The organism is Streptomyces sp. NPDC056161 (assembly GCF_042268025.1).
Taxonomy (GTDB): Bacteria; Actinomycetota; Actinomycetes; order Streptomycetales; family Streptomycetaceae; genus Streptomyces.
The window spans coordinates 57,672-115,342 of the sequence record NZ_JBHJUV010000028.1; the positions used below are offsets into that span (position 1 = coordinate 57,672).

48 protein-coding genes (2 of these 48 cut by a window edge) are annotated in these 57,671 nt (G+C 72.1%); 37 read left to right on the plus strand and 11 right to left on the minus strand.

The genetic code is table 11. The features are described from left to right. A protein-coding gene (locus tag ACFC09_RS25285) for an ABC transporter ATP-binding protein (RefSeq protein ID WP_376532245.1) crosses the window boundary here: on the plus strand, positions 1 to 211 show its end. Its footprint begins 554 nt before the window's first position; the window shows 211 of its 765 coding nt (coding positions 555-765); its start codon lies beyond the left edge, outside the window; its stop codon occupies positions 209 to 211. Between the two features lie 11 nt (positions 212 to 222). On the opposite strand, the gene ACFC09_RS25290 is transcribed toward ACFC09_RS25285, so the two are convergent. The 4 genes from ACFC09_RS25290 to ACFC09_RS25305 all read right to left on the minus strand — a co-directional run bounded on the left by ACFC09_RS25290 (position 223) and on the right by ACFC09_RS25305 (position 5,087). Next, positions 223 to 1,434: a helix-turn-helix domain-containing protein gene (locus tag ACFC09_RS25290; RefSeq protein ID WP_376532247.1), complete on the minus strand. Its 1,212-nt coding sequence runs from the start codon at positions 1,432 to 1,434 to the stop codon at positions 223 to 225. Between the two features lie 221 nt (positions 1,435 to 1,655). Further along, complete coding sequence (locus tag ACFC09_RS25295) at positions 1,656 to 2,603, minus strand: hypothetical protein (RefSeq protein WP_376532249.1); 948 nt, start codon at positions 2,601 to 2,603, stop codon at positions 1,656 to 1,658. A gap of 38 nt (positions 2,604 to 2,641) precedes the next feature. Then, a complete protein-coding gene (locus ACFC09_RS25300; protein ID WP_376532251.1) occupies positions 2,642 to 4,210 on the minus strand; it encodes a DUF6801 domain-containing protein in 1,569 nt (522 codons plus the stop codon). 247 nt (positions 4,211 to 4,457) lie between these two features. Then, complete coding sequence (locus ACFC09_RS25305; protein WP_376532253.1) at positions 4,458 to 5,087, minus strand: hypothetical protein; 630 nt, start codon at positions 5,085 to 5,087, stop codon at positions 4,458 to 4,460. Between the two features lie 702 nt (positions 5,088 to 5,789). Between ACFC09_RS25305 and ACFC09_RS25310 the strand changes: the two genes are divergently transcribed. The 15 genes from ACFC09_RS25310 to ACFC09_RS25380 all read left to right on the plus strand — a co-directional run bounded on the left by ACFC09_RS25310 (position 5,790) and on the right by ACFC09_RS25380 (position 20,908). Continuing rightward, a complete protein-coding gene (locus ACFC09_RS25310; RefSeq protein ID WP_376532255.1) occupies positions 5,790 to 6,794 on the plus strand; it encodes an ABC transporter ATP-binding protein in 1,005 nt (334 codons plus the stop codon). Further along, positions 6,791 to 7,555 carry an MlaE family ABC transporter permease gene (locus ACFC09_RS25315; protein WP_376532258.1) on the plus strand — a complete coding sequence of 255 codons (765 nt, stop codon included), beginning with the start codon at positions 6,791 to 6,793 and terminating at the stop codon, positions 7,553 to 7,555. The genes ACFC09_RS25310 and ACFC09_RS25315 overlap by 4 nt, the downstream gene beginning before the upstream one ends. Positions 7,556 to 7,559: 4 nt before the next feature. Next, on the plus strand, positions 7,560 to 8,366 hold the full coding sequence (locus ACFC09_RS25320) for an MlaE family ABC transporter permease (protein WP_376532260.1): 807 nt from the start codon (positions 7,560 to 7,562) through the stop codon (positions 8,364 to 8,366). 1 nt (position 8,367) lies between these two features. Beyond that, positions 8,368 to 9,621, plus strand: a complete 1,254-nt coding sequence (locus tag ACFC09_RS25325; RefSeq protein WP_376532262.1) for an MCE family protein — start codon at positions 8,368 to 8,370, stop codon at positions 9,619 to 9,621. Next, entirely contained in the window at positions 9,618 to 10,676 is a 1,059-nt protein-coding gene (locus ACFC09_RS25330) for an MCE family protein (protein ID WP_376532264.1), read from the plus strand. Before ACFC09_RS25325 ends, ACFC09_RS25330 begins: the two co-directional genes overlap by 4 nt. Then, entirely contained in the window at positions 10,673 to 11,785 is a 1,113-nt protein-coding gene (locus ACFC09_RS25335) for an MCE family protein (protein WP_376532267.1), read from the plus strand. Before ACFC09_RS25330 ends, ACFC09_RS25335 begins: the two co-directional genes overlap by 4 nt. Continuing rightward, entirely contained in the window at positions 11,785 to 12,804 is a 1,020-nt protein-coding gene (locus tag ACFC09_RS25340) for an MCE family protein (RefSeq protein WP_376532351.1), read from the plus strand. Before ACFC09_RS25335 ends, ACFC09_RS25340 begins: the two co-directional genes overlap by 1 nt. Before the next feature lie 239 nt (positions 12,805 to 13,043). Next, the gene (locus ACFC09_RS25345; protein WP_376532353.1) at positions 13,044 to 14,264 is read left to right on the plus strand and encodes an MCE family protein; all 1,221 of its coding nucleotides are present in this window, start codon (positions 13,044 to 13,046) and stop codon (positions 14,262 to 14,264) included. Next, the gene (locus ACFC09_RS25350; RefSeq protein WP_376532270.1) at positions 14,261 to 15,535 is read left to right on the plus strand and encodes an MCE family protein; all 1,275 of its coding nucleotides are present in this window, start codon (positions 14,261 to 14,263) and stop codon (positions 15,533 to 15,535) included. Before ACFC09_RS25345 ends, ACFC09_RS25350 begins: the two co-directional genes overlap by 4 nt. After that, positions 15,532 to 16,047 (plus strand): hypothetical protein, encoded by a 516-nt coding sequence (locus ACFC09_RS25355; protein ID WP_376532272.1) that lies wholly within the window; start codon positions 15,532 to 15,534, stop codon positions 16,045 to 16,047. The genes ACFC09_RS25350 and ACFC09_RS25355 overlap by 4 nt, the downstream gene beginning before the upstream one ends. After that, positions 16,044 to 16,988, plus strand: coding sequence for a hypothetical protein (locus ACFC09_RS25360; RefSeq protein WP_376532274.1), 945 nt, complete (start codon positions 16,044 to 16,046; stop codon positions 16,986 to 16,988). The genes ACFC09_RS25355 and ACFC09_RS25360 overlap by 4 nt, the downstream gene beginning before the upstream one ends. Before the next feature lie 26 nt (positions 16,989 to 17,014). Next, entirely contained in the window at positions 17,015 to 17,557 is a 543-nt protein-coding gene (locus ACFC09_RS25365) for a nuclear transport factor 2 family protein (protein ID WP_376532276.1), read from the plus strand. Positions 17,558 to 17,606: 49 nt separating this feature from the next. After that, positions 17,607 to 18,434: a hypothetical protein gene (locus tag ACFC09_RS25370; RefSeq protein WP_376532279.1), complete on the plus strand. Its 828-nt coding sequence runs from the start codon at positions 17,607 to 17,609 to the stop codon at positions 18,432 to 18,434. 77 nt (positions 18,435 to 18,511) lie between these two features. Next, a complete protein-coding gene (locus ACFC09_RS25375; RefSeq protein ID WP_376532281.1) occupies positions 18,512 to 19,759 on the plus strand; it encodes a lytic transglycosylase domain-containing protein in 1,248 nt (415 codons plus the stop codon). A gap of 327 nt (positions 19,760 to 20,086) precedes the next feature. Continuing rightward, complete coding sequence (locus ACFC09_RS25380) at positions 20,087 to 20,908, plus strand: lipase family protein (RefSeq protein WP_376532283.1); 822 nt, start codon at positions 20,087 to 20,089, stop codon at positions 20,906 to 20,908. Positions 20,909 to 21,121: 213 nt separating this feature from the next. Here the strand turns inward: ACFC09_RS25380 and hppD are convergent, their stop codons facing one another. The 4 genes from hppD to ACFC09_RS25400 all read right to left on the minus strand — a co-directional run bounded on the left by hppD (position 21,122) and on the right by ACFC09_RS25400 (position 26,562). Then, on the minus strand, positions 21,122 to 22,327 hold the full coding sequence (gene hppD / locus ACFC09_RS25385; RefSeq protein ID WP_376532285.1) for a 4-hydroxyphenylpyruvate dioxygenase: 1,206 nt from the start codon (positions 22,325 to 22,327) through the stop codon (positions 21,122 to 21,124). 174 nt (positions 22,328 to 22,501) lie between these two features. Further along, a complete protein-coding gene (locus ACFC09_RS25390; RefSeq protein WP_376532355.1) occupies positions 22,502 to 24,139 on the minus strand; it encodes an adenosine deaminase in 1,638 nt (545 codons plus the stop codon). Between the two features lie 433 nt (positions 24,140 to 24,572). After that, on the minus strand, positions 24,573 to 25,751 hold the full coding sequence (locus ACFC09_RS25395; protein WP_376532288.1) for a Cmx/CmrA family chloramphenicol efflux MFS transporter: 1,179 nt from the start codon (positions 25,749 to 25,751) through the stop codon (positions 24,573 to 24,575). Positions 25,752 to 26,130: 379 nt separating this feature from the next. Next, on the minus strand, positions 26,131 to 26,562 hold the full coding sequence (locus tag ACFC09_RS25400; RefSeq protein ID WP_376532290.1) for a MarR family winged helix-turn-helix transcriptional regulator: 432 nt from the start codon (positions 26,560 to 26,562) through the stop codon (positions 26,131 to 26,133). A 144-nt stretch (positions 26,563 to 26,706) separates the two neighbouring features. On the opposite strand from ACFC09_RS25400, the gene ACFC09_RS25405 reads away from it, so the two are divergent. The 4 genes from ACFC09_RS25405 to ACFC09_RS25420 all read left to right on the plus strand — a co-directional run bounded on the left by ACFC09_RS25405 (position 26,707) and on the right by ACFC09_RS25420 (position 30,582). Continuing rightward, positions 26,707 to 28,113, plus strand: a complete 1,407-nt coding sequence (locus ACFC09_RS25405) for a DHA2 family efflux MFS transporter permease subunit (RefSeq protein ID WP_376532357.1) — start codon at positions 26,707 to 26,709, stop codon at positions 28,111 to 28,113. 101 nt (positions 28,114 to 28,214) lie between these two features. After that, complete coding sequence (locus ACFC09_RS25410) at positions 28,215 to 28,664, plus strand: MarR family winged helix-turn-helix transcriptional regulator (protein WP_376532292.1); 450 nt, start codon at positions 28,215 to 28,217, stop codon at positions 28,662 to 28,664. Positions 28,665 to 28,768: 104 nt separating this feature from the next. Next, entirely contained in the window at positions 28,769 to 30,136 is a 1,368-nt protein-coding gene (locus ACFC09_RS25415) for an MFS transporter (protein ID WP_376532295.1), read from the plus strand. A gap of 260 nt (positions 30,137 to 30,396) precedes the next feature. Beyond that, positions 30,397 to 30,582, plus strand: coding sequence for a hypothetical protein (locus ACFC09_RS25420; RefSeq protein WP_376532297.1), 186 nt, complete (start codon positions 30,397 to 30,399; stop codon positions 30,580 to 30,582). A 105-nt stretch (positions 30,583 to 30,687) separates the two neighbouring features. Here the strand turns inward: ACFC09_RS25420 and ACFC09_RS25425 are convergent, their stop codons facing one another. Then, positions 30,688 to 31,632 (minus strand): aldo/keto reductase, encoded by a 945-nt coding sequence (locus ACFC09_RS25425; protein ID WP_376532299.1) that lies wholly within the window; start codon positions 31,630 to 31,632, stop codon positions 30,688 to 30,690. A gap of 108 nt (positions 31,633 to 31,740) precedes the next feature. On the opposite strand from ACFC09_RS25425, the gene ACFC09_RS25430 reads away from it, so the two are divergent. The 7 genes from ACFC09_RS25430 (at position 31,741) to ACFC09_RS25460 (ending at position 39,472) form a co-directional block, all read left to right on the plus strand. Next, positions 31,741 to 32,325, plus strand: a complete 585-nt coding sequence (locus ACFC09_RS25430; RefSeq protein WP_376532301.1) for a TetR/AcrR family transcriptional regulator — start codon at positions 31,741 to 31,743, stop codon at positions 32,323 to 32,325. Between the two features lie 388 nt (positions 32,326 to 32,713). Continuing rightward, entirely contained in the window at positions 32,714 to 33,808 is a 1,095-nt protein-coding gene (locus ACFC09_RS25435; RefSeq protein WP_376532303.1) for a substrate-binding domain-containing protein, read from the plus strand. Positions 33,809 to 33,843: 35 nt separating this feature from the next. After that, positions 33,844 to 34,932: a mandelate racemase/muconate lactonizing enzyme family protein gene (locus ACFC09_RS25440; protein ID WP_376532305.1), complete on the plus strand. Its 1,089-nt coding sequence runs from the start codon at positions 33,844 to 33,846 to the stop codon at positions 34,930 to 34,932. Further along, on the plus strand, positions 34,929 to 36,008 hold the full coding sequence (locus tag ACFC09_RS25445; protein WP_376532307.1) for an ABC transporter permease: 1,080 nt from the start codon (positions 34,929 to 34,931) through the stop codon (positions 36,006 to 36,008). The genes ACFC09_RS25440 and ACFC09_RS25445 overlap by 4 nt, the downstream gene beginning before the upstream one ends. Then, the gene (locus ACFC09_RS25450; RefSeq protein ID WP_376532309.1) at positions 36,005 to 37,081 is read left to right on the plus strand and encodes an ABC transporter permease; all 1,077 of its coding nucleotides are present in this window, start codon (positions 36,005 to 36,007) and stop codon (positions 37,079 to 37,081) included. Before ACFC09_RS25445 ends, ACFC09_RS25450 begins: the two co-directional genes overlap by 4 nt. Beyond that, a complete protein-coding gene (locus ACFC09_RS25455; RefSeq protein WP_376532311.1) occupies positions 37,078 to 38,625 on the plus strand; it encodes a sugar ABC transporter ATP-binding protein in 1,548 nt (515 codons plus the stop codon). Before ACFC09_RS25450 ends, ACFC09_RS25455 begins: the two co-directional genes overlap by 4 nt. A 127-nt stretch (positions 38,626 to 38,752) precedes the next feature. Next, positions 38,753 to 39,472: a GntR family transcriptional regulator gene (locus ACFC09_RS25460; RefSeq protein ID WP_376532313.1), complete on the plus strand. Its 720-nt coding sequence runs from the start codon at positions 38,753 to 38,755 to the stop codon at positions 39,470 to 39,472. Between the two features lie 38 nt (positions 39,473 to 39,510). Here ACFC09_RS25460 and ACFC09_RS25465 read toward each other — a convergent pair whose 3' ends face one another. Then, positions 39,511 to 41,004: an FAD-dependent monooxygenase gene (locus ACFC09_RS25465; protein WP_376532315.1), complete on the minus strand. Its 1,494-nt coding sequence runs from the start codon at positions 41,002 to 41,004 to the stop codon at positions 39,511 to 39,513. A 109-nt stretch (positions 41,005 to 41,113) separates the two neighbouring features. On the opposite strand from ACFC09_RS25465, the gene ACFC09_RS25470 reads away from it, so the two are divergent. Continuing rightward, positions 41,114 to 41,755, plus strand: a complete 642-nt coding sequence (locus tag ACFC09_RS25470; protein ID WP_376532318.1) for a TetR/AcrR family transcriptional regulator — start codon at positions 41,114 to 41,116, stop codon at positions 41,753 to 41,755. A 109-nt stretch (positions 41,756 to 41,864) separates the two neighbouring features. Here ACFC09_RS25470 and ACFC09_RS25475 read toward each other — a convergent pair whose 3' ends face one another. Then, entirely contained in the window at positions 41,865 to 44,051 is a 2,187-nt protein-coding gene (locus tag ACFC09_RS25475; protein WP_376532320.1) for a hypothetical protein, read from the minus strand. Positions 44,052 to 44,238: 187 nt separating this feature from the next. On the opposite strand from ACFC09_RS25475, the gene ACFC09_RS25480 reads away from it, so the two are divergent. The 9 genes from ACFC09_RS25480 to ACFC09_RS25520 form a co-directional block, all read left to right on the plus strand. Next, positions 44,239 to 45,267 carry a LacI family DNA-binding transcriptional regulator gene (locus ACFC09_RS25480; RefSeq protein ID WP_376532322.1) on the plus strand — a complete coding sequence of 343 codons (1,029 nt, stop codon included), beginning with the start codon at positions 44,239 to 44,241 and terminating at the stop codon, positions 45,265 to 45,267. 571 nt (positions 45,268 to 45,838) lie between these two features. Next, complete coding sequence (locus tag ACFC09_RS25485) at positions 45,839 to 46,879, plus strand: LacI family DNA-binding transcriptional regulator (protein ID WP_376532324.1); 1,041 nt, start codon at positions 45,839 to 45,841, stop codon at positions 46,877 to 46,879. Positions 46,880 to 47,117: 238 nt separating this feature from the next. Continuing rightward, the gene (locus tag ACFC09_RS25490; RefSeq protein ID WP_376532326.1) at positions 47,118 to 48,896 is read left to right on the plus strand and encodes a glycoside hydrolase family 36 protein; all 1,779 of its coding nucleotides are present in this window, start codon (positions 47,118 to 47,120) and stop codon (positions 48,894 to 48,896) included. Positions 48,897 to 48,915: 19 nt separating this feature from the next. Further along, complete coding sequence (locus tag ACFC09_RS25495) at positions 48,916 to 51,801, plus strand: hypothetical protein (protein WP_376532328.1); 2,886 nt, start codon at positions 48,916 to 48,918, stop codon at positions 51,799 to 51,801. Positions 51,802 to 51,941: 140 nt separating this feature from the next. Next, positions 51,942 to 53,213: an enolase C-terminal domain-like protein gene (locus ACFC09_RS25500; RefSeq protein ID WP_376532330.1), complete on the plus strand. Its 1,272-nt coding sequence runs from the start codon at positions 51,942 to 51,944 to the stop codon at positions 53,211 to 53,213. Between the two features lie 23 nt (positions 53,214 to 53,236). Further along, positions 53,237 to 54,592, plus strand: a complete 1,356-nt coding sequence (locus ACFC09_RS25505; protein ID WP_376532332.1) for an ABC transporter substrate-binding protein — start codon at positions 53,237 to 53,239, stop codon at positions 54,590 to 54,592. 29 nt (positions 54,593 to 54,621) lie between these two features. Continuing rightward, complete coding sequence (locus ACFC09_RS25510; RefSeq protein WP_376532334.1) at positions 54,622 to 55,521, plus strand: carbohydrate ABC transporter permease; 900 nt, start codon at positions 54,622 to 54,624, stop codon at positions 55,519 to 55,521. Continuing rightward, entirely contained in the window at positions 55,518 to 56,414 is an 897-nt protein-coding gene (locus ACFC09_RS25515) for a carbohydrate ABC transporter permease (RefSeq protein WP_376532337.1), read from the plus strand. The genes ACFC09_RS25510 and ACFC09_RS25515 overlap by 4 nt, the downstream gene beginning before the upstream one ends. Continuing rightward, on the plus strand, positions 56,411 to 57,671 hold the 5' portion of the coding sequence (locus ACFC09_RS25520) for a hypothetical protein (protein ID WP_376532339.1). It continues 2,828 nt past the right edge of the window; the window shows 1,261 of its 4,089 coding nt (coding positions 1-1,261); its start codon is at positions 56,411 to 56,413; its stop codon lies beyond the right edge, outside the window. Before ACFC09_RS25515 ends, ACFC09_RS25520 begins: the two co-directional genes overlap by 4 nt.

Consider the following 57,671-nt stretch of genomic DNA (forward strand, 5'->3'; position numbering starts at 1 on the left):
CGACCTGCTCGCCGAGCTGAAGCGGGAGCAGGGGCTGACGCTCGTCATGGTCTCCCACGACCTGTCGGTCGTCGCCTCCCTGTGCGAACGCACCGCCGTGCTGGAACACGGCCGGATCGTCGAGCAGGGCGACACCGCCCAGGTGCTCGGCGACCCGGCCCATCCCTACACCCGCCGGCTGATCGAGAGCGTGCCGCGCCTGCCGGTCTGACACCGGAGGGCTCACTCGGCGCGGTCGCCGCCCCGCAGATGCAGCGAACGCAGCGCCGCCTCCAGGGCGAAGCGGTGGTCGGGGTCGGCGAGCCGGGCACCGAGCCGCGTGTCCAGGTTCCGCAGGCGGTAGCGCACCGTCTGGGCGTGGACCCCCAGCATCTCGCCGACCTGCTCCGCGGGCGCCCGGGTGGAGATGTGCAGGCGCAGGGTCTCCATCAGCCGGCTGCGGCGGCTCGTCGGCAACTCGTCGAGCGGCGCCAGCTCCCGGGCCGCCAGCTGGGACACGAGCGGCGGGTCGGACAGCAGCCACAGCGTCACCAGATGGTCCTCGCAGCTCACCAGCGGGGCGTCGGCCACAACCCCCTCGTCGACGAGTTGGAGCACCCGGCGCGCCCAGCGGATGGAGTCGGCCGCCTGGGCGAGCGGCACGGTCAGGCCCGCGACGGCGTGCGTGCCGCCCAGCGCCGCGTCCAGCATCGCCAGCCGGTCCGTGGTCAGCGCCCCCGGAACGAGCAGATGGGGCTGCGGAATGTCCAGGTCCGCGAGGACGTCGCCGGCCAGTCCCGCCTCCAGATGCTCGGGTGCGGGGGAGCGCAGCGCGACCAGCGTCACCTCGGCGGGCAGCGGCCACGCGGCCGCCTCGCACAGCCCGGACACGGTCGCCTGGGGCAGCGGCGGCGCGGCGAGGATCAGGTGCAGCAGCTGTCTTCGCACCGCCGAGACCTCGGACGAGGCCCGCGACTGCACCTCCGTGTAGCCCTCGCGGGAGAGCGCCTCCAACTCCTCGACGTAGGCGAACAGCGCGTCGGCGAAGGCGAGGATGACGGTGGGGGAGAGGTTGTACTGCCGTCCCACCGCCTTGGCGCGGCGCAGGGCGATGCGCGCGCCCAGCCGGTAGGCCCCCTGGAGGGTGTCCAGCTCCCGGCCCTCGTACGCCTCCACCCGCCCGAACTTGCGTAACAGCTCGTCACGCAGCGCCGAGTTCTTGCCCGGTTCGGCCACGCGGTCCACGAACGCGGACAGGGCCTGCTCGACGCCCTGCCGGATGGCGTCGGCGTTCGGACCGTTGAGCAGGCGCCCGTACACCGGGTAGGCGCGGGTGACCTCGATGCGTATTTCCTTCATGAGGCCGGGCAACTCCGGTCGCATGAAGGCCGCGAACTCCCTGGGAAGGGGATCGAGCGGTTCTCCGACCTGCGGCGACCGTACGGTTGAAGGCATGGCTGGTCGTCCCTTGCTCTCCGACGCGCCCGGTGGGGGGAGACCGGTCCGGGTGCCCTCTCCGGGTGGAGGGGGACACCCGGCCGGCCATCAGGTGCATACCTGTCTGGGCTGCTGAAGCTAAATCATGTTTCATGCTTCGTACACAAGTCGTGCACGGATTGCCGCAGCGAGACGGGATCGGACTGCCGGGACGGCTGATAATCGACTTTCCGGGCCCGTTACTTGACGGCGGACTTCCAGTTGCGGGACAGGACCTGACCGGCGTCGGGAGCGGCGGTGCCGGGCGCGGTCAGACCGGCGAGATAGGTCTGCGCGTCGTCGAGCGTCAGGCTGTTGTTCCCGGCGGGCGAGGGCAGCCCGGTCTTCAGGTTGACCGCCGCGTTGATCAGGCCGACGTTCAGACCGCACCCGCTGGCCCCGGGCACCGCGAAGGTGCTGTCGTTCTGGGTGGCGCCGGTGAGGGCGACCCGGCTCATCTCGCCGCCGTCCGCGACCGTGCCGTCGCCGTTGAAGAACGACAGCCCGAACTCGGGGTAGGTGACGTTCTGCGGCTTCAGCACGATCGGGTTGGACTTCGTACCGATGTAGCAGTTGGAGCCGAGGAACGGGTTCTCCAGATGGATGCGGACCGGCAGGGCGACGATCGGCTTGCCGGTGACGATGCCCGCGGTCTGGTCGAAGTCGTGGGGCGCGCCGACGGACTCCACGGTCGCCGTGATCTTGTTGAGGGTGCTGTCGGTGAGCTGCTTGCAGATGTCCGTGATCACGGGGATGTCGCTCGGACACATCAGACCGAGCAGTCCGCCGGGCACGGTCGCGGAGTCGGCGACGATCGCCCCGTCGGCCGGTGCCGCCACGGAGCTGGTGCCGTCGGAGTTCTGCACGATCCCCATCTGGAGATTGGTCCGGCCCGTCACCACGGTGGTGTTGCCCAGCTTGATGGAACCGCTCGGCGCCGCCGAGACCACGCACTGCGGTGTCTGGGCCAGGCCGTCCGCGGCGAGCATCGCCGGGGCGTCCACCGGGCAGCGGGTGAACGGCGCCCACTCGCCGTTGAGCTGGGCGGTCGCGGCGGTCGCCGTGCCCATCGAGGCGAAGGCGCCGAGTGCGGTGCCGAGCGCGGTGACGGTCGTGACGAGTCCGGCGCGGTGCGAGAACCGGTTCATGTGGTGGCCTTCCGTGAGGGGTCGTGGCGGAGCGGGGCTCAGCGTTCGGGAACGGGAATCTTGAGGGGTTGCAGGTCCGCGGTGCACTCGTCCGGGTTGGGCGTCTCGGCGGACACGAAGCAGGTCTGGCCCTGTATCTGCTTGACGTAGTTGCCGGAGCCCGAGACCGAGGCCGTCAGGAGCCGGTCGATGTTCTCACCGCCTGCCCCGCAGCCGGTGAAGGCGGGAATGCTCATCTCGCCGGTCAGCGGGCCGCCGGACGTCAGCAGATACCCGGTGGCCGGCTCGCCCGTGACCTGTTCTCCCCGGCCGTGGAGCACCAGATGGTCGCCGGGGTGGTTCGCCGGATCCGGATCGGGGGAGCTGAGGGGTTTCTCGGTCCGGCAGTTCGGACCCACGGCCAGCGGTGTTCCGTTGACCGAGAGCGAGGTGACCTTGAGCACGAGCGGCACCCGGACCCAGGTGTCGGTGCTGGTGAACATGAAGTCGGTCGCCCCGAGCGAGTCGATGGTCACCGGGCCGGTCTGCTCCAGCACCATGGTGGCGGTCGTCGGGGTGAAGCCGAACGTCAGGAACGTGGCCGTGATCGGCAAGGACGCCTTGCGGCCGCCGTTGTACAGGTCGCCCGTGGAATGCTGCTTGATGGTGCCGCCGCTCCAGTCCGGGTAGGGGATGAACTCCGGCGGGCCCTGCTCGATCAGCGTGCAGGTCAGCGGGATCAGGGCGGCGCCCTTCAGCTTCTGCACGTTCGAGTACCCGGTGATGTACGCGTCCAGCGACTGCGGGCCGGCGGGGTAGCCGGCGTCGTACTTGCACGGTGGCGCGTCGGGTCGGTCCGCGGTGCCGCCGGGTGTGTCCCCGCTGACCCTGGGGGCCCGTTCGCCCTGCCGGTCCGCCGGGTCCCCGCCCTGCCCGCCGGGCGAGGCGGAGGCGGAGGCCGAGGGCGAAGCCGTCGGTGAGCCGCCGGGCCCGGACGGGGCCGCCCCGACCGGGACGGTGGCCAGCAGACCGGAGCCGGGCGCGTCCTCGGCGAGCGAGCACTCGGCGGTGAACGCGGCGGGAGCGCCGGTGGCGCCGTCGGTCGCGCTCGGCGTGAGGTCCACCGCCAAGTGCGCGGCGGACAGGGTCAGTTCGCCGTCGCCCTGGCCGGTCACCGTCGGGACGTCACCTGTCGCGGTCAGCGTCAGGGGCCCGGTCGGCGGGAGGACCGCGGGCTGCGCGGTGCCGCGCCAGGTCGCCTCGGCCCGGGCGTCGTTCTGCGCGACGGCGACGGTCAGGCGGGTCTCGGCCCGGACGCCGGCCGCTCCGGCCGCGGCGAGGTCGGCCACCGCCTCCGCCGGGAACTCCACGGTCGTCGTGACGTCCGCGGGCCGGATCGGTTCGCCCGCCGCCACCCGGTCCGGAAAGACCGCCGAGATCCGTACCGTCACCGGCCGCTGCCCGGACGGCAGCGTGCAGACGTAGGGGAGTTCGGCATCGGCCTGCCGGGGGCCCGCGGCGACGGCCACGGCCGGGACCATGGCGGCCAGTACGACGAACGCGGCGATGGCCGCGCCGCGGGCGCGGACCCGGGACGGCCGCCGGACGGCGGCACGGGGACCTCTCATCTGTTGCTCCGCTCGGATCGTTCGGTGCTCCGGGGTACGGCGACGACGGCAGAAGGCGCGCCCGGCGGACCCGCCGCGGGGCGCACGGGCCGGACAGCGGCCCCGGTGGGCGCGGGGAACTGCGCGCGCGGCCACGAGGTCACCGCGGACGGACGACGGACCGTGGTGCACCACGGCCCCCGCGGCCATGCCGCCTGCGCGTGTGCCCGGCCGGTGACTCCGGCCGGGCGGACGCGCGGGACCTGCCTTACGGGTTGGAGCCGACGATGGTCGGGATGGTGCTGGTGCCGGTCACCTTGACGGCGTAGTTGCCCTTGAAGGTGGGCTTGGTGGACGTCGTGACCACGGTGCCGCAGCCGGCGGACGCCGTGGCGACGCTCAGGTCGCCGGAGACGCTGTTGACCGCCAGGATCCCGCTGGAGTTGGTGTACGTCGCGGAGGCTTTGCCGGTCACGGTGAACACACAGGCGCCCGCGGTCACCGTGGCCTGGACGTTGCCGATGTAGCCCGTGGTGACGCCGCCGTTGTAGTCCACGGCGACGACCGTCCAGGGGGGTGTCGCCACGGTCGTGACGTTCCCGAGGACACTGGTGCACGGGGAACTGCTGCTGCCGAAGTTGACGGCGTTGATGGAGGCGACGGTCGCCGGGTTGCCGTTGGCGCTCTGCATGGTGCCGGACGCGCCCGACGTCGTACACGTCATCGGGATGTTGGCGGTCAGCACGATGTTGCCGCTGTTGGTCGCCGTGAAATTGGCCGGGGACGGGGTCACGGTCCACACCGTGGAGGGCACCGCGGAGGCGGGGGCGACGGCCATGCCGAACGCGGCCGCGGCGGCACCCAGAACGACGGCGGTGCTCCGTATGGGTTTCTTCATGACGCTGGGACGCTCCTTGTGGATTGACCGACAGAGGAGGGCCGCTACGGCACCGACGGAGAGGGGGACCGGGCGACCCGCGGTTCGGAAAACCTCGACCGCGGGCACCGACGTTACTTGCCGGAAACTTGGCCGAACAATGCCAATGCCCATGATTCTTTGGCGAAGGGAATTATCTGTCCACCGGGTGAGCACAGGACCCCGCGGCTTAGTCATCCGGTGCTAAGACCGGTCCGGTGGGTCAGTCGCCTCCTGGCACACGCAGGATACTCACCGGATGACAAGAAAAGGGCGCCCGTTTGGCTCCGCCCTGACAGTTTCCGGGCGGTCGCCTCGAATCTCACGCAAAACTCGGGACCCGCTATTGCCCGCCGAGGTTACTGGGTCGTAACGTGCCGGGTACGGCGCCGATCTCCAGGTGGGTGGCCCCCCACCGGCCGGAGACACGGCGGATGATGTCCGGCCCTCGCCCGTCTTCCGGGGCGGACATCCACCGGCAGGGTCCCGCGGATCCCCACCCTCCGCAGGCGCGTGGCCCCGCCCTGTCTCCCCGAGACAAGTGCGGGACCGGTCTTTGTCTGCGCGGTGACAAAGTCCGGGGGAGCCCCGGGAATCCGGTGCCCCACCTATTGTCAGCCAACCGTGCAGGGATTTAACGTGCGCTTCCGCGGTGCACGCAGAATCGTCCGTGCGGGAGGTGATATGGGAATCGAAGTGGTCGTCGAGGGCCTGACCAAGTCCTTCGGCAAGCAGAACATCTGGCAGGATGTGAGCCTCACCCTGCCGGCCGGAGAAGTCAGCGTCATGCTCGGCCCGTCCGGCACCGGAAAGACCGTCTTCCTGAAGTCGCTCATCGGTCTGCTCAAACCGGAACAAGGCCGTGTCCTCATCAATGGGGTGGACATGGTGAACAGCCCGGAACGCGACATTTTCGAGACCCGGAAACTCTTCGGGCTCATGTTCCAGGACGGCGCCCTTTTCGGTTCGATGTCCCTCTTCGACAACATCGCCTTTCCGCTGCGTGAGCACACCCGCAAGAAGGAGTCCGAAATCCGGCGCATCGTCATGGAGCGGATCGAGGTCGTCGGTCTGCTCGGTGCCGAGGGCAAACTGCCGGGCGAGATCAGCGGCGGCATGCGCAAACGGGCCGGCCTGGCCCGCGCCCTGGTCCTCGACCCGCAGATCATCCTGTGCGACGAACCCGACTCCGGACTCGACCCCGTACGCACCGCCTACATATCCCAACTGCTGATCGACCTGAACGCGCAGCTCGACGCGACGATGCTGATCGTCACCCACAACCTCGACATCGCCGCCACGGTCCCCGACAACATGGGGATGCTGTTCCTGCGCAAACTCGTCACCTTCGGGCCCCGCGAGGTGCTGCTCACCAGCGAGGAACCCGCCGTCGCCCAGTTCCTCGGCGGCCGGCGCGAGGGCCCCATCGGGATGTCGGAGGAGAAGGACGCCGCCGCGCTCGCCGCGGAGGCCGCGGACACCCGCACCGGGCGGCCGGCCCCGCCCCGCGAGATCGTCCCGCAACTGGAGCCGTCCCCCGGCCTCCCGCCGCGGCGCGCCGTCGCCCGCCGCCGGAAGCGGGTCCTCGGCATGCTCGACCAACTGCCGTCCGCCGCCCGCACCGCCATCGAGCGCACCTACGCCACCGGTGCCACCGCGCCCGCCCCCGCCGCCGGGGGCGGCACATGATCCTCGGCGCGCTGCGGCAGACCGGACGGCTTTTCGCACTCGCCGCCGAAGTCGGCCGGGCCATCTTCAGACGGCCCTTCCAGTTCCGGGAGTTCATCGAGCAGTTCTGGTTCATCGCCAGTGTCACCATCCTGCCCGCCGCCCTGGTCTCCATCCCGTTCGGCGCCGTGATCGCCCTTCAGGTCGGCTCGCTCACCCAGCAGTTGGGCGCCCAGTCCTTCACCGGCGGGGCTAGCGTGCTCGCCGTGGTGCAGCAGGCGAGCCCGCTCATCGTGGCCCTGCTGATCGCCGGCGCCGGCGGCTCCGCCATCTGCGCCGACCTCGGCTCCCGCGCCATCCGCGAGGAACTGGACGCGATGCGGGTCATGGGCGTCTCGCCGGTGCAACGCCTGGTCGTGCCCCGGGTACTGGCCGCGATGGGCGTGGCCGTCCTGCTCAACGGCCTGGTCTCGGTGGTCGGCATCCTCGGCGGCTACGTCTTCAACGTCTTCCTGCAGGACGGCACCCCCGGTGCCTACCTGTCCAGCTTCTCCGCCCTCGCCCAACTGCCCGACCTCTACATCAGCGAACTCAAGGCCCTCGTCTTCGGGTTCATCGCGGGCATCGTCGCCGCCTACCGCGGGCTGAACCCGCGCGGCGGTCCGAAGGGCGTCGGCGACGCCGTCAACCAGTCCGTCGTCATCACCTTCCTGCTGCTGTTCTTCGTCAACATGGTGATGACGGGCGTCTACCTCCAACTCGTTCCGCCGAAGGGAGGCTGAGGCCGTGGCCTCCCCGCTCGTCTGGCTCGACCGCTCCGGCGACCAGCTGATCTTCTACGTCCGCTCCCTGCTCTGGGTCCCGCGCACCCTGCGCCGCTACCTGAAGGAAGTGCAGCGGCTGCTCGCCGAGGTCGTCTTCGGCACCGGCGGCCTCGGCGTGATCGGCGGCACCATCGGCGTGATGATCGCCATGACCCTGTTCACCGGGACCGTCGTCGGCCTCCAGGGATACGCCGCGCTGGACCAGATCGGCACCGCCGCGTTCACCGGGTTCGTCTCCGCGTACTTCAACACCCGCGAGATCGCCCCGCTCGTCGCCGGACTCGCCCTGTCCGCGACCGTCGGCGCCGGTTTCACCGCCCAGCTCGGGGCCATGCGCATCAACGAGGAGGTCGACGCCCTGGAGGGCATGGGCATCCGCTCGCTGCCCTATCTGGTCACCACCCGCATCATCGCCGGAGTGGTCGCGATCGTCCCGCTCTACGCGGTCGGGCTGCTCTCCTCCTACCTGGCCTCGCGCTACGTCACCGTTCTGTTCAACGGCCAGTCCCGGGGCACCTACGACCACTACTTCAACCTGTTCCTGTCACCCACGGACGTCCTGCTCTCCGTCCTCAAGGTGCTCATCTTCAGCGTGATGGTGATCGTCGCCCACTGCTACTACGGCTACCGCGCCTCCGGCGGCCCGGCCGGCGTCGGGGTCGCCGTGGGCCGTTCGGTGCGCAACGCCATCGTCGTGATCAGCCTCACCGACTTCTTCCTGTCGCTCGCCCTGTGGGGAGCCACCACGACCGTGAAGGTGGCGGGGTGAGATGAACAGCCCACGAGGCCGGTCGCTGCGCCACCGGCTCGCCGGAGTGGTCTTCCTGGTGGTGCCCCTCCTGCTGATCTGGCTGGCCGTCGCCGTCTACGACAAGAAGTTCACCGACTCCGACCCGGTGGTCGTCGAGACCGGCACCGTCGGCAACGAGATGCACCTGGGTGCCGAGGTGAAACTGCGCGGCGTCGTCGTCGGCGAGGTCCGCCGCATCGAGTCCACCGGGGACGGCGCCCGGCTCACCCTCGCCCTGCGGCCCGGTGCCCTCGCCGACATCCCCTCCGACGTCAGCGCGCAGATGCTGCCGACGACCCTGTTCGGCGAGCGGTTCGTGGCCCTCGTCCCGCCGACGCACCCCTCCGACCGGCCGCTTGCCGCCGGAACCGTCATCCCCCAGGACCGCTCCGCGAACGCCGTCGAACTGCAACGGGTCCTCGACGACGTGCTGCCGATGCTCACCGCGGTCCAGCCGCAGAAGCTGTCCGCCACGCTGTCCGCCGTCTCCCGGGCCCTGGAGGGACGCGGCGAGCAGCTCGGCGAGACCCTCGGCCGACTCGACGCGTATCTGCGCGAGTTCAACCCCGACCTGCCCACCCTCAACCGCGACCTGAAAGAACTCGTGAAGGTCAGCAACGTCTACGCCGACGCCGCGCCCGACATCGTCACGGCACTCACCGACTTCACCACCACCAGTGGCACCCTGGCCGAGAAGTCCGGTGACCTGGCCGCCACCCTCGGCACCACCACCGGCGCGGCCGACGACCTGACGGCCTTCCTGCGCGGGAACAAGGACACCATCATCCGGCTCAGCGCCGACTCCCGGTCCACCCTGGAACTGCTCGCCGAGTACTCCCCGTCCTTCCCGTGCACCCTGCGCACCCTCGCCGACTTCGTCCCGGAGATGGACAAGGCCCTCGGCAAGGGCACCGACCGGCCAGGACTCAGGGTCGACGTCACCACCGTGCCGTCCCGCGGCGCCTACGTCGCCGGCCGCGACACCCCGTCCTACGACGCCGGGGGCGGCCCCCGCTGCTACCCCGTGCCCTACCTCGGCGTGCCCGTGAAACCGGCCGCGCAGGTGCCCGCGTCCGCCGACCAGGACCTCGGGCTCGCCAACTCCCCGCAGGAGAACGCCCTCGTCAACGAACTGCTCGCACCCGCCACCGGCGACCGGCCCGCCGACCTGCCGGACTGGAGCAGCCTGCTCGCCGGACCGGCGCTGCGCGGCACGGAGGTGACCCTGCGATGAGCACGCCCGCCCCCGCGCACACCCGGCGCCGCCCGCTCACCGGCCCCGTGCTGAAGTCCCTGGCCTTCCTGGTGGTCACCGCGCTGGCCACGACCGTACTCGGACTGAGCGTCGCCAACACCGGGGTGGGTTCGGACACCCGCTCCTACAAGGCGCTGTTCACCGATGTCACCGGACTCGTCGACGGCGACAGCGTGCGCATCTCCGGGGTGAAGGTCGGCGAGGTCACCGACGTCCGCGTCGTCGACCGGCGCACCGCACAGGTCACCTTCACCGTCCGCGACGACCGCACCCTGCCCCGCTCGACGACCGCGGCCGTCAAGTACCTCAACATGGTCGGACAGCGCTATGTGTCCCTCGACCGGGGCAGTGGGGACCTCACCGGCACCCTGGCGGGCGGCGACACCATCCCGCTCGACCACACCTCGCCCGCCCTCGACCTGACCCTGCTGTTCAACGGGTTCAAGCCGCTGTTCGAAGGGCTGTCGCCGAAGGACGTCAACGAACTCGCCGGCTCCATCGTGCAGGTCCTTCAGGGCGAGGGCGCCACCGTCGACAGCCTCATCCAGCACGTCGGCTCGCTCAGCACCACGGTGGCCGCGAAGGACGAAGTCATCGGCGCAGTCGTGAAGAACCTCAACACGATCCTGACCACGCTCAACGACCGCGAGGCCGACTTCGACAACCTCGTCGACACGCTCCGCCGGCTCATCTCCGGTTTCAACGAGGACCGCAAGCCCCTGGGGCGGGCCGTCGCCGCCATGGGCGACCTGACCACGGTGACCGCGGACCTCCTGAACGACGGGCGGGCACCCCTCGCACAGGACATCGGCGAACTGGGCCGGCTCTCCGCCAACCTGGGCGCCGCCACCCCCGAGATCGAGAACTTCCTCGCCAAGACCCCGGCCAAGATGACCGCCCTGGGCCGGCTGTCCTCGTACGGATCGTGGTTCAACCTCTACCTCTGCGAGGCACGTGTGAGCGGCGTGACCACCACCGACGGCTTCGAGCCGCCCACCGGGATCGCCGTCACGGAACCGAGGTGCGGCGCATGAGCCCGCTGACCCGGGCCGGCCGCCGCGCCGGCGACGGCGCCACCGACGGCGCCACCGGCACCGGACGGCGCCGCGGCCCCCGGCTGAAACCCGTCAAGGACCGCAACCCGGTGGCCGTCGCCCTCGTCGGTCTGCTCCTGCTGGCCCTGCTCACCGTCTTCGCGTACAACGCCGACCGGCTGCCGCTGATCGGCGGCGGCACCACCTACAGCGCCGACTTCAGCGAGTCGGCCGGCCTCGAAAAGGGCGACGAGGTACGCGTCGCGGGCGTCAAGGTCGGCCGGGTCACCGGGGTGTCCCTCGACGGCGCCAAGGTGAAGGTCGGCTTCGAGATCGACGACGCCTGGATCGGCGACCGGACCACCGCGGCCATCGCCATCAAGACACTGCTCGGCGAGAAGTACCTGGCCCTGGATCCGCTGGGCGACGCACGCCAGGACCCCGGCAGCCGCATCCCACTGGCCCGCACCACCTCGCCGTACGACGTGACCCAGGCGTTCCAGGATCTCAGCAGCACCGTCGACGACATCGACACCCGGCAACTCGCCAAGAGCTTCGAGACGATCTCCGAGACCTTCCAGGACTCACCGCCCGACGTGCGCAAGGCCGCCACCGGTCTGTCCGCGCTGTCCGAGTCCGTCTCCAAGCGGGACGCGCAACTCGCCGAACTCCTCAGCGGCAGCGCCCGGTTCACCAAGACGTTGCAGGACCAGAAGTCCAGCTTCGAGACCCTCATCGAGGACGGCGGCTCCCTGCTCGGCGAGTTGGAGGACCGCCGCACCGCCATCAGCGCCCTGCTCAAGGGCAGCCGGTCCCTGTCGACGCAGCTGAGCGGACTCGTCGCGGACAACGAGAAGCAACTCGGCCCCACCCTCACCGCGCTCGGCCGGGTCACCACGGTCCTGGAGGAGAACCGCACCCAGCTCGACCGCACGCTCGCGCTCGTCGGCCCCTACTACCGGCTCGTCGGCAACACCCTCGGCAACGGCCGCTGGTTCGACAGCTATCTCTGCGGAGTCGTGCCCCGCGACTACCTGCCCGATCCGTCCCAGACCGAGCCGTGCAAGCCGCCGAAACAGCCCGCGCAGACCCAGGGGAGCGGTGAATGATGACCAGGCGCAGCAGACTCCTCGCAGCCGGCGTCGCCTTGGTGGTGGTCGCCGCCGGGCTGGGCGTCGCCCGGGTCCTGGACTCGACCGGCACCCGGCTGACCGCCTACTTCGACCGTGCCGTCGGCGTCTACGCCGGTTCCGACCTGCGCATCCTGGGCGTCCGGGTGGGCGAGGTGGCGTCGGTACGGCCACAGGGCACCCGGGTGCGGGTGGAACTCGCCCTCGACGACGGCGTACGGGTTCCGCAGGGGGCCCGCGCCGTGATCGTGGCGCCGAGCGTCGTCGCCGACCGCTATGTGCAACTCACCCCCGCCTACCGCACCGGGCCCGCGCTCGCCGAGGGCGCCGTGCTGCCCGCCTCCCGCAACGCGACACCCGTCGAGATCGACCAGCTCTACGCCTCGATCACCGACCTCGGCAAGGCGCTCGGCCCCGACGGGGCCAACTCCTCCGGTGCCCTGTCCGACCTGTTGACGACCGGCGCCGCCAACCTCGACGGCAACGGCAAGGCGATCGGCGAGGCCATCGAGCAGTTCGGCAAGGCGGCCAAGACCCTCAGCGGCAGCAGCGACGACCTGTTCACCACGCTCAGCCGGCTCCAGTCGTTCACCGGCATGCTCAAGGAGAAGGACTCCGACGTGCGCACCGCCCAGGAGCGCCTGGACACGGTCGTCAGCTTCTTCGCCGACAACAAGGACGACCTCACCGGCGCGCTCCAGGAACTCGGCACGGCACTCGCGCAGGTCAAGCGGTTCATCGAGGACAACCGCGGCGAACTGAAGAAGAACGTCGACCGGCTGGTACCGATCATCCGGACCCTCGTCGAACAGCGGGCCTCGCTGGCCGAGGCCCTGGACGTGGCGCCGTTGGCCGCGGACAACGTCGTGTCCGCCTACAACACCGACACCCGCACCCTCGACGGCCGCGCGAACCTCAACGAGATCAGCATGGGAGGACCGCTGCTGCCGCTCCCGGCGACCGGCGGCTCCACCTCCTCGGGGGAGGCGAAGCAGTGAGACGCGGCATACGCAGACGCAAGGGCGCGGGGGCCGGCGCGGAGCCCGCCGCCCGCCGCCCGGACGACCAGGAGACGGAGGAGGGGCGCAAGGAGCGGGGGAGCCGGGAGGAGCAGGAGGACCGGGGCGGCCAGGACGGGCCGGACGGGGAGGGAAGCCCGGCGGACCAGGACGGCCAGGACGACCGGACGGACCAGGACGGCGAGCCGGGCACGGCCGCGGCCTCGGTCCGGCGCAAAGTGCTCACCGGCGGCGTGGCCGTGGGCGCCGGTCTGGGCGGACTGCTCGCCCTGGCACTCGGCTTCACACTGGCGGTCGGAGCCTTCTCCGTCCCGCTGCCGCGGTTCGACGGCATCGAGGACCTGCCGCTGCCCGGCGGCGCCGACCTCGGCCCCCACCCCTACACCGTCACCGCCGAACTCTCCGACGTACTCAGCCTCGTCCCGCAGGCGGCCGTCAAGGTCAACGACGTCGCCGTCGGCAGGGTCACCGCCATCGACCTCGACCACGACGGCTGGGCCGCCCGCGTCACCATGAAGATCAACGGCAAAGTACGGCTGCCCGCCGACGCCGGGGCCCAGCTCGAACAGTCCAGCCTGCTCGGCGAGAAGTACATCCAGCTCGTCGCACCCGGCAAGCCGACCACCGCCGACCGGCTCGGCGACGGCAGTGTCATCCCGCTCGCCCGCACCGGCCGCAACACCGAGGTCGAGGAGGTGTTCGGCGCGCTGTCCCTGCTGCTCAACGGCGGCGGCGTCAACCAGCTCAAGACCATCACCAGGGAACTGAACGCGGCACTCGGCGGACGCGAGGACGAGGTCCGCTCGATGCTCGACCGGGTCAACACCCTGGTGACCGACCTCGACGAGCACCGCAGCGACATCACCGACGCCCTCGACGGCGTCAACCGGCTCGCCGCCACCCTCGCCGGCCGCAAGGACGACGTCCGCACGGTGCTCACCGACCTCTCGCCCGGCCTGCGGACCCTGGAGGAGCAGCGCGGCTCGCTGCTGACCATGCTGCGTTCCCTCGACACCCTGTCCGGCGTCGCCGTCTCCACCGTCAACACGAGCAAGGACGACATGGTCGCCGATCTCAAGGCCCTCGCGCCCAGCCTGCGGGCCCTCGCGGACGCGGGTACCGACCTGCCCGACTCGCTCCAGGTACTGCTGACCTACCCGTTCACCGACGAGGTGCTGCACGGCGTCAAGGGCGACTACCTCAACGCGTACCTGAGCATGGTCGCCGCCCCCGGCACCGAGGTCATCGCGCCGCTGGTGCCGCGGAGCACCCCCTCGCCCTCCGCCTCCGCCACCGCGCAGGGCGCCCCGGACACGGCCCGCAAGGGGACCGCCGGGAAGTCCGGCAAGGACACCGCCGCCACCCCGAACCCGACGTCGGCACCGCTGCCGCTGCCGTCCGTCACCACGCCCGCCCCGGACGGAGGTGCCACGCGGTGATCACCCTCGCGGTACGCCTGAAGAACCTCGCCTTCCTGATCATCGCCGTCCTGGTGCTCGGCTTCGTCGGCATCCGCTACGCCGACCTCGGCCGCTACATCGGCGTCGCCGACTACTACACCGTGGACGTGCGGCTTCCGCGCACCGGCGGCCTGTTCACCCACTCCGACGTCACCTACCGCGGCGTGTCGGTGGGTCGCGTCGGGCCGATCGGCCTCACCGCGGACGGGGTCGTCGCCGAACTGCGCATCAAGAAGTCCGCACCGCGCATCCCCGCCGACACCCGTGCCGTGGTGGCCGGACTGTCCGCGGTCGGCGAACAGTACATCGACCTGCGGCCGGCCGGCGACGGCGGGCCCTATCTCGCGGACGGCGCCCGGATCGACGAGGCCGACACCGAGGTGCCCGCGCCCGTCACCGACGTCCTCTCCAGCGTCGACAGCCTCGCCCGGTCCGTGCCGCTGGACGACCTGCGCACGGTCGTCGACGAGTTCGGCAAGGCGTTCGAGGGACACGGCGACGACCTCCAGGTGCTCCTGGACAACGGCAGCGCCTTCGTCGAGGCCGCCGACCGGGCCCTGCCGTCCACCAGTCTGCTGATCGACGACAGCGAGACCGTGCTGCGCACCCAGTCCGAGGAAGCGCGCGCCATCCGGGACTTCGCCACCGGGGCCGAGCAGCTCGCGCGCTCCCTCAAGGGGTCCGACACCGACCTGCGCCGGCTGCTGACCGTCGCCCCCGATGCCGCCACCCAGGTCAGCGGCCTCCTGCGGGACCTGGACCCGAGCCTCGGCGTGGTCCTCGCCAACCTGCTGACCACCTCCGAGATCGCCGTCACCCGGCAGCGCGGCATCGAGGAACTGCTCGTGAAGTACCCGGCGGCCGTGTCCGCCGGCGCCACCGCCGTCGACGGAGGAAAGGTGAACTTCGGCATGGCCGTCACCTTCTTCAAGCCCCTGCCCTGCACCGCCGGTTACGGCGGCACCCGTTACCGCGACGGACTCGACCTCGGCACCGCGCCGCCGCTGAACACCGACGCCTCGTGCACCGCTTCGGCCGCGAGCGGGAAGAACGTACGCGGCTCGGCGCACGCGCCCCGGGGCGGGCCGGTACCCGACCCGGTCGAGCCGCCCTCGCTGCCCTCGGGCAGCGGCGCGCCGGCCGCCACCTCCGCGCAGTTGCCGGGCGCGCTCGCTCTTCCCGGCGTGGGCACGCACGCCCCGACGGACCTGGCCGGCCTCCTCGGCCCGGACACGGACAGCGCCCGATGAGGGCCGCCCGGATCGTCGCCGCCGCGGGGCTCGCCCTGGCGCTGGGGTTCTGCGGGACGGGCGCGTGGACGTACGCGCAGGCCCGCAGCGACGACTCGCTGGCCTACGGCCGTGAGCGGGACGCGGCGCTCACCGACGGACGCCGGGCCGTCGCCGTGCTCACCACGCTCGACGCCGCCACCAAGGAGCGGTCGCGGGCGGGCATCCGGGCCTGGCAGGCGGCGTCGACCGGCCCGCTGCGGGACGAACTGGGCCGCACCGAGCCCCGTACCGGCCCCTCGGCCCGTGGCACGGTCACCGAGGCGGCCGTCACCGCCCTGGACACCCGCGCCGGGACGGCCAAGCTCATCGCGGCCGTACGCGTCGAGGTCACGCAGGGCGGGACGAAGTCGCCGAGCACGGACCGCAAACGGCTGGAGGCGGTCCTCGCCCGTACGGGCCCGGGGGAGTGGAAGGTCCAGGCACTGAACGCGGTACCGCTCGCGCGGACGGCGGAGGAGGACGACGGATGACGCGGTTGCTGCGCGGTGACAGGACGCGGGAGGGTGCCGGGCCGGCCGGCGAACCGGCCCAGCCGACGCCGGAGACCGGGCCGCAGGACGGCACGCCCGAAAGCGCGGTGCGGGCGGCCCCGGCGGAACCGGCTGAGGACACCACGGGGGCGGCCCGCCGGGCAGCGGGGGATGCGGCGGCGGACGGGACGCCGGAAGCGCCGCACACCGGACCCGAGGACGAGGCGGAGCGAACCAGGGCCGCCAGGGCGCAGGACGCGGCGGCCGAGGTGCCGGAGCCCGCCGAGACGGCCGAGGCGCCGGAGGGCGCCGCGGATCCGGAGGGGGCCCCGGACCCAGAGGGCAGCACGGATCCGGAAGGCGCCGCGGATCCGGAGGGCGCCGCGGATCCGGAGGGCGCCACGGACCCGCGGAGCGAGGCACCCGGCCGCAGCCGTCTGAGCGACCGGCTGCGGTGGATCACGGTCGCCGTGGTCGCCGCGGTCCTCGTCCTCGCCGGCGGCGGCTTCTTCTACGGCGCCCATCAGCTGAGGTCCACCGCCTCGGCCCAGAACCGCGCCCTGACCGACACCGAGGCCACCACCCGCGTCGCGGGCGACGTCGGGAACGCGCTCGGCCGGGTCTTCTCGTACACCCCGGACGGCCTCGCCGCCGCCGAACGCTCCGCGCGTTCCGTCCTGGACGGCCGGGCCGCCCGCCAGTACACCGAACTCCTCGACCGGATCGGCGCGGAGGTCACCAAGCAGCGCGTCACGCTGAGCACCCAGGCCGTGCGGATCGGAGTGATCGAACTCGACGGCGACAGTGCCCGGCTGCTCGTCTTCCTGGACCAGGTCTCCCGCCGCGACAAGGCCGCGCCCACCTCGGCGGCAGCCCAGCTCACCGTCACCGCGCAACGGGAGCGGGACCAGTGGCGGATCGTCGACATCAAGACCCGCTGACCATGCGCGGGAGACGGGAGCACCTCATGGAACGCCCGGTCCGCATCCTCGCCGGAGTCCGGACGCTGCCGGCCCTGGCCCTGGCACTCGTCCTCGTCGCGGGCGGGTTCGCGGCCTGGACCGGCTGGGACTGGTACGCCGCGGCCCACGACGACGCAGCGGCGTACGCCGTGCAGCGCGACGCGGCGCTGGCCGCCGGCGAACAGGCCGTGCAGAACCTGAACACCCTCGACCACCGCGACGTCGAGCACGGCCTCGACCTGTGGGAGTCCTCGACGACCGGCGATCTCCACGACCAACTGGCCTCCGGACGCAAGGAGTTCGCCGACCAGGTCGAGAAGGCGAAGACGGTCAGCACCGCCCGGGTGCTGTCGGGCGCGGTGAGCGAACTCGACGACCGGGCCGGCCGGGCCCGGATCCTCGTCGCCCTGCGGGTGACCGTGAAGGCGTCCGGCGGCGAGAGCACCGACAAGGACAGCCGCATGCTCGGTGAACTCACCCGGACCGGCGGCAGCTGGAAGCTCAGCGCCCTGGGCCAGGCGCCCGTGGGCGGCACGTCAGCCGGCTGACCCGGACCCGCGCCGCGGGAGCCGGCCGCACGAGAGGACGACACACCCGATGTCGACGACCCGTCACCACATCAACCGCCAGCGCCGTCGCCAGGTCCGCGAGGCCCGGCCCACGGTTCAGGGGCCCGGCACGGCACCGGGCGCCGCGGCCGACGACGCCGTGTCCGCCGTGTCCGCCGCGGCCCCGTCCGGCCGGGCCCGTGCCGGACTCGCGGTGCTGCCGGTGCGCGCCCCGTCGGCCGCGTCCTCCCGGCGCGGCACGGCCCCCGGGACCGCGGAGCCGGACGGGGCGGACCCGACGGCCCGCCGGAAACGGCTCCGTCGCCCCTCCCGGGCCGTCGGCCTGACCCTGCTGTGTCTGCTGACGCTCGTCCTCGGCGGCTTCGCCGGCTGGGCGCACTCCCGGGCCGCAACCCTCCGCGACGACCCGGCCGTCCGCAACACCGCACTGACCGACGCCGCCCGCACCAGCGACATCAAGGGACAGACGGAGAAGGCGGTCGCCGCCCTCTTCTCCTACGACCACGCCGACCCGGCCGCCTTCGACAAGGCCGCGAAGGAACTGCTCACCGGGAAGGCCGTCACCCAGCACGCGGACCTGTTCGCCGATGTCCGCTCCCGTGCCGACCAGCAGAAGGCGGTGATCACCACCACCGTCACCGACAGCGCGGTCGAACGCATCGACGGGGACCGGGCCCGCGTCCTCGTCTACGCCGACCAGAGCAGCGTCAGCACCGCCGGGGACAAGAGCGCCGCCGGCGCGAAGGACCAGCAGGCCGCGGACGGCGGCGCCTACGCCGGGGCGATGCTCGCGGTCGACGTGGTGCTGCGCGACGGACGCTGGCTCGTCTCCGGCATCGACACCTTCGGCCGCTGACCGCCCCGGCGTCACCGGGCGGAACCGCCCACCGGCCCCGGCGCCGACGACACTCCACCGACAAGGGAGCGACAGTCATGCCCGCACGCCGCGTACGCCGCCCGCAGGCCCGGACCCTACGGGGCCTGCGGGCCACCGCCGTCGCCGTCGCGGCCGTGGCGGCCCTCACCGCCTCACAGGCGCCCGGCCTCGTGCCGGGTGCCCAGGACGGCTCCCGCAGGCCGGCCGCGGACGACGCGCCGACACCGGCCACGGGGACCCCGTACACGGATCTCACCCCGCCCGGCGACGGCTCGTACCACACCGAACTGCCGCCGCTGACCACCCCGCAGATCCCGCTCAGCACGGGGGAGATCACCCGGATCGGGACCGAGTCCGGCATCCCGGCCACCGTGCTGCGCGCCTACCGCGATGCCGACACGGCCATCGGCCGGACGGACCCCGGCTGCCGGCTGCCGTGGGAACTGCTCGCCGCGATCGGCAAGGTGGAGTCCGGCCACGCGCGCGGCGGCGCCGTCGGCCCCGACGGCACGACCCTGGGCCGGATCACGGGCCCGCGGCTCGACGGCCAGGGCTTCGCCCTGATCCGGGACACCGACGGCGGGGTGTACGACGGCGACGCGGTGTACGACCGGGCCGTGGGGCCGATGCAGTTCCTGCCCTCGACCTGGGCACGGTGGGGTGTCGACGGCAACGGTGACGGCCGCGCCGATCCGGACAACGTCTTCGACGCGGCCCTGGCGGCCGGGCACTACCTGTGCGCGGGGGACCGGGACCTGGCGCGGGCCGCGGACGTCGACCGGGCGATCCTCAGCTACAACTACTCCCGCACCTACCTGAACCTGGTCCGGGAGTGGCTGGACTTCTACCGGCGGGGCGTGCACAGCGTGCCCGACGGCGAGGGCGTCGTCCCGCACTCCCCGGGGGCCGGCGGCGACACCCAGGCGACCCGGCCCGTGGACGGGGAGGGCGGCACCGGGGGCGGGATCATCATCGGCCCCGACCCGGGCGGCCCCACGCCCACGCACACCCCGTCGCCCTCGCCCTCGTCCTCGCAGAGCCCCGGACCGTCGCCGTCCTCGACGGTCCCGGACCCGTCGCCCTCGCCGGACGAGCCGCCGGGACCGGATCCGTCCGACTCCCCGACCGGGGGCGGCTCGGCCACACCGGACCCCACCGACTCCGGCACGCCGTCCCCGGACCCGACGGACCAGCCGTCCTGCCCGGAGCCCTCACCGACCGCTTCCTCCGACGGCCCGGCGGCCCCCGACCCGGGCACCACGGACGACAACCCGGACTGCCCGCCGCCCACCCCGACGGCCTGACGCCACGTCACGGCGGCCGAGCGGGGGACGCGAAGCGGGCCCGCGGGAATCCCCACCGGCGCGAGACGCCACCGACGAGGGCGGGCGGTCCCGGTGTCGGCGCACGGCCCGTACGGCCGCGGCCGGCCCGCCCGCCGTCGCGGGGCCGCTCCCGGCGGCGCCGCGCGCCCGGTCACGCCCTTCGGGCGCCCGCGCCGTTCGGGTGAACCGCCGCGTGGCCGGGGCGGGGAACGGGGAGGGAACGCTGCGGCGTCGCAGTCGCGGTGACGCCGTCCGCCCGCGCCGTACGAGGGACCTCCCTCGTACTCGACACAGGAGTGATCCCCGGTGCCCGTGCCCTCGACCCTGGACCACCGTTCCCGCAGCTACAGCCTCGATCTGGCCTACTGGCTGGCCACCGCGTCCGACCTCGCCTACAAGGACGAGGCCGCCGTCGAGGAACGGGCCCGCGCCTGGGGCTTCGACCGGGTACGGCACCACCGGACCCGGTTCACACCGCCGTTCCCGCTGGAGGACACCCAGGCGTACACCGTCGCCAGCGACGACATGATCATCACGGCGTTCCGCGGCACCGAACCCGCCCAGATCCGCGACTGGCTCTCGGACGCCACCACCCCGCCCTGGCCGGGACCGGCACGGACCGGATACGTCCACTACGGCTTCGCCCAGGCACTGGAGTCGGTCTTCCCGGCCGTGCGTGCCGCCATCGAGGAGTACCGGACGAACGGGCAGGGCCTGTTCTTCACGGGCCACAGCCTCGGCGGCGCCCTGGCCATGCTCGCCGCCGCCCGCCTCTATCTGGAGGACCCGAAACTCCTCGCCGATGGCGTCTACACCTACGGCCAGCCCCGCACCTGCGACCGGCTCCTCGCCGCGGCCTGCGACAAGGGCTTCAAGGAGCGCATGTTCCGCTTCGTGAACAACAACGACATCGTCCCGCAGCTACCGCCCGAGCCTGCCTTCACCCATGTCCAGGCACTGCGCCACTTCGACGCGGACGGCAGGATCCACGCGTCGATGTCCCTCCTCGGCGGCCTGACCGACCGGGCCAGGGGCCTGACCGCCGACGCCCTCGCCCCCGCCGCCGACGGGATCCGCGACCACTTCATCCACCACTACATCGCCGTGCTGGAGAAGAACCTCGCCTGACGGCCCGGCCCGGGGAGGCGGCCGGTGTCAGCCGGGGAACGAGCCGAACAGGCCCGCGCCCACGGCCACGAAGACGGCGCACGGCCCCCTTTCGCGGCGGCGATTCGTACAGACTATCGACACGGACGCCGCTGACCGCCGCGGGCGACACGGACGCCCCTGACCGCCGCGTGTGGCGCGGCGGTCAGGGGCGGGAGGGTGACGTGCTGTCGGTCAGAAGTTGCCGCGCTTGGCCTGTTCGCGTTCGATGGCCTCGAACAGGGCCTTGAAGTTCCCCTTGCCGAAGCCGAGGGAGCCGTGGCGCTCGATGAGTTCGAAGAAGACCGTCGGCCGGTCACCGATCGGCTTGGTGAAGATCTGCAGCAGGTAGCCGTCCTCGTCGCGGTCGACGAGGATGCCGCGCTTCTGCAACTCCTCGACCGGAACCCGTACTTCACCGATCCGGGCGCGCAGCGCGGGGTCCTCGTAGTACGAGTCGGGGGTCGCGAGGAACTCGACGCCTTCGTCGCGCAGCGTGTCCACGGAGGCGATGATGTCGTTCGTGGCGAGCGCCAGGTGCTGGGGGCCCGGCCCCTGGTAGAACTCCAGGAACTCGTCGATCTGGGACTTCTTCTTGCCCAGTGCCGGCTCGTTGAGCGGGAACTTCACCCGGTGGTTGCCGTTGGCCACGACCTTGCTCATGAGCGCCGAGTACTCGGTGGCGATGTCGTCACCGATGAACTCCGCCATGTTGGTGAAGCCCATGACCCGGTTGTAGAAGTCCACCCACTCGTCCATCTTGCCGAGTTCGACGTTGCCCACCACGTGGTCCAGGGCCTGGAAGATGCGCCGGGGGGCGCCGGGGCGCTTCACGTGCGAGGACGTCCGGGCCTCGTAGCCCGGCAGATAGGGGCCGTCGTACCGGGAGCGGTCGACGAGCGAGTGCCGGGTCGTGCCGTAGGCGGCGATGGCGGCCCGGCGCACCGTACCGTGCTCGTCGGTGATGTCGTGCGGCTCCTCCACCACGGTCGCCCCCTGGGCCCGCGCGTGCGCCACACACCGGTCCACGTCCGGAACCTCCAGCGCGATGTCGACGACTCCGTCGCCGTGCAGGCGGTGCGCGTCCGCGACGGGACTCGCCGGGTCGACCGCGCCCTGGAGCACGAAACGGATCGCCCCGCTGCGCAGGACGTACGACTTGTGGTCGCGGTTGCCGGTCTCGGGGCCGGAATAGGCGATCAGTTCCATGCCGTAGGCCGACTGGTAGAAGTGCGCGGCCTGCGTGGCGTTGCCCACCGCCCAGACGACCGAGTCCCAGCCGGTGACCGGGAAGGGGTCCGCGTCCGCGTCGTACTCGACCAGCCCGACGAGCTGCCTGAGCTGCGACAGGTCGAGTTCTGCCAGGCGCTCCTGATCGGTGAGGGTCTGCTCGATGCTCATGACGGAGTGCTCCTTCATCCGGGCCGGCGGTGTACCGGGGGCCGTCCGGCGCACGCCGGCCCCCGTCATGCAGATAGCACAGCCGCGGAAGTGAAGCTGTGCAAGAGTCACGGAATGCGCTGGGCAGACTGTCCTGTCTGCCCAGCCGTTCCCGTGAATGACTGAACACATTGTTCAGTTTGAACGGTGGTGGTTACGGTGGTGGTGCTCGAAGGCGGTGAAGGCGGCCTCCTGACGCCACTGCACCTGTGCCCTGGGGCTCGCGGCCAGCAGACGGCGGCAGCGCGGACCGGGCGGGCCGCCGCCCGGCGCCCCGCCCCGGCAGCCGGCCACGAGGCGGTAACCGGTGGCCGTCGGATCGCCCTGCCAGATGCTCCCGCCCGGCAGGAAGGCGTAGTGAAGCGAGGCCCTGGCCAGGTCCTTCAGCTCCGGGTACGACAGGCCGTAGGTGCCGGCGGCGTACTCGTACTCGTGGCTGATGTCGATACGGGACACGCCGGCGTCGTCGGTGGCGAGGACGGTCGGCACGCCGTGGGCGCGGTACGTCTCGAAAGGGTGTGCGCGGCCCCTGACACCGAGGATCTGCGCGTTGCTGGTGAACGGGACCTCGACGGGGATCCGGCGGGCCGCCATGGTGCGGGCCAGGTTCGGCCAGGCGCGCTCGTGGACCAGATCGACTCCGTGTCCGATGCGCTCGGCGTGGGCGACCCGGACCGCCTCGTCGATGTGGAACGAGAGGTCCGCGGGTCCGACCAGGCCGGTCCACAGTTCCCCGGCGTGCAGGGTGAGACGGGCGTGCGGGTACTGGCCGCGCAGGTGGGCGAGCATGCGCATGTGCAGGCGGTAGTCGTGCAGGGCGCGGGGCCGGTCCTCGGGCTGGACCAGGTCGACGGCGACGAACCGCGGGTCACGCTCGGCCAGCCGCATGCCCAGGGCGAGTTGGGTGAAGACCTGTGCACGTGAACTGTCGCGCAGGGCCTGGTAGATCAGGCGGACGGTCGGCCGGCAGGCCGGGCGGGGGCGGCTGGTGCCGCAGCGGGCGGTGGCGTGGAACCGTGCCTCGATGCCGTCGGTCTCCCCGCGCGCCGCGGCGACCAGCCGGTCGAGCCGTCCGCCGGCGAGGAGCTTGCGGTGCAGGCGGGTGAGGTCGTCGTCCCAGCCGACCGCGTCGGCGAGCCGGTCGGCGGCGTCCACGGCGGGCGTGACCATGGTCTCCAGGTAGAACTGGTTGTTCTCGGCCACGCCGCCGGCGACCTCGGCCAGCAACTCACCCTGGTGACGTCCGGCGACCAGGGCGAACTTCTCGAAGGTGGCGAAGAAGTGGTCGTGGCCGAGGCGGTCCGGCGGGAAGTCCCGCATCGACCAGGCCCGCAGGATCGCCTCGCGGAAGGCCGGGTCGGTGCGGGCATCGGCGGCGGGCCGCCGGATCCGGGTGTCGCAGGGCGGTACGACGGCGGTCATGGTGGCGGTCTCGACGCACAGGCCGTCGGCGGCGGCGAGCTTGATCAGGTACTCGGTCCGGGCCGCGCCTTCGAGGTGGTTGTGCAGGTCACCGCCCTTGGGCAGTTGCCGGAAGAAGTCGCGGGCCTGAGCGGGGTGGTGACGCAGCGAGCGCAGGACGGCGTCCGTGCGGGCCTCGGCGGCGGTGACCGGACGGTGAGCGGCCGGGACGTCCGTGCGGGGTGTGGCGGAGACGCCCGTGCGGGGCGGGGCCGGTGCGGGCACGCCGGGCGCGGAGGCGGGCACTGCCAGGGCGCTCGTGGACCGGGCCGCGGCCGGCGCCGCGGACCGGGGCGTCAGTGAAGTGAGCAGGGCGAGCGCGCCGAGGCCGGTGACGAGGAGAGCGCGGCGTCGGCCCGTGGCGAGCGGAGCACGGCGTCGGCCCGTGAGGAGGAGAGCGCGGCGTCGGCCCGTGGCGGGGCGGGTGCGGCGCCGGCCGTCCGGGCGGCGGAGACGAGAGGTCACCGCCGCATGATCGCCACAGAGCCGGGCGAACGACGAGGCGCTGCCCGGTGTGTGGGCGACGGTCACCCGGGAGAAGGAATCCCTGGCCGCCGGGGGCGTCGCCGCCGCGCGGCATCAGCACCACACCGTCGCTCGTCACGACGGTGTGGTGCGGCTGGTTCAGCCGGTCAGGGCCCGCCCGGCCGCCGGGCTGCCGCCATGACGATGCCGGGCCCCGGGGCTGGTGGCGCAGGTCGCCGCGGCGGGGAGGGTGCTGACCCACCCGGCGGGTGCGGGCGGGTCAGCCGGTCAGGGCCCGCCGGGTCTCGTGGCTGCCGCCACGACGGTGCCGGGCTCCGCATCCGGCGGCGACGCCGGCCGTCGCGGCGAGCAGGGCGCTGACCCACCCGGCGTCGCGGTAGTCACCGGTCGCCCCGGTCACCGCCCCGGCGATCAGCGGTCCGAGGAACGCACCCGCGTTGAACGCGACCGTCGCGAACGAGCCGCCCAGCGCCGGGGCGTCGGACGCGAGGTGCAGGACCCGGGCGATGAGCGTCGAGCCGACGCCGAACGACAGCCCGCCCAGGACGAGGCTCATGAGGAAGAGGGGCACCGCACGGCTGCTGGTCAGAGTGAGCGCCGCCCAACCGAAGGGCAGCGCCCACAGGGCGAGGAGCACACCGCGCCGGAGCCGGCCCCGGGCCGTCCGGCCCGCCGTGTTCACGCCGATGAACGCGCCGGCTCCGAACGCGGCGAGCAGCCCGGGTACCGCACCGGCGGGCAGCCCGGCGACATCCGTGGCGATGACGGCCAGGTAGGCGAACGTCGCGAAGGTGGCCCCGTTGACCCCGGCGCCGAGCGCCAACGCGAGCCGCACCGAAGGGGACTTCAGGGCACGCAGTTCCCGCCTGACCGGCACGTCGGACCGGCCCGCCGCGTCGACGGGCGCCGACCGGAACACCAGCGCCAGCGCGGGCAGGCACAGGGCGGCGACCGCCCAGAAGGCCGAACGCCAGCCGGACCACTCGCCGAGCAGGGCACCCGCGGGCACGCCGACGACGCAGGACAGCGTGACCCCCGACATGAGGACGGCGGTCACCCGGGCCGTCCGGTCCCGTGGTGCCAGCGCGGTCGCGACGCTCATCGCGACCGCCAGGAATCCCGCGTTGACGACCGCGGCGAGGACACGGGTCGCGAACAGCACGGCGAAGTCGGTCGTGACCGCGCCGACGCCATGCACGGCGACGAAGGCGGTGAGGAAGCCCGCCAGCGCGCGACGGCGTGGCCAGCGCGCGCTCAGGGCGGCCATCAGCGGCGCCCCGACGATCATTCCGACGGCGTACGCGGAGGTCAGGCCGGCCGCGGCGGCCACGGACACGGACAGATCGCGGGCGATGCCCGGTACCAGACCGGACAGCATGAACTCGGAGGTGCCCTGCGCGAAGACGGCGAGGGCGAGGACATGGACGAAGAAGGGCACGGAGTCGGCTCCAGCGGTGGGGTGCGGGCAGCAACCTCCGCGTGCTGGACGCCTGGGGCCCACCCGGTGCCGACAGGGACACGAGGGCCGAGAACCAGACAGAGGGTTCGAGAATCGGACAGCGGGTTCGAGAACCGGACCAGACACACGGAGCACGTGTCCGGTCACCGGCAGCGGGCCGACCGAGAGTTGTCCCGCTCGGCGGTCAATGGACCGCAGGCCGCCGGGTGACCGGCGGCTCCGCTCTGTCCGCCTCTGGGCTCATCACCCCGCGCACGCTACCCGTGCCTCCGCGGGCGATCAACCGGGTTACGGGCTCCGTGAGCCGGTCGCCGCTCGGGAGCGCACCGCCGCGGCCGTCCGCGTACGAGGCGGGCGCTCAGGCCGTCGCCTTGCGGATGTGCGCGAGCAGCGTGCGCACCTGCGCGCGGTCCTCGGTGTCCAGCCCGGCCGTCGCCTCGGCGAGGGCCAGGCGGTCCACCTCTTCCGCCTCGCGGTGGCAGCGCAGGCCCTCGTCGGTCAGGCGCAGCAGGACGGCCCGCCGGTCGTGCGGATGGCGTACCCGCTCCACCAGGCCGTCGCGTTCCATGCTGTCGACGATGCTGGTCGTGGTCCGCGCCGCGACTCCGGTCAGCTCGCTCAGGTCCCGCATGCGCAGTGGCCGTTCGGCGCGGGCGAGCATCCGCAGGGCACGCAGCCGGGCGACCGAGGCGCCCGACGCGCGCAGCCGGACCTCCACGAAGCGGCGCAACTGGTGGGTGGTCTCGTACAACTCGTCGATCAGGATGTCACTGCTGCCCTGCACTGTCATGGCGCTTCCCCGCTTCGTCCGATATCCCAATTCTATGAGCACGCACATAATGAGTAGGCTCAGCATGTGCTGCTGTTCCGACCTCGTCCCGCCCTGTCCGCCCTCTCCTCGTCCCGCCCCAGCCAGCGGCTGGTCGTCCCCGTCATGTGCGTCTGCGTGACGTTCCTCGCGATCGTCGACGGAGCGATCACCACCGTCGCGCTTCCCTCGATCGCCCGGCAGTTCGGGCTGACCACCGCCGCCCTGGACGGGGTGGTCGTTATCTACCCGGTCTGTCTGGCCATGGCCATCCCCGCCTCGGCCTGGCTGGTGGAGCGCTTCGGCGACAAGCGGGTCCTGCTCACCGCGCTCACCGGCTTCCTCGGCTCCTCGATGCTGTGCGGCGCCGCCGCCGGCCTCGGCCAACTCGTCGCCTGCCGCGCGCTACAGGGTATGTCCGCCGGAGTGCTGTTCCCGGCCTCCGCGTCCCTGCTGTTCTCCACCTTCGACTCCACGGAGCAGATGCGGATATCCCGGTACATGATCATTCCCCAGCAGGTGGCCCCCGCCGCCGCGCCGGTCCTCGGCGGTCTGCTCGTGGACCATCTCTCCTGGCGCTGGGTGTTCTACGTCAACCTGCCGCTCGGTCTGCCCGCCGTGCTGTTCGGTCTGCTGTTCCTGGCCGGGCACCGCGGCCAACGGCCCGGCCGCTTCGACCTGCCCGGCCTGCTGCTGAGCGCGTCGGCCCTGGGCACCCTGATGTTCGGCGTCTGCGAAGGACCCAACCGGGGCTGGACCTCCGTGGCCGTGGTCGTCGCCCTGGTGCTCGGCGCGGTGCTGCTCGCCGCGGCCGTCGGCTTCGGTCTGCGCGCCAGGGAGCCGCTGCTGAAGCTCCGCCTCTTCGCCGACCGGCTGTTCCGGGACACCAACCTCCTCAATCTGGTGGGCCTGGTGCCGATCATGGGTGCGCTGTACCTCGGTCCGCTCTTTCTCCAGCAGGGGCAGGGCCGTACCGCGCTGGAGTCCGGGACCAGCACCTTTCCGGAGGCGTTCGGTGTGCTGCTGACGGTCCAGGTCGTCGGCGTCTGGTACGCGCGGATCGGTCCGCGGCTCATCACCGGCTGCGCGCTGGCCGGTGTCAGCGCGTCCCTGCTGCTTCTGGCCACCTGCGACCAGGGCACCGGACTGTGGACCTTCCGCGGCTACATGTTCCTGCTCGGCGTGGCCATGGGCGGGTTCTTCCTGCCGACGACAGTGGCGTCGCTGGCGACCATCGACAGACGGGACCTGGCCCAGGCGTCCACGCTGAACACCGTCGTACGCCAGACCGGGGGCGCGCTCGCGCCCGCGGCCGTGACCACGGCCCTGGTCCTCGGCACCCCCGCGGCCGCCGTGGCCGACCCGCCGATCTCCGCCTACCAGCACGCCTATCTGGCCCTCGCGGCGATCGCCGCGGTGACCGCGGTCTTCGCCTTCACCCTCCCCGACGGCCCGGCCCGCGCCGCGGCCCGTGGCACCACCGCGTCCGGCGGTTCCGCCGTGCCGGGCCGCCGGCGGGAGAGCGCACACTGAGCGCTCCGGCGGCCGGAACCGGCCGCCGGGACGGCCGCAGCCGCCGAAAAAATGTACAGGGAAAACTGTACAGGTCAGGCTGAATAAATTACCGTCGGGGCATGAGCAACGACCGCAATGAGCCGTCGGCGTCGGCCGGCCGCGCCGCACAGGACGTCCGGGTGGTGCTGGGGCGCCTGCGCCGCCGGGTGCGCAGTGTCTCCGACGCCGACGACCTCACCCTCTCCCAGGCATCCGTGCTCGCCCGGATCTCCAAGGACGGGCCCGCCGCCACGAGCGCCCTGGCCTCCGTCGAGGGCGTCCGCCACCAGTCCATGGCCGCCACCGTCGCGGCCCTCGACCGGCTCGGACTCGTCGAACGCAGGCCCGACCCCACGGACGGCCGGCGCCGGCTCGTCGCCCTCACCGACGACGGCCGGGCCCGAGCCGAGGGCGACCGGCAGGCCCGGCAGGAATGGCTGGCCGGAGCGCTTCAGGAGCAGTGCTCCGAGGCGGAGCGGCAGACGGTGATCGACGCGATGGCCGTCCTGGAAAGGCTGATCCAGCCATGACCGACCCCGGCGACGCACGGCGGTCCGCCACTCGGGCGACGCAGCCCGGGGAGGGTCGGCAGGCCGGGCGGGGGGAGGGGTTCGACCGTAGGCTGATACCCCCGATGGTCGTCGGCGCGATACTCAACCCGATCAACTCGACCATCGTCGCCGTCGCCCTCGTGCCCATCGGCGTGGCCTTCGGCGCGCCTCCCGCGCAGACGGCCTGGCTCGTCTCCGGGCTCTATCTCGCGACGGCCCTCGGGCAACCCGTGGTCGGGCGGCTCATCGACCTCTTCGGGCCGCGCCGGCTGTTCCTGTTCAGCACGTCGCTGGTCGGCATCGCCGGTCTGGTCGGCACCTTCGCCCCGAACCTCGGTGTGCTGATCGGAGCCCGCGTCCTGCTCGGCTTCGGCACGTGCGCGGGCTACCCGGCCGCGATGTCCCTGCTGCGCAGCGAAGCGGAACGGACCGGCCGGGACAGTCCCAGCGGGATACTGACCACGCTCGTGATCGCCGGCCAGACCATAGCCGTGGTCGGTCCCTCCCTCGGCGGACTGCTGATCGGCGTGGGCGGCTGGCGCGCCACGTTCGCCCTCAACGTCCCGCTGGCCGTGGTCGCCGTGCTGCTCGGCGCGCTCCGTCTGCCGAAGCCCGCGGACCGCCGGAAGGGCGACGCCCGGCGCGCGACCGCCGAACTGGACCTTCCCGGCATGACGCTGTTCGCCGCGATGCTGGTCACGCTGCTGCTGTTCCTGATGAACCCGCACCCGAACACCTGGTACCTGCCCGTGCTCACCGCCGCGGCCGCGGCGGCCTTCGTGCGGCGCGAACTGCGTACCGCCGTACCCTTCATCGACCTGCGGGTCCTCCGCGGCAACCGGCCCCTGCTGGCCACCTACGCCCGTGCTCTGGTGGCGTACTCCGTCTCCTACGCCTTCCTGTACGGCTTCACCCAGTGGAGCGAGGAGGGCCGCGGACTCTCCCCGTCCCAGGCCGGCCTCGTGCAACTCCCGCTGTTCCTGATGGGCATCGGCGTGTCGGCGCTCACCGGCCGCCGCAGGAGCGTCCTGGGCAAGCTCGCCGTCGGCGCCACGGGACAGCTCGTCGCGTGCGCGCTGATCCTCCTGGTGGGCGGCAGCAGCCCGATCTGGCTGCTGCTGGTCATCGCGCTGGTCTTCGGCGTGCCGCAGGGGCTCAACAACCTCGCCCTGCAGAACTCCGTCTACTACCAGGCCGACAGTGAGCGCATGGGGTCGTCCGCCGGGCTGCTGCGCACCTTCGTCTACCTGGGCTCGATGATCGCCTCCGTCGCCACGGCGGCGGCATTCGGGCAGCACGCCGACACCACGGGACTGCACCACCTGGCGTGGTTCATGCTTGCCGCGGGCGCCCTGTTCCTGCTCCTGACCGTGTGCGACCGCGGCCTGCGCCGTGCCGCCGCCGAGGCGCGCGGGACCGACGCGGACGACGATCACGGGGACGCGGCCTGACCGCCGCCGTGCGCGACTGCCCGGCCGGCCCGCACCGGGCACGGGTCGCCGAACGCGTCGCGCGGATCTAGCGTGTGAGGCGTACGGACGTCTTCCCGGACGCGGACGACCGAGGCGCGGGCCCCCGGGATCCCCGGCCGCCCCCACGCGGAGCCGGGACGTGCGTACCGCCGCGGCCGTGCACCGTACCCGCGGTCCGGGCCGGGAGGCCGGCCGGTCCCGTGTGCCGTGGCGGCGCCTGCTCCAGGAGGAGGAGAACCATGGTCAAGCGTGACGACATCGACATGGAGAAGACGGTCCAGGAGTGGACGGACCGCCTCGTCAGCGACCAGCGGGCGGCGATGGACAAGGACCGTGCCCGGCAACTGGTGCGGGGCATCTACCGTTCGGCCCAGGACGACCTGCTCAACCGCAACGCCCAGGCGGAGTACGAACGAGAGGAGTGACTCCTCGCCGCAAGGGAGATTCCAGGGGAGACCCGGGCACCGGGGTCACGGGTCACCGGGGTCCGCGACCTCCCCGGACCGGCGTGCGGAGGTGTGCGCGGCGGGTCAGCCGAGCGGTATCGCCGCCGTGCGCGAGGGCACGGCGTCGAGCGCGGCGAGCGTCGCGTCGTCGAAGGCGATCGCGCCCGCCGCGAGATTCTCCTCCAGGTGACCGGTGTCCCCGGTGCCGGGGATGAGGAGGACGTCGTCGGCGTGCCCGAGCAGCCAGGCCAGACCGATCTGGGACGGAGTGCGGCCGAGGGAACGCGCCGCTGCGAGCACGGCCGGCTCCTCGGTCACCTTCGGCATCCCGGCGAAGGCGCCGCCGAGCGGGAAGAACGGAACCCAGGCGATGCCCTCGGCGGCACAGAGCCGCAGCACCTCCTCGTCGGTGCGGGTCACCATGCTGTAGGCGTTCTGCACGCACACGATGCCGGCCGGCAGCGCCCGGCGCAGCACGTCGTACGTCACCGCGCTCAGACCGATCGCGCCGATCTTGCCTTCGTCGCGCAGCCCGGTCAGCACCGCGAGCTGGTCGTCGACATCGACCACCTGGTCGCCCTCGGCGCGCAGCCCCGGCCCGGCGTCGGTGCGCCGCAGGTTCACGACCGGGATCCGCTCCATGCCCAGGCCGACGAGGTTGGCCTCGACGCTCGCCCGAAGCTGCTCGGGCCGCTGTGCGAGGCGCAGCGGCAGGGGACCGCCCGGGTCGGGGTCGGCTCCGACCTTGCTGACCACGACCACCTGGTCCTGGGGGCGGATCGCCTCCCGGATCAGGTCGTTGACGAATCCGTCGCCGTAGAACTGTGCGGTGTCGATGTGGTCCACGCCCAGCTCGACAGCGCGTCGCAGCAGTGCGAGACCGGCCTTGCGGTCGTCGTGCAGCCGCTCCAGCTGCATCGCCCCGTATCCGATGCGGGAAACGGTGCGGCCGGCCAGTCGGCCGGGTCCTCCGGGGCGCGGGGCGCCCGCGGACGTGACTGAGGTGGGGGGAGTACCGGCAGAGGTCATGAGAAATGTGTCTCCGTGAGACGATGAGAGAAACGGAGGATCCTCCGTTCTGTTGACTGTAGCACTATCGGAGGTGCCTCCGCTTTGTCTTCGCCGGACCCTGCGCCCATGAGCGCCCGAACCGACCCGCAGACCGGACCCGACCGTCCCGTGCGCGCCGACGCGCGGCGCAACCGCGACAGGCTGGTCGCCGTCGCCCGGACCGCCTTCACCGCCGGTGGCGACACCGTCACGCTGGAGGGGATCGCGCGCGCCGCCGGAGTCGGCATCGGCACGCTCTACCGCCACTTCCCCACGCGTGAGGCGCTCGTCGAGGCCGTCTACGCCGCCGAACTCGACGAGTTGACCGCGAGCGCGCCCGCCCTGCTCGACGAGTTCCCGCCCGAAGCCGCCCTGCGTGCCTGGATGGACCGCTACGCCGCGTTCTTCGCGACGAAGCACGGAATGCTCGACGCCCTCCGTGTCAGCCTGGCGTCGGGTGGCGTCGCGATCTCCGGTACGCGGGAGCGCATCACCGCCGCCCTCGGCGCGATCCTCGCGGCCGGAGCCCGTACCGGAACGCTGCGCGAGGACGTGGCCGCCGACGACGTCACGATGCTGCTGCTCGGCGTGTTCCTCTCGATGGGCGGCGACCGCGCGCCGGAGCAGACCGCCCGGCTGCTGGACCTCGTCGTCGACGCCGTACGCCCGTAGCCCGCCGGTGCCGGGCGGGGCCGCCGTTCGCCTCGACGCCCGGCGCCGGCCGCGGCCGGGCCGTGACGGCGGGCCGGGCCCCATGGCCGCCGCTCGTCGGGGGCGGTCCGGGCGCGGTCCAGGAGCGGTCCGGGTGCGGTCCGGGTGCGCGGAGACGCTCCATGCGCGTCGACAGGGTTCCTATACGATTTCTGCGCGATCGTCGCATCGATATGGCTGGATTCAGGTGATTCACCGTCATGTCGCCCTGCCCGCCTCCCCGGACGGTGAACGCAGGCACCAGGGATGATCGCTGTCGATCGTGCGGTTCGAAGGGTTGACGCGGGATCGGGTGTGACTGAACATCGCCATGTCAATTTCCTATTTGATTTCTGGGGGAGTGATGGGGATGCGTCTCCCGACCCGTTCCGTTCTGCCAGGAGTTGTCGCCGTCGCCGTGCTCATGGCCGGGTCGACGGCCTGCACCATCAGGACCTCCGGCGCGTCCTCGGACGGCCAGGCCGCCGCGCCCGCCCGCACCGGCACCGGCTCGGCCGAACTGGCCGACGGGTCGGGCGTCGAGGTGGCCCTCGTACCCGGCGGCGCGCACCCGTACTTCCAGCCCTGGAAGGCGGCGGGCGCCGCGGCGCAGCAGCAGTACGGCCTCGGCGACGTGACCTTCGACGAGACCTCCGAGTGGGACCAGCAGAAGCAGGACGACCTGCTCTCCACCCTCGCGGCCCGCGGCTACAACGCGTTCGGGGTCTTCGGGGTCTCGCCCACCGACATCAACACCACCTTCGCCGACCTCAGGGCACGGGGCTTCGCCGTGGCCTCGCTCGCCTCGTGCCCGGCCGGCGACACCGACGAGGCCGACTTCTGCCTCTCCACCGACGTGAAGGCCGCCGCCTACAAGGCGGCCAGGGCCGCGATCGACGCCATGGGAGGCAAGGGCACGCTCGTCCACCTCACCGGCAACAACGTCGACGCCAACACACAGATGCGGATCAAGGGCGTGAACGAGGCCGTCAAGGAGTCCGGCGGCAAGGTGAAACTGCTCCAGACCATCACCGACGTCGACAAGGACCTGCAGACCGCGCAGAAGGCGGTCTCCGACCTGCTCGCGGCCAAGGGCGACCAGATCCAGGCGATCGTCACCACCGCCTACAACCCGGCCGTCGCCGCCGCGGACGCGGTCAAGAGGTCCGGATCCCACGCCAAGGTCGTCGCCATCGACGACGACGCCAAGATCCTCGGCGCGATCAGGGACGGCTCGGTCGCCGCGACCGTCGTGCAGAACCCCGTGGGGCAGGCCGAGGTGGGGACCTGGGCGCTGGCTCTGCTGCGGACGAAGCAGTGCACCATGCGCCACCCGGGCCAGATCGTCGACTCCGGTTCGTTCGTGGTCACGAAGGCGAACGCCGGCACCTACGACACGGCCCGCGAGGCGAAGACCGAGGACCTGAAGAAACAGTTCGCGAGCGCCGTCCTGGCCTGCAAGTGACCACCGTCGACATCACGGAGAGCGGACCTCACACGATGACCGTCATCACGACCGCCACGGCCCTGCTCGCCGACATCGCGGTGGAGAAGGACCGTACGGACGCCGTGCAGGCATTCGTCAAACAGGAGACGATCCTCGTCGAACTCACCACCGACGACGGCCTCCAGGGCACGGGCTACGCCTATACGATCGGCACCGGCGGGTCGTCCGTCCTGGCCCTGCTCCGCGACCACCTGCTGCCCCTCCTCGTCGGAGCGGACGCCCGCAACGTCGAAGCACTCTGGAAGCGGCTGTTCTCCGCGACCCGGGCCACCACCACCGGTGCCCTCACCTCCCTCGCCCTCGCCGCCGTGGACACCGCCCTGTGGGACCTGCGGTGCAAACGCGCCGGCGAACCGCTGTGGCGGCTGGCCGGGGGCCACCGCAGGGAGGTCCCGCTCTACGACACCGAAGGCGGCTGGCTCCACCTGAGCACCGACGAACTGGTCGAATCCGCGCTCCGGGCGCAGCAGGCCGGGTGGGCGGGCGTCAAGATCAAGGTGGGCAAGCCGCATGTCTCCGAGGACGCCGAACGGCTGCGGGCGGTCCGTGCGGCGGTCGGCCCGTCGCTGCACATCATGACCGACGCCAACCAGTCGCAGACCGCCTCCTCGGCGCTCCAACTCGCGGCCGCCCTGGAACCCTACGGGCCGTACTGGCTGGAGGAACCCCTCCCCGCCGACGACATCAGCGGTCACGCCCGCCTCGCCGCCGCCACCAGAATTCCCGTCGCCGTCGGCGAGTCCATGTACTCCGCCATGCAGTTCCGCATGTACCTGGAGGCGGGCGCCGCCTCGGTCGTACAGGTCGACGCGGCGCGCGTGGGCGGCATCACGCCGTGGCTGAAGGTCGCGCACACCGCGGAGAGCCACAACGCCGTGGTCTGCCCGCACTTCCTGATGGAACTGCACGTCAGCCTGGCCGCGGCGGTGCCCAACGGCATGTTCGTCGAATACATCCCGCAGCTGAGAGCGGTGACCCGCACCGAACTGACGGTCCGTGACGGCCTGGCCGTGGCACCGGACGTGCCGGGCATCGGGATCGACTGGGACCTGGACGCCGTCGAGAACAGGAGGGTGGCATGACGACACCCGTCACGGCGCCGGACAACGACAGCAGGCCCGGCGGGACGGCCGGCCCGCGGCCCGCGCACCGGCTGCCGTTCTGGGTGAACCAGCGGCTCGGCCTGCTGGTGCTCACCCTCGCTCTCGCCGCGGTGTTCGGCGTGCTGCGGCCGGCCTTCCTCGACCAGCGGCTCGTGCTGTTCCCCCTGCTGCGGGACGTCTCGACGCTGACCGTGGTGGCACTCGCCCAGATGGTGGTCCTCTCCGTGGGACACATGAACCTCGCTGTCGGCCGGATGGCGGCCTTCGGCGCCCTCTTCGCCGGCCTCGGCTACGACCGCCTCCATCTGCCGCTCCAACTCGGCCTGCTCCTGTGCCTGTTCGCCGGCGCCGCGGTCGGCGCCCTGGCCGGCTGGATCATCGCCCGGACCGGAGTGAGTTCCTTCGTGGTCACCCTGGCCATGGACTTCGCCCTGCTGGGCCTGGTCTCCCTGCTCTACTCGGCGCTGACCGAGAACGCGGCCTTCACCACCCGGCCGAGCGGGCTCATGGACCTGCGTTCCTTCTCCCTCGCCGACATCTGCGTCGGCCGGGTCTGCGGATCCCCTGCCATCCCGCAGATGGCGCAGTTCACGGTCCTGGCGCTGGCCGGCCTCGGCTTCCTGTACGCCCGTACCCGCATCGGCCGGGAACTGCTGCTGACCGGGTCCAACCCGGCGGCGGCCGAACTGTCGGGCATCCCCACGGGCCGCCGGGTGATCCTCGCGCACACCCTCTCCGGGCTGCTCGCCGCGCTCGCCGGATTCATGGCGGGCGCCGGCACCGGGACCTTCCGCGCCTCCATCGGCGAGGACTTCATGCTGCCCTCGTTCCTCGGTGCGGTCCTCGGTGGCACCCTCCTCACCGGCGGTGTCGTCTCCGTGCTCGGCGTGCTGCTCGGCACCTCCCTGGTCGGCGTCATCCGCAAGGGCCTCGACCTGCTCGGCGTCGGCCTGGAAAGCCTCAACATCTACCTCGGCTGCGTCCTCCTGCTGGCCCTGTCGGCCGACCGGGTGCGCACCGTCGTGTCCTACCGCAAGGTGGTGCGCTCCACGTGATCACTCCCGACGGCCGCGCGGCCCGCACCGGCGCGGTCCTGCGCCGCTTCGCCCGGTCCACGACCATGACGCTGCTGTGCGTGACGGTGGCCGGATACCTCGCCCTGGGGCTCGCCTCCTCCGGTGACTTCTTCCAGGGACCGGCGACCCGGACCTTCCTGCAGTACCTGGCGACGCCCATCCTCATCGGGCTCGCCCAGATGGCCGCGCTCTGTGTCGGGCAACTCAACCTCGCCGTCGGTGCCCTGGGCGGCTTCACCGCCTGTCTGACGGGCGCCCTCATGGCCGACGGCAAAGTCCCGGCACCGGTCGCCGTCGTGGCGGGCGTGGCCGTGGCGACCCTGGTCGGCCTGATGACCGGCGTGTTCATCGTCGTCACACGGATCAACGGCTTCATCGTCACCCTCGGGACGATGACCATCCTGCTGGGCGCCCAGTACCGGCTGACCGGAACCCGCACCATCGACGGCTACTCCCCGACCCTCAAGGACCTCGGCCGGGCCGCCCCGCTGAACTTTCCGCTGGTGTTCCTGACCGCGCTCGCCGCGGCGGCCCTGCTGGCCGCGTTCATGCACCGCGCGACGGCCGGCCGGCGGCTCCTGGCGGCGGGCGGCAACCCGCTGGCGGCGCGGCTGTCCGGCATCTCCACCGACCGGCAGATCGTGCTGGCCCACACCCTGTCCGGCCTGCTGGTCGGCGTCGCCGCCGTGACCGCGACGGCATCGCTGCCCGGCGTCAACAGCAGCGTCGGCGGCGACTGGCTGCTGCCGAGCTTCGCCGCTCCGATCATCGGCGGCGTCGCGCTGAACGGCGGGTCCGTCGCGGTGCTCGGCACGGTCCTGGCGGCGTTCGTGATGCGGCTCATCGACGCCGCGCGCGCCCAGTTCTCGCTCGACCCGAGCTGGGTGAACTTCCTCATCGGACTGGTCGTGCTCGGCACGGTGGTCGGCGGCCACCTCCACCGGACACACCTGGAAAGGCAGGGGAAGGCGCAAGGACGTACCCCGTCGGTGCCCGTCGACCGCGGACCGACGGCCGACACCGCCCCGGCGAACGCGAAAGGCGCGCGATGAACGACGTCCTTCTCGAATGCACGCAGATCGTCAAGGTCTTTCCCGGAGTACGCGCCCTGGACGGCGTCGGCCTGCGCCTGACGGCCGGATCCGTGCACGCGCTGCTGGGCGAGAACGGCGCGGGGAAGTCCACCCTCATCAAGGTCCTGACCGGTGTCCACACACCCGACGGCGGCCGGCTCACCTGGCGCGGCGACGATGTCCACCTGCGCACGCCGCTGGACGCCACCCGGACCGGCATCGGCGTCGTCCACCAGGAACGCAACCTCATACCCGACTTCTCGGTGGCGGAGAACATCACGTTGCAGAACCCGCCCGCCCGCCGCGGAGTCGTCGACCGCACGGCCATGGACGCCCCCGCCCTGCGCTGCCTCGCGGAACTGGGCCTGGACCTCGACCCGCACCAGCCGGTACGTGAACTGTCCGTGGCCCAGCAGCAGTTGGTGGAGATCGCGAAGGCCCTGTACACCGAGAGCGAGGTACTGCTCCTCGACGAGCCGACCGCCTCCCTGTCCCCGCAGGAGGCCGACCGCCTCTTCGACGTCGTCCGGCGGCTGACGGCCCGTGACACCTGTGTCGTCTTCGTCAGCCACAAGCTCGAAGAGGTCTTCGCGATCTGCGACACCGTCACCGTGCTGCGGGACGGCAGATCGGTGCTGGAGTCCGCACCGCTCGCCGACCACACCCACGACGACGTCGTGAACCTGATGGTGGGCCGCGCGCACACGGCGACCGAGATGCGGCCACGCACCCCGGACCGGACGGCCGTCCCGGTCCTCGAACTCGACGGGATCGCCACCGCCGACGGCCACCGCGACATCAGCCTGGCGGTGCGGCCCGGTGAGATCGTCGGCCTCTACGGACTCGTCGGAGCCGGACGCAGCGAACTGGTCAAGGCCGTACTGGGCCTCGACCGGGTCACCGGCGGCGAGATCAGGATGCACGGCAGACCGGTCCGGATCGACTCGCCCCGCCAGGCGCTGTACGAGTTCGGCATCGGCTACCTCACCGAGAACCGCAAGGAAGAGGGCGTCTTCCTGGAGCAGCCCATCCACCGCAACATCACGGTCACCGTATGGCGGAGGCTGGCGAAGGCCCTCGGGTACGTATCCGCCGCCGAGGAGCACAAGGTGGCGCAGGACCTGGTCGAACGCCTCGGCATCCGGATCTCGGGGCTCGCCCAGAACGCCGGTGAACTGTCCGGCGGGAACCAGCAGAAGGTGAGCCTGGCGAAATGGCTCGCCGCCGACACCCGGCTGCTCGTCGTCGACGAGCCGACCGTGGGCGTCGACGTGCGCACCAAGCACGCCTTCCACGAACTCCTCGGGGAACTGGCCCGCGGTGGCCTGCCGATCCTGCTGATCAGCAGCGACCTCACCGAGATGATCACGCTGGCGGACCGTGTCCTCGTCATGGCCGGCCACCGCGTCCGCGGCGAACTCGACAACGACCGCGACTACGAACGGATGAGCGGCCGGATCATCCGCGTCATCCACGACCGCACCCGCTCGGCCGTGACCGCGCGGCAGGCGGCACAGCCGTGAGCGCCCACCGCCTGCGGATGCCCTGACCGACCCGGGCGCCCGTGCGACCGAGCCGGCCGGGCAACGTCCTCACCTCGGTAAACTGCTCCGGTCCCGACACCCCGGAGCGGCAGGAGCAGGAGAACGGATGCCACCGTACGACAGTCCCGCCGACCGGGGTCCGGAGCCCGAAGCAGGCGGCCGGGCCGCCCGGCCCGGCCGGCAGGTCCTCTCGGACAGCGTCTACGAACAGATCAAGGCCATGGTCATGGACCATGAGATCGCCCCCGGCGCACGCGTCGGGATCGAGGCGCTGTCGCGCACCCTCGGTGTCTCGCCCACCCCCGTCCGTGAGGCGCTGGCCAGACTCGAATCCGACGGGCTCGTGGTGAAGAGGTCGCTGTCCGGGTACCGGGCGACCGAACTGCTGACCCGTGAGGGCCTGGAGGAACTCTTCGAGATGCGCCTCCTCCTGGAGCCGAGGGCCGCGGCGCTCGCCGCCGTCCACGCCACCGAGGAGCAACTCGACTCCATCGAACGGCTCGTGGAGGAGATGCAGTCGCGTCCGGGCCCGACGGGACGCTACGCCGACTACCGTGACTTCGCCGCTCTCGACCAGCGCTTCCACGACGCCGTCGCGTCGGCCTCGCACCGTTCGCTGCTCGTCGACGCGGTGGAACGGCTCCACTCCCATCTGCATGTCTTCCGGCTCAGAAGTGCCGCAAGCGCCGACGACCCCACGCTGGCGGAACACGAACGTGTCGTCCGCGCGATCCTGCGCCGCAAACCCGACCGTGCCGCGGAGGCCATGGCCAAGCACCTGGCGCGTAGCCTGCGGCGCCAACTGGACCAGGGCCCGGGGGCCTGACCAGCGGCGCGGAACCGCCCGCTCGGCGTGCCGTGGTGTCAGCGTGCCGTAGTGAGGGTGCCGGCGACCGCGGCGAGCAGGGCGTCACCGTGGGCGGCCGAGCCGTCCGCGGCCCAGCAGACGTACCCGTCGGGACGGACGAGCACGGCGGTGGCGCCCAGATCCTCGGCACACGTGGCGCGGACGAGGTCGACCCGCGGTGGGAGCCGGAGGCCGGCCGGGACGGTCCTGGCCAGATCCAGCAGGACCGCGTGGCCTGAACCGAACAGCGTCGCCGACCGGGCCGGACCGGCGTCGGTGACCAGGTCGGCGTCCGGCATGCGCCGTCCGGTGAGCGGATGGTCCCCGGGCAGGTCGTAGCGCAGTGAGAGGCCGGACATCAGCCCGGCGAGATGGCGGTTGGTGTCGGGCAGTCGCAGCAGGTCGGTGACGATGTCACGGAGGGCGGCCACGTCCTCGCTCGGGTTCGCGTCGGCCAGCACCCGCTGTGCCGAGGTGTGCCGCAGGACCTGCGCCGCGACCGGATGCCGTTCGTCGTGGTAGCTGTCCAGCAGGCCGTTCGGCGCCCGGTCCTGGACGGCCGCGGCCAGTTTCCAGCCGAGGTTGAACGCGTCCTGCATGCCGAGGTTGAGACCCTGGCCGCCCAGCGGCGAGTGGATGTGCGCGGCGTCGCCCGCGAACAGGACACGGCCCACGCGGTAGTGCTCCAGTTGCCGGGTGGCGTCGGAGAACCGTGAGGAGTTTTCCACGGCGCCGAGAACGGTCTGCTCGCCGTACACGGCGCGCAGCGCGGCGGTGATCTCCTCGCGGGTGACGGGGGTGTCGCGGGCGGTGTCCGCCTGCTCGGCGTGCCCGAAGGTGATCCGGTACCGGTCACCGCCGAGCGGGACCAGCATGGCCCAGTGGCCGCCCGCACGACGGGTCAGACTGCTCATGTGCCCCATCTGCCGGGGCACCAGCGGCGACACGGCGGACAGACGGATGTCGGCCAGTACCGCCTGGTGCGTCCCGGGCCGACCGGGAAACGGCAGCCCGAGCAGTTTCCGCACCGTACTGTGACCGCCGTCGCAGGCCACCAGGTGACGAGCCCGCACCCGCAGGCCGCCCGCGGTCACGACCACACCGTCGGCGTCCGGTTCGACCCCTGAGACGGCGGCGCCGCGCAGCACCCGCGCGCCGGCCGCGACCACCCGTTCTTCGAGCACCTCCTCGATCTCCCACTGCGGGATCGCGACCGGAAAGGGATGCCGGGTCCGCCAGGGCGTGCAGTCCAAGGGCACGGGCAGGGCCGCGAAATGCCCGCCCACCGGATCACGCGGCACGGCCCGCCGCAGCAGCGGCTCCAACAGCCCGCGCGAGTCGAGCAGTTCGGCGGTACGGGGCTGGATCCCGCCGCCCTTCACCTGCTCGACCCGCTGCGACAACTGCTCCACCAGCAGGGTCTCGACCCCGGCCAGAGCCAGTTCGTACGCCAGCGTCAGCCCGGTCGGACCGGCGCCCACGACGACCACCTCGGTCGTGCTCTCCGCCACCGCGGACACACCTTCCACCACCGTCGCTCCTCCTCATCTCTCGCCTGAGAGGAAATGTATACCAGGTGCAGAAATCCTCTCGGGGCAGTTGTCTGCTACGGTGGGCGCCGTGGAAGGCAGGCCAGGGCTGCGGGAGCGGAAGAAGCAGCGGACCCACGCGGCGATCTCCGACGCGGCGATCAGGCTGTTCCTCGAACACGGCTTCCAGCAGGTCTCGGTGGCCCAGGTGGCCGAGGCGGCCGAGGTGTCCAAACGGACGCTTTTCGCCTACTTCCCCTCGAAGGAAGACCTCGTGGTGCACCGCCTCGCCGACCACGAGAGTGAAGCCGCACGCGTCGTACGGGCCCGCCCGCCGCGCACCGCCGCGCTGACCGCACTGCGCGAGCACTTCCTCGACGGGCTGCGCGAACGGGACCCCATCACCGGGCTCAACGATCATCCCCAGGTGCGCACCCTCACCCGGATGATCCTCGACACGCCCTCACTGGTGGCCCGGATGGAGCGGTTCAAGGCGGGCGCCGAACGCGCACTCGCCGAGGCCCTGCGGGAGACGTCCGGCACCCCGGAACTCACGGCGCGGCTGGCCGCCGTCCAGATCGTCGGGGTCCAGTGGGCCCTGGCGGGGGACAACGCCGAACGCCTCGCCCACGGAGAGTCGGCCGACGCGCGCCACCCGGGTGCGGTGGCCGACGCGGAACACGCGTTCGCGCTGCTGGAGAACGGACTGCGGCAGCCGACCCGGCGGCGGTGACGGACCGCACCCGAGCGGCAGGCGGCGACGCCGGCCGGCTGCCTGCGGACTGGCCTTCGACCTGGGGGCCGGCCGGCGGCCAGGGCGCGGCCGGCTGTCCCGTCCGGTCCTACGGCACCCAGCGGTAGACCAGCACCTTGTTGAAGAGGTCCTCCTCGACGGTCACCAGGTACTCACCGGTGGAGCGCCGGACCGCCGAGACGCCGTACGGAATGTCGACCCACCCCGTCCGGTCGACCCCGCCGACGGTGCCGTCCGGGACCCAGGTGCCCACGGCCGCCCCGTCGCCGGCCCGGAAGACCCAGACCTTGCCGCGGGTCTGGACGCCCACGCTGAAGACGTAGTCCCCCGCCCAGGCGAGCCCCACCGTCGTCACCAGCGGCGTGGTCGAGGTGTCCCAGGGCAGTTGGATGGTCCAGGTCGGCGTGCGATTGCCGGTGCTCCAGCGGTCGTAGCGGGCGAGGACCTTGCCCGCTTCCTTCCAGTAGGCGTTCTCGAACGGGGCGGTCGGCGTGTAGCCGGACATATACATGACGTCGGTGGCCGGGTCGTAGCGCAGCCTGCGGACGGTGGTGAACGGCGCGGGCAGCGGGATCGTCACCATGCCGGCGTAGTCGTACACCGGGTTGCCCTGGCCGTCGAAGCCCTGGAGGGGGTAGCGCCGCAGATCGCGGTCCCCGCCCTCCCAGACGTCGCCGTCGGTGTCGACGAACCACACCCAGCAGTTGCCGGGGGAGTTGAGGCCGGTGCCCGGCTGGAGGTACTCCCCGGCCTCGAACGCGCCGTTCCCGCTCATGTCGCGCCAGATCCACTGGCCCTTGTCGGGCTGGTACGGCGGCCAACTCGGGTCGTCGCCGGTCCAGTGCTGTTTGAAGATGGCCCCCGAGGGTTTCGCTATCTCGCCCTCGAAGCGGTAGATGAGCAGGTGCGAGCAGTACATCCCGGTGACGTACATGTACAGGGAGCCGTTCATCCGCACCAGGAACGGCGAAGCCGCGTGGTGCTGATGCCCGGTCAGGAACAACCGGGCGTCCTGCGGGTACTTGACCGAGTCCAGCGAATAGCCGCGCAACGCCGCGTCCTTGCCCGGCGGCTTGGAGACGTCGAGGCGGAAGTGGCACTGCTTGGTGTAGACGTCCAGACCGTCGGACTGCGGATCGAAGTCCGCGGCGTCGACGAACGCGCAGCCCATGAGCTGCCAGACGGCATTGCCCGCCGGGTCGAACTTGCGGATCCACGACCCGAACTCGCACGTCGCCACGTACACGTTGCCCGCCGAGTCGCCGCCGACCCCGCTGATCCCGAAGAACTTGTCGGCGATGTTCCGGCCCGGGGTGCCCGCCCCGACGCCGCCGGCCTGGCCCAGGCTGCGCGACAGCACCGGAGTCCCGGACAGGTTGCCGTAGGTGTGCACCTGGCGGAGCGGGCCGTTGTCGCCGACCAGCAGGTCTCCGTGCACGTCGATCGCCAGTGAGGTCGGGATCCAGTCCTTGGACGGTCCGCTGATGGTCCCCGGCAGCGCGCCGCCGGTGTTGGAGAAGTGCAGGATGCGGGCCGGCCGTGCGGGATCGACGTGCCAGAAGTGCCCGTCGCCGGTGTCGCGGGTGACGTTCTCCACGACCCAGATGCCCCCCGCGGCGTCGATCGCGACGGCGCCGGGCTGGTTGACGCTCCAACTGCGCAGCAGGGTCGCGGTGGCCGCGTCGAAGACCTTCACCTGGCCCGCCACCCGGTCGGTGGCCACCACCTGCGTCGCCGACGCGGCTGCCGCGGCCGGCGGGCTGCCCACGGCGAACGTCAGCGACGTGCCGGTGCCGTTGAGGTTGAACCGGGTCAGCCCGTTGCCCGCGGACAGGTACGCGTACGACCCGCTGACCGCGACCGCGTCGCCGTTGGCCCCCTTGCAGTTCCCGACGAGGTGCCCGTCCCGGTAGATGCCCGCGTAGTTGCCGCCCTCGTCCCAGAAACTGACCGTGTAGACCGTGCCGTCCGCGGTGACGGCGATGTCGAAGACGAAGTCCTGCATCCATTCGGTGGCCCCGGAATAGGAGTTCCCGATCCAGGAGGTGACGACGCCGGTCGTGGTGGCGGTCGGGGAGGCGCCCGCCGCCGGCCCGGCGAGGTCCGTCCGCCCGGTGCCGGGTGCCGCCGCCGCGCCGGGGGCACCCCCCGCGGAGAACGCACCGGCCAGACCCACGGCGAGCGCGGCGTTCGTTCCGTAGGCCAGCGCCTGACGACGGGTGACCGCACCCACGGCGGATGCGGGGAGGTTCCGGTCCGGTTTCCTGTCGCTCATGATCAGGATCCTTTGTTCGGCGAGCAGCTTGCGGCTGATCAAAGGCAAGTGACCGTTCACGTGACTGTGTTGAAGCTAGAACCCACCGCGAGACGCGTCAATCCATGTGCACCGCCTTCCAATAGGACGACCGTGATCCTTATGATGCGGAAGACTTCAAGTGAGCGATCACGGACAGGGGTTCCGCGTGTCCCAACGGCCGACCCTGCGCACCGTCGCGGCCGAGGCAGGGGTCTCCCACCAGACCGTCTCCCGGGTGGTCAACGGCGACCCCACGGTCACCGACGGGGTCCGCAGCAAGGTGCTCGCCGCCATGCGCCGGCTCGACTACCGGCCGAGCGCGGGCGCCCGCGCCCTCGCGAGCGGACGCACCGAGGCCGTCGGCGTGGTCCTCCCGCACAACCCCGACTTCGCGTTCTCCAACGACCACCTGATCCGTCTGGTCGGCGGCGCGGACCAGGAACTGGCCGCCCGCGGCTACGGCATGCTCCTGTCCACCCGGGAGGAGCCCGACGACGCGGCCTCCGCCCACCGCCGCTTCACCCGGCGCCGCCAGGTCGACGGCCTGCTCGTGGAGGCCGGACTCGGCGGCGAGGCGCTGCCCGCGCTCCGGTCGGCCGGCTATCCCACGATCGTGATCGGCTACACCGACGAGCAGTTGCACTGCGTCCACCCCGACGACGAGGGCGGGGCCTACGCGGTCGTCCAGCACCTGCTCGCCCTCGGACACCGCCGCATCGGCGTCGTGGGCGGGCCGCCGGAGAACCGGCTGGCCATGGCCGCCCGGCTGCGGGGGGTGCGCCGCGCCTTCGCCGACGCGCGCCGTCCGCTCCCCGACGACCTGATGGAGAGCGGGGACTTCACCGCGGCGTCCGGTCATGCCGCGGCCGGACGGCTGCTGGCCCGGCCCGAGCCGCCCACCGCGATCTTCGCGTTCAACGACGGCATGGCGTTCGGGGTGCTGCGCAGGCTGCGGGAGGACGGACTGGCCGTACCCGGTGCCGTCTCGGTCGCGGGCTTCGACGACACCGCCGCCGCGGAACTCGTCGACCCGCCGCTGACCAGCGTCAGCCCGCACAGCGTCGAGGTGGGTCGGCGCGCGGCGCGGATCCTGCTGGACCTTTTGGAAGGGCGTCCGCCGGCGCTGCGCGAGAACGTCGTGCCGAGCACCTTGAAGGTGCGCGCGTCGACCGCCCCGCCCCGCCCGGCGGACTGACCACGGGACCTGGCCGTCGCCGACCACGGGCCCGACGGCCAAAGGTGCGGGCGCGGAGGCGGCCCGGCGGCCAGAAGTCCCGGCGGCCAGAAGCCCGGACGGCTCGGTCCCCGGCCGCAGTTGGCTCCCCGGTGCGCCCGGGTCGGGTCGCAGTCTGCTTCCCGGCGCCGCGGGGTTCGCGCGGACGGGCCGGTCCGCGGCCCGGCACCCCCACGTGGACCCGCCGGTCCGCTGCCCGGCACCCCCACACGCACGGCCCCGCGCGGCGGCAGGCGCGGACGACGGGCCGGTCCCACCGGCGTCCGGCGGGCCGGTGCGTGCCGCGGGTGACGCGCCCGTCCGGGCGGCGGGGCCGGGGCGGAACGGGCCCTTACGGAACGGGTCCGAACCGGCCCTTGCAGAACGGGTCCGAACCGGTCCCGGACCCGTCGCACGCGGGGCATTCGGACCCGTCAGAGCGGTGGTCGGCATGGCGTAGGGTGACCTTCGCGGCCCCGGCGGCTGTGGGGTCGCCCGCGAGACGACCTCGGCGGCCTCTCGGCGCCGTGCCGCCGAGAGGAGCGTTCCGACCATGACCACACCGAGGCCGAGCACCGCCAGGCCGCGGCGTCCCACGATGGTCGATGTCGCCCGCGAGGCCGGTGTCAGTCTCAAGACGGTCTCGCGCGTGGTCAACGGAGTCTCGTCCGTCGACCCGGAACTCGCCGAACGGGTGCTCGCCGCCGTGGCCCGGCTGGGATTCCGCCGCAACAACATGGCCCGCGACCTGCGTGCGCGCAGCACCTCGGCGACCGTCGGACTGCTGATAGAGGACCTCGCCAACCCGTTCTACGCGGGCATCGCCGCGGCCGTCGAGCAGTGCGCCCTGGAGAACGACACGCTGCTGATCACCGCCAGTTCGGAGGAGGACGCCGAACGGGAACGCCGCCTCCTGCTGCGGATGTGCGAGAACCGGGTGGACGGGCTGCTGGTCGTCCCGGCGGGCAGCACCGCCGACCACGCCTATCTGCGCGCCGAGATCGAGATGGGCGTCCCGGCCGTCTTCCTCGACCGCCCGCCGACGAACCTGCGCGCCGACACCGTGCTCATCGACAACGAAGCGGGCGCGCGGGCCGCGATCGAGCACCTGGTGGAGCGCGGCCACGAACGGATCGGCGTACTGTCGGACTGGCTGAGCATCCACCCCATGGCGCGACGGCTGGCGGCCGCCGAAGAAGCCCTGGAGCAGGGCGGGTTGCCCTACCGGCCCGACCTGATCAGGTACGGGCTGCACACCCTGGCGGAGACCGAGGCGGCGGTCGGGACGATGCTCGCCGGGCCCGAGCCGCCGACCGCCCTGTTCGCGCTCAACAACCGGATCACGCTCGCCGCCCTCGGTGCGCTCAACCGGCTGGGGCGGGACGTGGCCGTGATCGGCTTCGACGACTTCGAGACCGCCGGTCTGATGGCCCGTCCGCTCACCGTCGTGTCGTACGACGTCCGCGCCATCGGAAGGATCGGCGCCGAGCTGCTCTTCCACCGGATAGCGGGGGACAAGTCCCGGCCGCGGACGGTCGTGGTCCCCACGACGCTGGTCGAGCGCGGCACCTCCGGCTCGCCCGCGGCGAGTTGATCCACCGTCGGCCGGTGCCACGGAGCTTGCCGAAGCTCTAGGCAACGTTGTCTCGGATGGCTATGGTTCACGACTGGCCCCCGAAGGACGACAGGGCGGGCCGCCCGTCGGTGTGACCCGGCGCTTCCAATTCTGCTGATATCAACTGCCTTGGGGTCTTTTGGTCCCAGAGGCAACGTTGTCTCACTGCTCTTGTCTCATGTTCTTGTCTAGGCCCGCACCTCGGAGAGGAACGGCGATGACGGACTTCATGGACCTGGCGCGGTTGTGGGCCGGCCGGGACGCGGTGCACGCGCACGGCGTGGCGGTCAGCCGGCTGACCGAGGGGCCGCGTCCCGACGTCGAACAGGACGCGGACGGCGCCGTGATCCACCTGCCGCCCGCCGGGACCGCGACGACGACCGTGCTCCGCCTGGACGTTCCGCTGGGCGACGCCGTCGGCTACTGGCACCCCGCGGCCGGCTGGGACCGTCACCTCACCGCCGACTGGGCGAGCCCCTGGCGCGCCGTCGGCCTCGTCGACTCGGCGCCGCTGGGCTGTCTCCACGACTCGGCGGGCCGGGCCCTGCTCGCCTTCGCGGCCGACCGGGTCACCGCGACCACCCGGATCCGCTTCGGCGTCCACGAGGAATCGGCACGCTTCGGCGTCTGGCTGGCCATGGACCTGGCCGCGGACGAGCACTGCCGGATCCGGGTCAGGGCCCCCGGACGGCCCGTCGCCGACGCGTTGCGCGCCCTGACCGCGGCGCTCGCGCCCGGCGACGCGCTCCCGGTGCCCGAGGCGGCCCGCACCCCGGCCTATTCGACGTGGTACTCGCTGCACCGGGAGGTGGACGCGGCGCGGGTCGAGGCCGAGGCCCGGCACGCGGCCGAGGCGGGCTGCGGGGTGCTGCTGCTGGACGACGGCTGGCAGTCGCGCGCCCAGGGCCCCGGCTACTCCGGCAGCGGCGACTGGACGCCGGACCCGGCGAAGTTCCCCGACTTCGCCGCGCACGTCCGCACCGTGCGGGGCCTCGGCCTGCGCTACGTCGCCTGGATCGCACCGCTGCTCCTGGGCGAGCGGACCGCGGCGTACCGCAGGCTGCGCGACGTCGCGCCGCACGCCGTCCCGAGGCTGTCCTGCCGGGTCCTCGACCCGCGGCGCGACGAGGTACGGCGGTTCGTCGTCGACTCGTGCGCCGAACTCGTCGGCCGGTACGGCCTGGACGGACTGAAGATCGACTTCCTGGACTTCGCGATGGCCTACGCCGACCAGCCCGGTGGCCCGCCCGGCCCGGACGTCGGCCGGGCGCTGCGCCGGCTCCTGACCGAACTGCGCGACCGGCTGCGCTCCCTGCGCGGCGACGATCTGCTCGTCGAACTCCGCCAGCCCTACACCGGCCCCGGCATGCTCGGCTTCGGCAACCTGCTGCGGGCCGGCGACTGCCCGGCCGACACGACCGCGAACCGGGTACGGACCCTCGACCTCCGCGCCGCCGCGACCAGCGGATCCGTCCACTCGGACATGCTCATGTGGGACCCCGGCGCCCCCGCGCGGACAGCGGCCAGGCAACTCCACTCCGCCCTGTACGCGACACCCCAGATCTCCGTCAGGCTGGCCGAACTGACCGCGGAGCACCGCGCGATGACGGCGTTCTGGCTCGGATTCTGGCGTGACCACCGCGACGTCCTCACCCACGGCGAACTCCGAGCCGGACGCCCCGACCAGCTCTACGAGACGGTGAGCGCGAGCGACGGACGGCGGGCCGTGCTCACCTGGTACGCCGAACACCGCTGCGCCCCCCTGCACCTCGACGGTCTCACCGAGGCCGCGCTCGTCAACTCCACCGCCGCCGCACACGTGCTCGTCGACGTCGGCAGGTCCGCCGTCGAGGTACGCCGCGACACGTACGACGCCTGTGGCCGGCCCGCCGGGTCGGCCGTGCAGACCCTGCTTCCCGGCCCGAACCCGATACCCGTCCCCCCGTCCGGTCTGGGTGTGCTCAGGCCGGTGTCGTCCGGGGAATTCCCGCGCTGACGTTTGGAGAGGTCCGCTCGTGTCAGACAGCCAAGAACGACGTCCTCGCACCACCACGGCATCGCCGGCGCCCGGCGAACTGTCCCGCCGCACCCTCGTCGGACTGGGCGCGGCCACCGCCCTCGGTGTCACCACCGGCGGTGCCCTGGCCCCGCGCGCCCTGGCGGCCACCTCGGCCGACACCCCGTCCGCCGCGTCCCCGGTCACCGTCGCCTTCTCCGACCCCACCGGTCTCTACCCGGTCGGCGGCGACAGCCCCGCGACGCCCGACCTGCTGGTCACCGTCAACAGCCCCGCCGCGACGAGCGGGACCATAACCTGGTCGATAGCGGCCCGGCTCGGCGAACCGCTGCGCGGCGGAACCGAGACGTTCACCGCGGCGGCCGGGACCCCGGGCACCGTCACCATCCCGCTCGGATCCCTCGACCCGGACCACTACACGGTCACCGCCGCCGTCACCGACGACGCGGGCACCCGGCTCTTCGCCGACACCCTCGGTCTCGGCGTGATCCGTCCCGCGGCCGAGGGACGGCGCCCGCAGTCGGTCTTCGGCATGGGTATCCGCCCGGAGTCCACCCCCGCCGTCACCAAGCTGATCGCCCAGCGCATCGGCGTGAAGTGGACGCGGGGCATCGACGCCGTCCAGCCGGACTTCGTGTCCCCGGCCCGGGGCGTGTTCTGGCAGCAGCCGCGGATCGACGCGGCACGGGCCGAGATCGCCGAATGGCACCGGCACGGCATCGAGACCCTCGGCGGCATCAACTACAACATGTCGTGGAACGTCCAGCCGGGACCCAACGGCGAGCCGCTCAAGCTGTACCAGAACCGGCCCAAGGACATGGCCGCGCACGTCGAGATGGTCTACCACGCCATCGCCCCGCTCCAGGACCTGGTCACCAACTGGGAGCTGTGGAACGAGCCGTGGGTGCACGGCTGGACCTGGAAGACCGGCGACGCGCAGGACTACCGGGACATGTGCAGGCTGGTCTGGGAGCGGGTGAAGCCGGAGTACCCGCACGTCAACCTGATCGGCGGCGGCTCGGTCTCGTACAACCGCGACATCGTCTACGCGCGGGGCTCGAAGGACACCGGATACATCGACGGCTCGGTCAACCACGCCTACGGCTATCCGGACGCGACCCAGTACGCCATGACCAAGACGCAGATCAAGATGGACAAGCTCTGGTCGCGGACGAACGGACGGGCCGGGCAGTGGCAGACCGAGCTGGGCACCGCCACCCGCTTCAACTTCGCGGACCTGCCGAAGGAAGAGGCCGACTACGCAGTGGCCCGGACGCTGGCCCCGACCTATCTGCTGCACATGCTCGCCGGCGCCGAGGAGCGGTCACCCATCCGGATCTTCTGGTTCTCCCTGTCCTACGACAAGGGGTACTCCGGGGACGACTTCAACATCTACGACGTGACGACCAGGACCCCGCTGCCCGCGGTCGTCGCCTACGCCACGATGACGAACCTGCTCGAAGACTGCGAACTGCTCGGCGAGCTGTACCCGGACGCCAAGTCGACCTGGGGCTTCCTGTTCCGCGGCGCCGACGGCAAGGGGAGGGCCGCGGTCTACGCCGACCAGCTCTACGACGGTACCGACGAACACCAGGACGCCGGTCACACCGGCACCCTCACCCTGGACGACGCCCGCGGCATCCGGGCCTACGACCACCTGGGCCGCCGGCTGACGGACGGCACGTCGCGCCGCGTCACCCTGGCCCTGAGACCGTGGGAGGTCGTCTACCTCGACACCGACCTGACTCCAGAAGCGCTCACGCACACCCTGACCGACGGCGCGCGGTTCGACTACGACGCCCCTCTTCAGGTCGGCCCGCTGCCGTTCGTGAAGCCGCTGGACCGGACCAGCACCATCGACGTCCGCGTGGAGAACGTGTCGCCGGGGGCCACGGACGCGTTGATCACCCTCACCCCGCCCGACGGCTGGCAGACCGACCGCCGCACCGTACCGGTCGGCGGGCTCCGGCCCGGCGAGTCCCGCGTCGTCTCCTTCCCCGTGACCCGGTACCGGCTCGACGACCACAACCGCTACGCCATCGGCTACGACGTCACGGTGCCGGGCCGCCCCGGACTGCACCAGAAGGGGTCGCGGACCGTGCAGGTCGCCTACCTCCCGTTCCGGCAGATCACCGTCGGGGGGAGCGCGAGCCAGTGGAACGACGTCCTCCCGGTGACGATGACGAACGTGTCCGCGGCCGGTGACACCAGGACCTACACCTTCCAGGCGGCCTGGGACGACGCCTTCCTCTACGTCAGGGCCCTGATCGAGGACGACGCCCAGGTGTCCAACCCGCCGTTCCCGGCCGACGAGTACCAGTTCCCGTTCAAGGCGGACAGCATCCAGCTCGCCTTCGACGCCGTCACCGACAGGACCGAGGACCTGCTGGCCGGCGACCCGCACTACGAGAAGTGCCTGCGGTCGGTCTCCCACCTGTTCGTCGCCACCCTCGCCACCGGGGGCCGGTCCGAACTGCACCGGCAACTGGCGCCCGGCACCAACTACCAGACCTACTACCCGACCAACGCGCCGCTCGCCACCCCGCTCGGCCCGATGGACGCCCAGCCGACCGTCGGCACCGAGGGCCGCGTACTCGTCTCCCGGGACGACGGCGCCGGGCTGACCAGGTACGAGATCGCCCTCGCCTGGAGCCAACTCCCCGAACTGGCCGCGGCGGTGAAGAAGGCACCGCCCGCAGGCGTCACCCCCATGACCTTCGCCGTCCAGGTCCAGGACTCGGGGACGACCGGCCGCGGCGCCACCTACTGGACCACGCAGTCCGCACCTCCCGTCTCGGGCTGCTACAACTTCGCCCCGTTCTGGGGCACGGGCGCGCAGTTCACCGGCGGACGGGTCGACACCCGCTGGGGCATCGGACACTGAGCGTTTCGCCGCGACGGGCCGGAGAACGCCGCCGTGCCCCAGCCGACGGGGGCGCGGCCCGCGGCCGGAATCCACGTCCCCCTCACCGCCGCCCCGCGCCGTGGACGGCGACCGGCCTCTCACCCCCTGGAGCCATACCCGTGAGCGACACCACCGACAAGCCCGCCGAGCCGCCCTGGGCCCAGCCGTCCGGCGTCCGGATCACCGCGGTCCGGACGATCCTCACCGCGCCGGCCGGCACGACGCTCGTGGTCGTCCGGGTCGACACCGACGAACCCGGGCTGTACGGACTCGGCTGTGCCACCTTCACCCAGCGGGCGGCGGCGGTCGCCACCGCGGTGGACGAGTACCTGGCACCCCAGCTGATCGGCCGGGACCCCGCGGACATCACCGACATCGCGGCGACCTTGCACGTGAGCGGCTACTGGCGCTCGGGCCCGGTGCTCAACAACGCGCTGTCCGGGGTGGACATGGCGCTGTGGGACATCAAGGGCAAGCAGGCGGGGCTGCCCGTGTGGCAACTCCTCGGCGGCCGGTGCCGTACCGCCGTACCGCTGTACGCGCACGCGGCCGGCCGGGACGCCGAGGAGACCGCCGACGAGGTACGGGACCTGATGGCCCGGGGCTACCGGTACGTGCGCTGCCAGGTCGCCGTCCCCGGCGCCGGCACCTATGGAGCGCCGGCCGCCGACGCCCCCGCCGGAACCCTCCCGCAGCTGACGCCCGGTGCCTGGGACCCCGCCGCCTACCGGCGCACCGTACGGGGGCTGTTCGAGCACCTGCGGCAGGAGGTCGGCACGGAGGTCGAACTCATCCACGACGTGCACGAACGCGTCCACCCCACGGACGCCGTGCGGATCGCGCGGGACCTCGAACCGTACGACCTGTTCTACCTGGAGGATCCGGTCGCCCCGGAGGACATCGAGTGGCTGCGGATCCTGCGCGCCCAGTCGGTGACGCCGATCGCGATCGGTGAACTGTTCACCAACCCCGCGGAGTACCGGCCCGTCGTCCAGGAACGGCTGTGCGACTTCATCCGTGTGCACATCTCCGCGATCGGCGGTATCACCCCGGCCTGGCGGCTGGCGGCGGCCTGCGAACTGTTCGGCGTACGGACCGCCTGGCACGGGCCCGGCGACGTCTCGCCGGTCGGGCATGCCGCCAACCTCGCGCTGGACCTCGCCGCCCCGAACTTCGGGATCCAGGAGCAGCACCTGTTCGGCCCGGCCGTGCGCGAGGTGTTCCCCGGCTGCCCGGAGATCCGCGACGGCCACCTGTGGCCGAGCGCCGAACCCGGGCTCGGCATCGACCTCGACGAACGCCTGGCCCTGACGTTCCCGCCCCGGTCACCCGCCCCCGGTCGGACGTGGCGTCCACCGCGCCGGGCCGACGGCGCCCTGCAACGCCCCTGACCGACGTCCGAAGGAGCACGCCCATGAGAACCCGCACACCCGCCACGATCCTCGCCGCGACCGCGGCCTTCGCCGTCGTCCTCAGCGGCTGCACCACACCGGCCTCGGACGCGGGCGGCGGAGCGCAGCGGAACGTCACGCTGACCGTCGCCGAGTGGACGAACCCCGGAGCGGTCGAGTTCACCAAGAAACTCAACGCCCAGTTCGAGAAGGAACACCCCGGGGTCAAGGTCAGACTACAGACCGCGCCGACCGCCAACGCCGCCTGGCAGCAGCTGTGGAACAGCATGCTGCAGTCCAAGTCGGTCGACGTGCTCGCCCAGTTCGCCCCCACCCAGCAGGGCTTCGCACCCGACTACACCGACCTCGAACCCGGCGGAGCGGCGGCCCTCATCGCGTCGGGACAACTCACCGACCTCAAGGACCAGCCGTTCATGAAGAACTACGACCCGGCGGTCCAGGCCGCCGCGGTCGGCCACAAGAACGGCGTGTACGGCGTGATGGCCGCCGAGTACGTCGGCGCGGGCGCACTCTGGTACAAGAAGGACCTCCTCGCCAAGTACCACCTGTCCGTCCCCACCACGTTCCAGGAGTTCCTGGACGCCTGCGAGACGCTCAAGAGGGCCGGGGTCACACCGATCTTCGTGTCCGCGAAGGACGGCATGCACGGCGGCGTGTGGCAGGGCGTCGCCAACCAGATGCTCATGAAGGGGCACCGGCCCGCCGAGTCCGTGCAGGTGTCCGAGGACCGGGCCACCGCCTTCTGGAAGGGCACCCAGTCCTGGACCGACCCCGTCTACCAGGAGATCTCCCGCCGCCACCAGAAGGTCATGCAGTACATCGAGCCCGGCGCCGCAGGCGTGTCCCAGCAGACCGCCCCCGGCGTCTGGGCCGCGAAGACCGACGACTACCCGTTCCTGCTCGACGGCTCCTGGGACGGGCTGACCGTCCAGCAGGCCAACCCGAAGCTGAACATCGGCTTCTTCACCCTGCCCGGCACCGACGAAGCCGCGGACAACCGGGTCGCGTTCAAGCCGGACCTCACCTGGGTCGTGCCCACCTCGGCACCCCACAAGGACCTCGCCATGGAATGGCTCGCCCTGTTCTCCAAGCCGGAGAACTACCAGCAGTGGCTGGCGTCGACCGGCTCCATCTCCACCCAGCCCGCGCTGAAGAACACCAGCCTGCCGTGGATGGACTGGCTCAACACCCACATGGACGACGCCTTCCCGCAGCTCACCAACCCCTGGGTCCCGGCCGGAGCACCCCTCGACGCCGCCGGTCCCGACCTCTACAAGCTGGCGCCGGTCGGCGGCGACAGCATCGACACCGTCCTGTCCCGCTCGGCCTCGGCCTACCGCAAGTCGGTCGGCGACTAGCGGCCGCACCCTTGGAAAGGAGGCCCGGCGTGGCACGCTGTCCCTTCGGCACGCGACGGACACGGCGGTTCATCCCCTGGGCCAGCATCGCGATACCGGGCGCGGGGTGGCTCCTGTTCGGGCTCTACCCGTCGCTCGCCACCATCGGATACTCGTTCACCCGGTACTCCGGGCTCCCGGGCACCCCCCTGAACATCTGCGGCCTGTGCAACTACTCGGCGGCCTTCACCTCGCTGTCGTCCGTGGTCGGGGACGCGGTCCGGGTGACCCTGGTCTACGTGCTCGGCGTGACCGTGCTGCAGACCGCGTGCGGACTGGGGCTCGCCCTGCTGCTGAACCGGCCCGGACGGTCGTACACCGTCTACCGCGCGATCATCTTCATGCCGCAGATCTTCTCGGTCGCGGTGGTCGGCGCGGTCTTCTCGCTCCTGCTCGACCCCTACTCGGGCCCGGTGGAGAAGATCGTGCACGGCATCTTCGGCACCACGTCCTCGTTCCTCGGCTCCGGCACCTTGGCGCTGCCCCTGGTGATCCTCGTGAACGTCTGGATGTTCTCCGGCTACTCGATGCTCATCTACATCGCCGGGCTGCGGAACATCCCGCCCTCGGTCTACGAGGCGGCGGCCATGGACGGCGCGGGCCGGCTGCGCGTGTTCCGGCACGTGACCTGGCCGCTGCTGGCCCCGGCCACCACGGTGACCGTGTTCCTGACCGTGATGGGCACCCTCGGCGAGTACGCGCTGCTCATGGTCCTCACCGGCGGCAACTTCGGCACCAAGACCCTGGGCCTGTACATGTACCAGTCGGCGTTCGGCGGTGACAGCCAGCTCGGCTACGGCTCCATGCTCGCCATGCTGCAGTTCTGCCTGACCGTGGTGATCGGCGGCGGCCTCCTGTTCACCCTGCGCCGACGGGAGATCTCGCTGTGAAGACCCGCGCGCCGTCCACCCGGACGGCCAAGGCCGCCGGTGTGAACCTGCTCTGCTTCGCCATCGCCGCCGTGCTGTTCGCGCTGCCGCTGGTGTACATGCTGCTCCAGGCGTTCAAGACGTACACCGGGTTCCTGCAGAACCCCACCGGCCTGCCCGACCCCTGGACCACGGAGAGCTTCACCACCGCCTGGAAACAGGGGGACTTCGGGCGGCAGATGATCAACAGCCTGGTCTACGCGATCATCCCCGACACGGTCACCCTGATCCTCGGCGTCTTCCTGGCCTTCCCCGTCTCCCGCGGCTACTTCAAGCGCTCCAACCTGGTGTACACGTTCTTCATCTTCTCCGGGTTCCTGCCCGGCGGCCTCATCCCGCTGTTCATCGAGGCCCGCTCGCTCCACCTGTACGACAGCATGGCCGGGTACCTGGTCCTCACCAGCCTGTCCGGCGCCGGGTTCTTCTTCTTCGTCGGGTACATCAAGGGCATCCCGCGCGAGATCGACGAGGCCGCCGCATTGGACGGCTGCGGCTATGTGCGGTTCATCTTCACCATCGTCATCCCCCAGATGAAGCCGGCCCTGGCCACGTTCGCCATCTTCGGGTTCGTGCACGCCTGGAACAACCTCATCCTGCCGCTGGTCATGCTCTCCGACGCGGCCCTGTGGCCGGTGACCCGCGGCCTCTACTCCTTCTTCGGCGAGTACACCCAGAACTGGCCGCTCATCGCGGCCGGCACCTTCATCGTCGCCGCACCCATCCTGCTCCTGTTCGTGCTGCTCCAGCGCTATCTGGTGGAAGGCGTCGCCGGCGGCGCCGCGTTCGGCACCCAGGGCGTCACCGCGGGGCCGCCCGCCGCCGGTGCCGATGCCGGGAAGGGAGACGCGTCGTGACAGCCACGGTCACGCACTGGCCGGCGGACGGCGACCGGGTACGGTTCCGGTTCGCCGACGCGCTGCACCACCCGGAGTTCGCCTGGCCGAGGACGCTGCTGCACCACCCGGTCCGCTGGGCCGTCCCGGCGGTCCGCGCCGAACAGCTCCGGCTCGTCGACGCGGCCGGCCGGCCGGTGCCGTTCCAACTCTCCCGGGTGACCCTGACGGACGGCCGGCTGGCCTTCGCCGTGGTGTGCTTCTTCGCCGAGTTGCCGTCCGGAGGGTCGTACGACGTCACCCTGTGCGCCGACGAGTCGCTGCCGCTCGCCGACGTCCCGCACCCGGTGCGGACCGACGAGGACGGCGACGGTCTCGTCGTGGACGGCGGACCGCTGCGGATCCGGCTGCCCGCCGCGGGCCGCCACCCGGACGGTGCCGTGCCGGGGCCGGTACGGCAACTGGACCGCGGACACGGCTGGGTGGGGACGTCCGTGCTGCGCTGCGGCACCGAACGCCTCGCCCGCCTGGACATGCGCCGCGTCGAGGCGGGCCCGCTGTTCGCCACCCACGAGATCCGCTACCGGTTCCTGAGCGGAGCCGTCTACACGGCGACGGTCCGCTGTCTCGCGGGCTGCGACCACGTCGAGCTGTGCGAGGAGACGAACCTGCCGGAGGCCGCGCGGGCCGCCTGGGAGCTGAGCTGGGACGGCACCGCGCCGAGCCACCGCTTCTCGTCGACCTGGCCACTCTCGCAGTCGCCCGCCGACCACGCCGATCCGGGAGCGCACGAGCTGTACCACTGGCTCGGCATCGACGAGCCGATCGTCCTCGGCGACAGTGGAGAGGACCCCTCGTTCTCCGGACCGGGCCGTACGGAACGCCCGGAGGCCGACATGGCCTTCACCGTCGGGCCCTACGCGCCGAGCCACGCCTGGAACGTCCGGCCGCACGCCACCTTCTGGGACGCGGCCGGCGGCGACGCGATGGGCGTCTTCATCCGCGACCACGCGCACTGGGACGACGGCACCTACGCGTCCTGGGCCTCGGCCGACACCCTCCAGATCCACTTCCGCCACGACGGAGTGCTGCGCTGGACCTGGCCCCTGCGCTCCGGCACCCGCCGCACCGCCGTCGCCTTCTACGACCACGAACGCGACCTGGACGTCCTGCGCGCCCAGCCGCCCGCCATGGCCCACCCGTCCACCCGGGTGCGGTTCCTGCACCACTGGCAGGGCACCCTCAGCCTGGACCGGGTCAAGGACTGGAAGCTCGGCT

Bases quoted from the DNA above. Each gene is read 5' to 3' on its own strand.
- ACFC09_RS25430 (WP_376532301.1), top strand. From the start codon at position 31,741: ATGAGCGCCCGAACCGACCCGCAGACCGGACCCGACCGTCCCGTGCGC.
- ACFC09_RS25460 (WP_376532313.1), top strand. From the start codon at position 38,753: ATGCCACCGTACGACAGTCCCGCCGACCGGGGTCCGGAGCCCGAAGCA.
- ACFC09_RS25375 (WP_376532281.1), top strand. From the start codon at position 18,512: ATGCCCGCACGCCGCGTACGCCGCCCGCAGGCCCGGACCCTACGGGGC.
- ACFC09_RS25415 (WP_376532295.1), top strand. From the start codon at position 28,769: ATGGTCGTCGGCGCGATACTCAACCCGATCAACTCGACCATCGTCGCC.
- ACFC09_RS25335 (WP_376532267.1), top strand. From the start codon at position 10,673: ATGAGCCCGCTGACCCGGGCCGGCCGCCGCGCCGGCGACGGCGCCACC.
- ACFC09_RS25370 (WP_376532279.1), top strand. From the start codon at position 17,607: ATGTCGACGACCCGTCACCACATCAACCGCCAGCGCCGTCGCCAGGTC.
- ACFC09_RS25305 (WP_376532253.1), bottom strand. From the start codon at position 5,087: ATGAAGAAACCCATACGGAGCACCGCCGTCGTTCTGGGTGCCGCCGCG.
- ACFC09_RS25365 (WP_376532276.1), top strand. From the start codon at position 17,015: ATGGAACGCCCGGTCCGCATCCTCGCCGGAGTCCGGACGCTGCCGGCC.
- ACFC09_RS25490 (WP_376532326.1), top strand. From the start codon at position 47,118: ATGACGGACTTCATGGACCTGGCGCGGTTGTGGGCCGGCCGGGACGCG.
- hppD (WP_376532285.1), bottom strand. From the start codon at position 22,327: ATGAGCATCGAGCAGACCCTCACCGATCAGGAGCGCCTGGCAGAACTC.
- ACFC09_RS25405 (WP_376532357.1), top strand. From the start codon at position 26,707: ATGTGCGTCTGCGTGACGTTCCTCGCGATCGTCGACGGAGCGATCACC.
- ACFC09_RS25435 (WP_376532303.1), top strand. From the start codon at position 32,714: ATGCGTCTCCCGACCCGTTCCGTTCTGCCAGGAGTTGTCGCCGTCGCC.
- ACFC09_RS25325 (WP_376532262.1), top strand. From the start codon at position 8,368: ATGAACAGCCCACGAGGCCGGTCGCTGCGCCACCGGCTCGCCGGAGTG.
- ACFC09_RS25330 (WP_376532264.1), top strand. From the start codon at position 9,618: ATGAGCACGCCCGCCCCCGCGCACACCCGGCGCCGCCCGCTCACCGGC.
- ACFC09_RS25400 (WP_376532290.1), bottom strand. From the start codon at position 26,562: ATGACAGTGCAGGGCAGCAGTGACATCCTGATCGACGAGTTGTACGAG.
- ACFC09_RS25340 (WP_376532351.1), top strand. From the start codon at position 11,785: ATGACCAGGCGCAGCAGACTCCTCGCAGCCGGCGTCGCCTTGGTGGTG.
- ACFC09_RS25410 (WP_376532292.1), top strand. From the start codon at position 28,215: ATGAGCAACGACCGCAATGAGCCGTCGGCGTCGGCCGGCCGCGCCGCA.
- ACFC09_RS25300 (WP_376532251.1), bottom strand. From the start codon at position 4,210: ATGAGAGGTCCCCGTGCCGCCGTCCGGCGGCCGTCCCGGGTCCGCGCC.
- ACFC09_RS25475 (WP_376532320.1), bottom strand. From the start codon at position 44,051: ATGAGCGACAGGAAACCGGACCGGAACCTCCCCGCATCCGCCGTGGGT.
- ACFC09_RS25310 (WP_376532255.1), top strand. From the start codon at position 5,790: ATGGGAATCGAAGTGGTCGTCGAGGGCCTGACCAAGTCCTTCGGCAAG.
- ACFC09_RS25455 (WP_376532311.1), top strand. From the start codon at position 37,078: ATGAACGACGTCCTTCTCGAATGCACGCAGATCGTCAAGGTCTTTCCC.
- ACFC09_RS25440 (WP_376532305.1), top strand. From the start codon at position 33,844: ATGACCGTCATCACGACCGCCACGGCCCTGCTCGCCGACATCGCGGTG.
- ACFC09_RS25355 (WP_376532272.1), top strand. From the start codon at position 15,532: ATGAGGGCCGCCCGGATCGTCGCCGCCGCGGGGCTCGCCCTGGCGCTG.
- ACFC09_RS25295 (WP_376532249.1), bottom strand. From the start codon at position 2,603: ATGAACCGGTTCTCGCACCGCGCCGGACTCGTCACGACCGTCACCGCG.
- ACFC09_RS25445 (WP_376532307.1), top strand. From the start codon at position 34,929: ATGACGACACCCGTCACGGCGCCGGACAACGACAGCAGGCCCGGCGGG.
- ACFC09_RS25425 (WP_376532299.1), bottom strand. From the start codon at position 31,632: ATGACCTCTGCCGGTACTCCCCCCACCTCAGTCACGTCCGCGGGCGCC.
- ACFC09_RS25505 (WP_376532332.1), top strand. From the start codon at position 53,237: ATGAGAACCCGCACACCCGCCACGATCCTCGCCGCGACCGCGGCCTTC.
- ACFC09_RS25485 (WP_376532324.1), top strand. From the start codon at position 45,839: ATGACCACACCGAGGCCGAGCACCGCCAGGCCGCGGCGTCCCACGATG.
- ACFC09_RS25420 (WP_376532297.1), top strand. From the start codon at position 30,397: ATGGTCAAGCGTGACGACATCGACATGGAGAAGACGGTCCAGGAGTGG.
- ACFC09_RS25290 (WP_376532247.1), bottom strand. From the start codon at position 1,434: ATGCCTTCAACCGTACGGTCGCCGCAGGTCGGAGAACCGCTCGATCCC.
- ACFC09_RS25360 (WP_376532274.1), top strand. From the start codon at position 16,044: ATGACGCGGTTGCTGCGCGGTGACAGGACGCGGGAGGGTGCCGGGCCG.
- ACFC09_RS25315 (WP_376532258.1), top strand. From the start codon at position 6,791: ATGATCCTCGGCGCGCTGCGGCAGACCGGACGGCTTTTCGCACTCGCC.